Origin of the sequence: Mycobacterium sp. (genome assembly GCF_050701515.1) — a bacterium.
In the GTDB taxonomy this organism is placed as follows: Bacteria; Actinomycetota; Actinomycetes; order Mycobacteriales; family Mycobacteriaceae; genus Mycobacterium.
Window position 1 is genome coordinate 1 of sequence record NZ_JBOGDB010000026.1, and the last position, 43,009, is coordinate 43,009.

37 protein-coding genes are annotated in these 43,009 nt (G+C 67.4%); 22 read left to right on the top strand and 15 right to left on the bottom strand.

Features of this window, described 5'->3' with window-relative positions; translation table 11 throughout:
- Nucleotides 1–284 (top strand): uracil-DNA glycosylase family protein (locus tag ACRDU5_RS01955; protein ID WP_526612529.1); only part of this gene is annotated, 284 nt, incomplete at its 5' end.
- Here the strand turns inward: ACRDU5_RS01955 and ACRDU5_RS01960 are convergent.
- Nucleotides 279–1,667 carry an amidase gene (locus ACRDU5_RS01960; RefSeq protein ID WP_526612530.1) on the bottom strand — a complete coding sequence of 463 codons (1,389 nt, stop codon included), beginning with the start codon at nt 1,665–1,667 and terminating at the stop codon, nt 279–281. The genes ACRDU5_RS01955 and ACRDU5_RS01960 overlap by 6 nt on opposite strands.
- A 136-nt stretch (nt 1,668–1,803) precedes the next feature.
- On the opposite strand from ACRDU5_RS01960, the gene ACRDU5_RS01965 reads away from it, so the two are divergent.
- The 5 genes from ACRDU5_RS01965 to ACRDU5_RS01985 all read left to right on the top strand — a co-directional run bounded on the left by ACRDU5_RS01965 (nt 1,804) and on the right by ACRDU5_RS01985 (nt 4,629).
- Nucleotides 1,804–2,220 carry a hypothetical protein gene (locus ACRDU5_RS01965; protein WP_526612531.1) on the top strand — a complete coding sequence of 139 codons (417 nt, stop codon included), beginning with the start codon at nt 1,804–1,806 and terminating at the stop codon, nt 2,218–2,220.
- Nucleotides 2,221–2,241: 21 nt separating this feature from the next.
- Nucleotides 2,242–3,201, top strand: a complete 960-nt coding sequence (locus ACRDU5_RS01970; protein ID WP_526612532.1) for an aldo/keto reductase — start codon at nt 2,242–2,244, stop codon at nt 3,199–3,201.
- A 63-nt stretch (nt 3,202–3,264) separates the two neighbouring features.
- Nucleotides 3,265–3,717, top strand: coding sequence for a hypothetical protein (locus ACRDU5_RS01975; protein ID WP_526612533.1), 453 nt, complete (start codon nt 3,265–3,267; stop codon nt 3,715–3,717).
- A gap of 16 nt (nt 3,718–3,733) precedes the next feature.
- Nucleotides 3,734–4,171, top strand: a complete 438-nt coding sequence (locus ACRDU5_RS01980) for an HIT family protein (protein ID WP_526612534.1) — start codon at nt 3,734–3,736, stop codon at nt 4,169–4,171.
- A gap of 5 nt (nt 4,172–4,176) precedes the next feature.
- Nucleotides 4,177–4,629, top strand: a complete 453-nt coding sequence (locus tag ACRDU5_RS01985) for a nitroreductase family deazaflavin-dependent oxidoreductase (RefSeq protein ID WP_526612535.1) — start codon at nt 4,177–4,179, stop codon at nt 4,627–4,629.
- Here ACRDU5_RS01985 and ACRDU5_RS01990 read toward each other — a convergent pair whose 3' ends face one another.
- Nucleotides 4,630–6,150, bottom strand: a complete 1,521-nt coding sequence (locus tag ACRDU5_RS01990; protein ID WP_526612536.1) for a cytochrome P450 — start codon at nt 6,148–6,150, stop codon at nt 4,630–4,632.
- A 77-nt stretch (nt 6,151–6,227) separates the two neighbouring features.
- Nucleotides 6,228–7,277 carry an LLM class flavin-dependent oxidoreductase gene (locus ACRDU5_RS01995; RefSeq protein ID WP_526612561.1) on the bottom strand — a complete coding sequence of 350 codons (1,050 nt, stop codon included), beginning with the start codon at nt 7,275–7,277 and terminating at the stop codon, nt 6,228–6,230.
- Nucleotides 7,278–7,379: 102 nt separating this feature from the next.
- Between ACRDU5_RS01995 and ACRDU5_RS02000 the strand changes: the two genes are divergently transcribed.
- The 3 genes from ACRDU5_RS02000 to ACRDU5_RS02010 are packed head-to-tail and all read left to right on the top strand — an operon-like array spanning nt 7,380 to nt 9,662.
- Entirely contained in the window at nt 7,380–7,985 is a 606-nt protein-coding gene (locus ACRDU5_RS02000) for a glycerol-3-phosphate acyltransferase (RefSeq protein WP_526612537.1), read from the top strand.
- Nucleotides 7,957–8,877 (top strand): DAK2 domain-containing protein, encoded by a 921-nt coding sequence (locus ACRDU5_RS02005; RefSeq protein ID WP_526612538.1) that lies wholly within the window; start codon nt 7,957–7,959, stop codon nt 8,875–8,877. Before ACRDU5_RS02000 ends, ACRDU5_RS02005 begins: the two co-directional genes overlap by 29 nt.
- Nucleotides 8,874–9,662: an alpha/beta hydrolase gene (locus ACRDU5_RS02010; RefSeq protein ID WP_526612539.1), complete on the top strand. Its 789-nt coding sequence runs from the start codon at nt 8,874–8,876 to the stop codon at nt 9,660–9,662. Before ACRDU5_RS02005 ends, ACRDU5_RS02010 begins: the two co-directional genes overlap by 4 nt.
- Here the strand turns inward: ACRDU5_RS02010 and ACRDU5_RS02015 are convergent.
- Together ACRDU5_RS02015 and ACRDU5_RS02020 are read right to left on the bottom strand one after the other, a co-directional pair.
- Nucleotides 9,616–10,476 (bottom strand): DegV family protein, encoded by an 861-nt coding sequence (locus ACRDU5_RS02015; RefSeq protein ID WP_526612540.1) that lies wholly within the window; start codon nt 10,474–10,476, stop codon nt 9,616–9,618. The genes ACRDU5_RS02010 and ACRDU5_RS02015 overlap by 47 nt on opposite strands.
- Nucleotides 10,473–11,309, bottom strand: a complete 837-nt coding sequence (locus tag ACRDU5_RS02020) for a uracil-DNA glycosylase (protein ID WP_526612541.1) — start codon at nt 11,307–11,309, stop codon at nt 10,473–10,475. The genes ACRDU5_RS02015 and ACRDU5_RS02020 overlap by 4 nt, the downstream gene beginning before the upstream one ends.
- Nucleotides 11,310–11,491: 182 nt before the next feature.
- Between ACRDU5_RS02020 and tnpA the strand changes: the two genes are divergently transcribed.
- The 6 genes from tnpA to ACRDU5_RS02050 all read left to right on the top strand — a co-directional run bounded on the left by tnpA (nt 11,492) and on the right by ACRDU5_RS02050 (nt 17,628).
- A complete protein-coding gene (gene tnpA / locus ACRDU5_RS02025; RefSeq protein WP_526612542.1) occupies nt 11,492–11,905 on the top strand; it encodes an IS200/IS605 family transposase in 414 nt (137 codons plus the stop codon).
- Complete coding sequence (locus tag ACRDU5_RS02030) at nt 11,902–13,080, top strand: transposase (RefSeq protein WP_526612543.1); 1,179 nt, start codon at nt 11,902–11,904, stop codon at nt 13,078–13,080. The genes tnpA and ACRDU5_RS02030 overlap by 4 nt, the downstream gene beginning before the upstream one ends.
- Nucleotides 13,077–14,357 carry a multidrug efflux MFS transporter Tap gene (gene tap / locus ACRDU5_RS02035; RefSeq protein WP_526612544.1) on the top strand — a complete coding sequence of 427 codons (1,281 nt, stop codon included), beginning with the start codon at nt 13,077–13,079 and terminating at the stop codon, nt 14,355–14,357. The genes ACRDU5_RS02030 and tap overlap by 4 nt, the downstream gene beginning before the upstream one ends.
- A gap of 64 nt (nt 14,358–14,421) precedes the next feature.
- Nucleotides 14,422–15,741 (top strand): FAD-binding oxidoreductase, encoded by a 1,320-nt coding sequence (locus ACRDU5_RS02040; protein WP_526612562.1) that lies wholly within the window; start codon nt 14,422–14,424, stop codon nt 15,739–15,741.
- 55 nt (nt 15,742–15,796) lie between these two features.
- Entirely contained in the window at nt 15,797–17,038 is a 1,242-nt protein-coding gene (locus ACRDU5_RS02045) for a cytochrome P450 (RefSeq protein WP_526612545.1), read from the top strand.
- On the top strand, nt 17,038–17,628 hold the full coding sequence (locus tag ACRDU5_RS02050) for a TetR/AcrR family transcriptional regulator (protein ID WP_526612546.1): 591 nt from the start codon (nt 17,038–17,040) through the stop codon (nt 17,626–17,628). Before ACRDU5_RS02045 ends, ACRDU5_RS02050 begins: the two co-directional genes overlap by 1 nt.
- Before the next feature lie 10 nt (nt 17,629–17,638).
- On the opposite strand, the gene ACRDU5_RS02055 is transcribed toward ACRDU5_RS02050, so the two are convergent.
- The 7 genes from ACRDU5_RS02055 to ACRDU5_RS02085 all read right to left on the bottom strand — a co-directional run bounded on the left by ACRDU5_RS02055 (nt 17,639) and on the right by ACRDU5_RS02085 (nt 27,471).
- Complete coding sequence (locus tag ACRDU5_RS02055; protein WP_526612547.1) at nt 17,639–20,041, bottom strand: arylsulfatase; 2,403 nt, start codon at nt 20,039–20,041, stop codon at nt 17,639–17,641.
- A 150-nt stretch (nt 20,042–20,191) separates the two neighbouring features.
- Nucleotides 20,192–20,908, bottom strand: a complete 717-nt coding sequence (locus ACRDU5_RS02060; protein WP_526612548.1) for a siderophore-interacting protein — start codon at nt 20,906–20,908, stop codon at nt 20,192–20,194.
- Between the two features lie 43 nt (nt 20,909–20,951).
- Nucleotides 20,952–22,214, bottom strand: coding sequence for a lysine N(6)-hydroxylase/L-ornithine N(5)-oxygenase family protein (locus tag ACRDU5_RS02065; RefSeq protein ID WP_526612549.1), 1,263 nt, complete (start codon nt 22,212–22,214; stop codon nt 20,952–20,954).
- On the bottom strand, nt 22,201–23,007 hold the full coding sequence (locus ACRDU5_RS02070) for a GNAT family N-acyltransferase (protein ID WP_526612550.1): 807 nt from the start codon (nt 23,005–23,007) through the stop codon (nt 22,201–22,203). Before ACRDU5_RS02070 ends, ACRDU5_RS02065 begins: the two co-directional genes overlap by 14 nt.
- 89 nt (nt 23,008–23,096) lie before the next feature.
- Nucleotides 23,097–24,635 carry an MFS transporter gene (locus tag ACRDU5_RS02075; protein WP_526612563.1) on the bottom strand — a complete coding sequence of 513 codons (1,539 nt, stop codon included), beginning with the start codon at nt 24,633–24,635 and terminating at the stop codon, nt 23,097–23,099.
- A gap of 41 nt (nt 24,636–24,676) precedes the next feature.
- Nucleotides 24,677–25,825 carry an acyltransferase family protein gene (locus tag ACRDU5_RS02080; protein WP_526612551.1) on the bottom strand — a complete coding sequence of 383 codons (1,149 nt, stop codon included), beginning with the start codon at nt 25,823–25,825 and terminating at the stop codon, nt 24,677–24,679.
- Nucleotides 25,822–27,471, bottom strand: coding sequence for a DEAD/DEAH box helicase (locus ACRDU5_RS02085; protein WP_526612552.1), 1,650 nt, complete (start codon nt 27,469–27,471; stop codon nt 25,822–25,824). The genes ACRDU5_RS02080 and ACRDU5_RS02085 overlap by 4 nt, the downstream gene beginning before the upstream one ends.
- A 66-nt stretch (nt 27,472–27,537) precedes the next feature.
- On the opposite strand from ACRDU5_RS02085, the gene ACRDU5_RS02090 reads away from it, so the two are divergent.
- The 3 genes from ACRDU5_RS02090 to ACRDU5_RS02100 all read left to right on the top strand — a co-directional run bounded on the left by ACRDU5_RS02090 (nt 27,538) and on the right by ACRDU5_RS02100 (nt 33,030).
- Nucleotides 27,538–28,146 (top strand): LppP/LprE family lipoprotein, encoded by a 609-nt coding sequence (locus ACRDU5_RS02090; RefSeq protein ID WP_526612564.1) that lies wholly within the window; start codon nt 27,538–27,540, stop codon nt 28,144–28,146.
- Between the two features lie 109 nt (nt 28,147–28,255).
- On the top strand, nt 28,256–31,675 hold the full coding sequence (locus tag ACRDU5_RS02095) for a TM0106 family RecB-like putative nuclease (protein WP_526612553.1): 3,420 nt from the start codon (nt 28,256–28,258) through the stop codon (nt 31,673–31,675).
- A complete protein-coding gene (locus ACRDU5_RS02100; protein ID WP_526612554.1) occupies nt 31,672–33,030 on the top strand; it encodes an FAD-binding oxidoreductase in 1,359 nt (452 codons plus the stop codon). Before ACRDU5_RS02095 ends, ACRDU5_RS02100 begins: the two co-directional genes overlap by 4 nt.
- Here ACRDU5_RS02100 and ACRDU5_RS02105 read toward each other — a convergent pair.
- Nucleotides 33,027–35,237, bottom strand: a complete 2,211-nt coding sequence (locus ACRDU5_RS02105; protein WP_526612555.1) for a DHA2 family efflux MFS transporter permease subunit — start codon at nt 35,235–35,237, stop codon at nt 33,027–33,029. The two genes, ACRDU5_RS02100 and ACRDU5_RS02105, sit on opposite strands and share 4 nt — an antisense overlap.
- Entirely contained in the window at nt 35,234–35,878 is a 645-nt protein-coding gene (locus tag ACRDU5_RS02110) for a PadR family transcriptional regulator (RefSeq protein ID WP_526612556.1), read from the bottom strand. Before ACRDU5_RS02110 ends, ACRDU5_RS02105 begins: the two co-directional genes overlap by 4 nt.
- Before the next feature lie 273 nt (nt 35,879–36,151).
- Between ACRDU5_RS02110 and ACRDU5_RS02115 the strand changes: the two genes are divergently transcribed.
- The 4 genes from ACRDU5_RS02115 (at nt 36,152) to ACRDU5_RS02130 (ending at nt 42,564) form a co-directional block, all read left to right on the top strand.
- Entirely contained in the window at nt 36,152–36,895 is a 744-nt protein-coding gene (locus tag ACRDU5_RS02115) for a hypothetical protein (protein ID WP_526612557.1), read from the top strand.
- A gap of 359 nt (nt 36,896–37,254) precedes the next feature.
- A complete protein-coding gene (locus ACRDU5_RS02120) occupies nt 37,255–37,428 on the top strand; it encodes a transposase (protein WP_526612558.1) in 174 nt (57 codons plus the stop codon).
- Nucleotides 37,422–38,663, top strand: a complete 1,242-nt coding sequence (locus ACRDU5_RS02125) for a transposase (protein WP_526612559.1) — start codon at nt 37,422–37,424, stop codon at nt 38,661–38,663. Before ACRDU5_RS02120 ends, ACRDU5_RS02125 begins: the two co-directional genes overlap by 7 nt.
- A gap of 238 nt (nt 38,664–38,901) precedes the next feature.
- Entirely contained in the window at nt 38,902–42,564 is a 3,663-nt protein-coding gene (locus ACRDU5_RS02130; protein WP_526612565.1) for a multifunctional oxoglutarate decarboxylase/oxoglutarate dehydrogenase thiamine pyrophosphate-binding subunit/dihydrolipoyllysine-residue succinyltransferase subunit, read from the top strand.
- A gap of 99 nt (nt 42,565–42,663) precedes the next feature.
- On the opposite strand, the gene ACRDU5_RS02135 is transcribed toward ACRDU5_RS02130, so the two are convergent.
- Nucleotides 42,664–43,009, bottom strand: a 346-nt coding sequence (locus tag ACRDU5_RS02135; protein ID WP_526612560.1) for a helix-turn-helix domain-containing protein, incomplete at its 5' end; no start/stop codon positions are given.

The following is a 43,009-nucleotide window of genomic DNA, read 5'->3' on the forward strand; positions in this document are numbered from 1 at the left end:
GTGTCGCGGTGTGGGATGTGCTGCGGCTGTGTCGCAGGCAGGGCAGCCTGGATTCGGCGATCGAGCCGGACAGCATGGTGGCCAACGACTTTGGGCCGTTGTTCGACGCTCATCCCGCGATCGAGCAGGTGTTCTTCAACGGCGCGGCGGCCGAGAAGAACTTCAGCCGGTTGGTTGGCCTGGAGCGGGCAGTGCGGTACCACCGGCTGCCATCGACGAGCCCGGCGCAGACCATGCGATTCGAAGAAAAGCTACGTGCCTGGCGGGTCGTCTGTGAGTTATGACACCGGCGGGCGGCCCTGCGCCCACGGCCGGGCCTGTTCGATTTGCGCACCCAGCGAGATCAGGGTGGCTTCCTCAAAGGGCCTGCCCACCATTTGGATTGATGTCGGCAGGCCATTCCCGTCGAGCCCCCACGGGACAACTGCGGCGGGTTGACCGGTCACGTTGAACATCGCCTGGAACGGCACCCTGGCCGCGAGGAGCGCCAGCGTCGTGACGGCACCGCGTTTCTGGTAGGCACCGACGCGCGACGGGCCGGTCGCGGTTCCCGGCGTGATCACGAGGTCGACATCGTCGAAGATCGACTGAACACGCCCCGCCACTTTGGCTTCCGCTGCGCGGATCGAGGCCATCCGCCGATCCGAGAACAAGCCGCCAATCCGGGCGAAGTTGCGGGTACGGGGTTCGAGCCGCTCCGGGCGGGCCAACGTTTGCACGTCGTCGAAAGCTCCGCGGAAGTAACGTGGCAGCGCATGCCCATACACCGCTGACGGCGGATAGTCCGGATCCCGCCCGAGGACCTGATGACCAAGCTCGCGCAGCAACGCACCGGCCTCATCGACCGCAGCGCGCTGCGATCTTCCAACGCGTGCCGCCAGCGGCGGTGGCACCCGGGTGCTCAACGCGATCCGCAATCGCCCGGGATGGCGCGCCGCTGCGCCGACGAAACTGCTGTCGGACGCGGGTGTCGTAGTCACGTCGAGAAAGAGCGCGGCGTCCTCGACGGTCCTGGCCATCGGACCGTTCACGCTCAGGCCGTTCCAGGCGTCGTCGTGCGGCGCCAGCGGCACCCGGTCCCGTTGCGGCTTGACACCAAACAGCCCGCACCACGTGGACGGAATCCGGATCGAGCCCATGCCGTCGGAACCAAGGGCCATCGCCGCCAGGCCTGCGGCCACCGCCGCGCCGCTGCCGCCGCTGCTGCCGCCGGGCGTGTAATCGGTGTTCCATGGATTGCGCGTCGAGCCGAACGTCACCGTCTCGGTGAACGACCAGAGCATCATTTCCGGCACAGTGGTTTTGCCGATGATGACGGCTCCCGCGTCGCGCAGCCGGCGCACCACCTCGGCGTCCTCCGCGCGGGCGGGTCCGTAGGCGCTGGTGCCGTACGTCGTCACCTCGCCGGCCACGTCGACGTCGTCCTTGATCGCGATCGGCACACCGAGCAGCGGCAGCCGCTCGCCGGCATCCAACCGGGCCTGCGCGGCCGAGGCCTCACTTCGCGCGCTGTCCGCGAGCACCACGCGGTAGGACCGCAGTTCGGGGTCAAAACGGGCGATGCGGTCCAGGTAGATCTCGAGCAGCGCCGGCGCGGTGATGGTCCCGTCGGCGAGCAGCCGCGCCTGCTCGGCGGCGCCGGCGAAGGCAAGGTCGACGGTGTCCACTCGCGGCAGCGTAGTGGCCGAAACGCCGTGTCGGCGGGTATATCGGGCTTAAACTATTTGCCACCCAACAGCCTGGGGACTTCTCGTCGACCCGGGGATCGGCGTCGAGGCCACTCAGCCCACGCGAGGACGACGTATGACATCCCTACGACAAGACATCGTGCCCATACGTTTGCGGCGGCTTGTGCTCGCCAGCCTGTTCGCGGGAGCAGCCACGCTGGGCGGCAGCGCATTCGGAGACAACATAATCGCGTGCGCAGAAGCCCAGGCGTGGGATCCAGCCGGCTACGAGAAATGCGCGGAGGGATACGAGGCCCAGAAAGAGGACGACTACGTCACCTGGTACGAGGGCGTGAAAAGTTGCTGCAGGAGCTTCGGAGGTGTGTGGCGCGACCAGCAACCCGGGCAAGAAGCGCGTTGCGATCCACCCAAGCCACTGTTCGATATCCCGCCCATTGGCGGCATCAACGAGGCGACGCCGGCCCCGCCACCGCCACCGGTGAGACAGCCTCCCGGCGTGATCAACGAGACCCTCGCACCGGCGAGCCCCTGACCGCCGCATCGGTGGGCCCTCGTGACCATCACCCGCGAACTCGGCCGCACCGGCATCCAGGTGTCCCCCATCGGTTTGGGATGCATGCAGTTCGCCGGCCCCGGCATGTTTCCGCCGCTACCGCAATCGCAGGTCGACCAGATAATCAAGGCCGCCCTCGACGGGGGCATCACCTGGTTCGACACCGCCGAGATGTACGGCCGCGGCAAATCGGAACGCGGCCTCAGCGCGGGGCTTCAACAAGCGGGGATCACGCCGGGCGAGGTGACCGTGGCGACCAAGTGGGCGCCACCGGGGCGCACGGCCAAGAGCATCGAACGCACCGTCGGCGACCGGCTGGCGGCGCTTGACCCGTTCGGCGTCGATCTGCACCAGATCCACTTTCCGGTCGGCGGCTTCTCCTCGATACGCCGTCAACTGCGAGCGATGGCCGAGCTCGTCGAGGCCGGCAAGGTCCGCGCGGTCGGTGTCAGCAACTTTTCGGCGCGGCAGATGGAGAAAGCCCAAAACGAATTAGCGAAGCACGGTATCCCGTTGGCCAGCAACCAGATTCAGATCAACCTGCTACGTCGCAAGATCGAAACCAACGGGGTGCTAGATGCCGCCCGGCGACTCGGCGTGACGCTGATCGCCTATTCGCCACTGGCCAGTGGGATGCTGACCGGGAAGTTCCACGACGACCGCAGCCTGGTGGCGGACATACCTCGGTTACGCCGGGTGATCAACGGGTTCACGGTCCGGCGCCTAAATCGCATCGAACCTCTGATCGACGGCCTACGGGAGATCGCAGCGGCGCATCAAGCGACGCCGAGCCAGGTCGCGTTGGCGTGGCTGGTCACCCACTACGGCGACACCGTCGTGGCGATCCCGGGCGCGTCCAAGCCGCATCAGGCCGACGAGGCCGCCGGCGCGTTGCGCCTCGACCTGTCGGCGGAGGAAACGACGCGGCTGGCCGACCTGTCCACGGCGGTCACGCACTAACGTGCGCCAATTGGTTGGGCAAACCGATGACGCGTCGGGTCGCCTGCCCTAACCTCTATCCGTATGTCATTAACACCCCATGCGATCAGGTCCTGGTCGCTGGCCGCGGTGACCGCGATGATCACCGTCGGCCTCCTCGCTGCCCCCGTCGGCAACGCAGCCGTCGACTGCCCGGCCGGCTGGGAGTTTGGGCCGAGTTTGAAGCTGAAGCAGAGCGACGGCTGGCTGGTGACGGTCGCGGCGTCCGGCCGTGGGATTGGAGGGCCGGCCGTTGCGATGCCACCCGACGAGAGCCCGCTGTGGCGCGGAACCGGCGAGGGCGGAAGCGACGGCATCACTGTCGCCTTTGGCATCGGCTGGGACAACGGCATTGTGACGCACTACACCGGCGTGGTGGACCAGAGCACCGGCTCGGTAACCGGGGAGCGCCCCGACGGTGTGACCTGGGAGGCCACCGCACCCATGCGATGCTTTGGAGCACCGGGCCCGTCCGACATGCCTCCGCCTCCGGCCTAGCGGTTAACGTGGCGGGATGTCCTGCGTTTTCTGCGCCATCGTCGCCGGCGAGGCCCCGGCCATCCGGATCTATGAGGACGACGACTACCTGGCGATCCTCGACATCAGACCGTTCACCCGCGGCCACACGCTGGTATTTCCGAAGCGCCATACCGTCGACCTGACCGACACCCCGCCCGAGACCTGCGCCGACCTGGTGCGCATCGGACAGCGCATCGCGAAGGCGACACGCAGATCCGGGCTACACGCCGACGGCAACAACGTCGTCATCAACGACGGCAAGCCAGCGTTTCAGAGCGTGCTTCACATTCACCTGCATGTCTTGCCGCGCCGTGACGGCGACAAGCTCTCGTTCGCCAAGGGCGTGCTGCTGCGGAGGGACGCCAACCGTGAGGAGACCGGTCGCATCCTGCGGGATGCGCTGGCGGAACTGGACGCCACTCAGCAAGACTGAACGCCATGGACATATCCCGGATTGTCGAACAGCGGATCGGTATGCCGCTGCTGATGCTGCACGACAAGATCTACAAGGGCACCAACGGCCGCATCGGGCACCGCATCCCCGGCGGACCGCCCAGCCTGTTGCTGCACACTGTCGGGGCCAAGACCGGACAGCAGCGGACCAATTCCCTCACTTATGCCCGTGACGGCGACGACTATCTGGTCGTCGCGTCCAAGGGCGGAGACCCCAAAGCACCGGGCTGGTATCACAACCTGAAAGCCAATCCGAATATCGAGATCAACGTCGGCCCAAAGCGATTCGGTGTGACGGCGAAACCCGTTCAGCCCGACCAGCCCGACTACGCGCGGCTCTGGCAGATCGTCAACAAGAACAATGCCAACCGGTACGAGAACTACCAGACAAGGACGACGCGGCCGATCCCGGTCGTCAGGCTGACGCCGAAATCTTGATCAGACCGCGCGCCGCCGGGGCAGCATCATCAACTTGCCGTCGGGGCCGCCGGTGAAGGTGAGTTCTCGCCGCAACCGCTGGCCGGGCACCAGGTCGAGCTCGAATCTCTGCGCCAAGGTGGCGACGACGAGCGCGGCCTCCAGGTTGGCGAAGCCCGACGCGATACACATCCGCTTGCCCGCGCCGTACGGCAGCTGCCCGCGGCGCTGCTGCGGATCCAGGTTCTCCTTCAAGAAACGCGACGGATCGTAGGTGTGCGGGTCGCGCCAGACGCCGTCGTTGTGGTGAATGCTGTGCATAAGCACCGCCACGTTCGTGCCGGCGGTGATCGGGTAGTCGCCGAGCACGTCGTCCGACTTCGCCACTCTGCCCAGGCCCATGATCGGCGGGTAGATCCGCATCGACTCGGCCACCACCGCCTGCGTCCACGGCAACCGGTCCAGGTCTTCGGCGGTGGGCTCCCGCCCGCCGAGCACGTCGTCGAGTTCGCGACCCAGACGCTGGCGCGCGTCCAGGTTCTGCGATAGCAGATACCAGGTCCACGCCAAGGCGGCGGCGGTGGTCTCGAAGCCGGCGCCGAGGAAGGTTAGGAGTTCGTCGCGGATCTCCAAATCGGTGTAGCGATAGCCGGTTTCGGGGTCTTCGGCCGCCATCAGCAGTGCGAGCAGATTGTCCGAACGATCGATCTTGCCGCTGCGATAGTCGGCGATCAGGCCGTCGAGGAACCGTTCGATACGGCGAAGTCCACGCATCGTGCGAGGTGCGATGACCGACGATCCAATGCGCAGAAGGCGGATCGCCGCCCGTGGTGACGCCAACCGATTGCCGAACCAACGCAGCGGGTGGGCAACCCCGCCGATGAAGCCGTACCCGAAAAGCGTTAGCAGCCGGGCGAAATCGGTGCGCATCTGCTCGGCGAGCCGATCGGATAGGTCGATGCCGAACATGGTGCGGGCGATGATGTCCATCGTGACGTAGTTCATCTCGGCCGCGACGTCGATCGGCCGACCGGCGTCGGCATCGTCCTGCCACCTGACCGCGGCCGCGCTACCCGCCGCGGTCATCTGCGGCCCGAAGGTGTCCACTTGGCGTTTGGCGAAGATGGGCTGTACCAGCCGCCGGTTACGTTGCCACAGCTCATCATTGAGGTCGGTGACCAGCCCTCGGCCGAATGCCACGGCGAGCAGGTCGTAGTCGGCGTTCTTGGCGTAGTTGTCCTGGTTCGAGATCAGCACATGGCGCGCGATGTCCGGATTGCGCACCACCACGAACTTGGACAGCGGCGCGCGTGCGACGACGATGTCGTCCTGCCCGGGCAATCCGGCGGCGTACTCATAGATGGTGTGCCGATACCCGGCCCACAGTGCGCCCAGCGCAAGCCGCCAGGACTTGAGCCAGCCGATCTCCGTGCGGTGCCAGCGCACGAACGCCGGCGTCCACCGGGGCGGATGCAGCGCCTCGCTGGGGGCTTCGACCATCGGACAGCCGCCGGGTGATTCGCGCAGCGGTTGCGCCGTCATGTCGCCCACCTCCTCGTCGGGACTGACGGTATACAGTACCGGCGGTACCGGATTTCTGTAAAGGCGCTCGACGCCCTTTAGAACAGCTCTTTGGCCAACAACTCCAGCGTCTTGTCGCGGGCCGGCGCCGTTGCCGGATCGGTGCCGCGCCGGGCCGACGCCACCGGGTGAACCATCACCTCGTCGACCTGGAACTCCTCGGCCAGTGCCTGCACCTGTTGGGTGGCCTCGGCGGGGTTGCCCACCACCGCGCGACGCAGACCGGCCTCGACGATCGCCTGGGCCTGCGGCGCCAACTCGGTCCGCTCGGCGTCCTCGACGAGATCGAGCGGGCCGAGCGGTTGTCCGGTGCGCAGCCGGGCCATCATCTGCAGGTTGGGCAACAGCAATGCCGTTGCCTCCTCCCGGGTTTCGGCGACCGTAGCGTTGACGGTCAGGAACGTCACGGGTTCGGACGCCTGCTCGCTGGGCACGAACTCGGAGCGGTAGACCGCGAGCGCCTCCGCGGTGCCCTTCCCGGAGAAATGGTGGGCGAACACGTACGGCAGGCCCTTGGCAGCGGCCAGATGCGCGGAGTACATCGAAGAACCGAGCAGCCACAGCTGCGGCACCGTGGTCGCGGCGGGGGTGGCCTTCAGGATGTAGTCCTGGCTCATCAAATCCCGCGGCAGCGCCACCCGGACACCGTGCGGACTCATCAGCGCCACCACGTGGTCGAGATACTGCGGGAACTGCTCGATGTCGTGATCGTCCCGCCCGGCCGCGCCGCGCAGGGCGATCGACGTGACCGGGTCCGAGCCGGGCGCGCGGCCGATGGCGAGATCGATGCGGCCCGGGTGTGCGGCCTCGAGCAGCGCGAACTGCTCGGCGACGGCCAGCGGCGCGTGGTTGGGCAGCATCACGCCGCCCGAGCCGACGCGGATCTGCGACGTGTGGCCGGCCAGATGGGCCACCAGCACCGGCGGGCTGGTGGCCGCCACCGACGGCATGTTGTGGTGCTCGGCCACCCAGTAGCGGGTGTAGCCGAGCCGGTCGGCGGTCTGCGCGAGGCGCGTCGAGGCCGCCAGCGCGTCTGACGTCGACTGGTCGGTGCGCACCGACACCAGATCGAGAACGGAAAGCCGCATATGGGCGTCAACGCCTGCCATTACGCCCACGTTGCCACGATTTGTGTGTGCTGAGCCGTGGCGAGCGCTTGAGAACGCAGACAAATCGGAAAGAATCGAGGCATGGACGCCCTCTCCGTGATCGGGGCCTACCTGCTTGGTGCCATTCCGTTCTCACAGATCGTGTCGGTCCGCATGCACCAGGCCGACCTGCGGGCCGTCGGAACGGGCACCGTGTCCGGCACCGGCCTGTACCGCGTCGGAGGTCTCTGGGCGGTGATCCTGGGCGGCGGCCTGGACGTGGCCAAAGGCGCGCTGGCCGCGCTGCTGGCGGGCGACGACCACACCCTGGCGGTGCTGGTGTCTGCGGCCGTGGTGATCGGCCACTGCTGGTCGGTCTTTCTGCGCGGGGCCGGGGGCCGCGGCCTCTCGCCGGCCATGGGTGCACTGGCGGTGCTGTACTGGCCGGGCGCGGTGCTGCTGCTGGCCGGGCTGGCGATCGGGCGGCTGGTCAAGGAAACCGGCCTGGCGGCGTTCGTCGCCGACCTGCTGCTCGTCGTTCTGCTGGCGACTTTCCAAGGGGTATGGGGACTCTCGCTTGGCCTCGCGGTCGTGCTACCGATGCTGCTCAAGCGGCTGCTCGGCAACACTCGCCACGATCCCGCCGGTGACCTGCGGATCTATCGGGACCGGCTGCTCTATGACGCCGACCAACACGGCGCGGCCTGAGCCGACGATGGACGCAACGACACTGGAGAAGACGGTGCGGTTGCTCGCGGCGCGCCTCGAGGCGCATCACGACCAGCTCAACCGCATCAACGTCTATCCCGTCCCGGACGCGGACACCGGCGACAACCTCGCCGCGATGATCGACGCGGTGATCGGCCGGCTGCCGTCCGGACCGGTGCGGGCGGAGGTCGTCGACGCCGTCGCGACGGGCGCCCTGCTCGGTGGCCGAGGCAGCTCAGGCGTGATATTCGGGCAGGCACTGCGGGGTTTCGTCACCGGCCTGCCCGACCCGTGCGGCGCCGGGGAGGTGGCGTCGGCACTGACGGCGGCCGCGACCGCCGCCCGCGACGCGGTCGCCGACCCGGTCGACGGGACGATCATCACCGTCGCAGCCGATGCCGCCCGCCGTGCGACCGCGGTGGCGTACCGCGGCTCGGTGTTGGACGTCGTCCGGGCGGCCGCCGAGGAAGGGCGGCGCTCGCTCGCACACACACCGGAGCTGCTGTATGCGCTTGCCCGCGCCGGAGTTGTCGACGCCGGCGGCTTCGGCTACGTGCTGTTCCTCGACGCACTGACCGAGGCGGTCACCGGCGCGGCCGGTCCCCCACTCGAAGCGTCCGCCCCGGCGCGGCCGGTCGACGGTCACTCGCGCGGCGGTCGTTACGAAGTGATGTGTCTGATCGCAACCGACCGCGCCCGGGCCGACTCGCTTCGGGAGCGGTGGCTGTCGATCGGAGACACGGTGGCGATCGCCGGCGACGACGGCACCTGGCGATGTCACGTGCACACCGACGACGTCGACGCCGCGCTGTCCGCCGCCCGCCAGGCCGGCCAACTGTCCGACGTGCGGATCACCGACCTCGCCGATCGGCCGGGCGGGGAGACGCCATGACCCTCCATGTCGAGAACGTCGTGCTTCAAACGGTCGACGGGGCACGGCTGGCCGGTGATCACTACCGCCCCGTCCGAACACCCCGCGGCGGAGTGGTTGTGGTGCACGGCTTTTCGGCCACCCGGCGGCTCGAGACGGTGATGGAGCAGGCCCGCTCGCTCGCCGAAGCCGGTTTTGAGGTGCTTGCCTACGACGGGCGTGGGCACGGCATGTCCGACGGCGTGTGCACCCTGGGACGGCTAGAGGTCCACGACGTCGGCGCTGCCGTCGCCCATCTACGAGGAAGTGTCCCGCGGATCGTGACCGTCGGCGCCTCGATGGGCGCGATCGCCGCGCTGTCGTACGCGACCGCCGATCCCGAGCTGGCAGGCATCGTGCTGGTCAGCATCGCGACGTCCTGGCGATCGGTGTTCACCGCGCGCGGCTTCGCGGCGGCACTGTTCACCCGCACGTCGGCGGGCCGGGCCTACATGCGCCGCGTCACCGGTACCCGTATCTCGCCGCACTGGGAATCGACCGGTATGCCAACCACCCAGGTCAAGAATCTCGGCATGCCGGTGGCGGTGGTGCACGGCCGGCGGGACGCCATGATTCGGCCGTTGGCCGCGCTCGAGGTCTATGCAGCCGCGTCCGAGCCGCGACACATCGAGCTGGTCGATGACATGGGCCACGCGTACGGGCCTGCCGCCGTGACCGCCATCGTCCGCGCCGTGGAATGGGCGTTCGAGCAGCACCGCCTCAGCGCTCAGCAATCAGTGCCGGATCCTCCCACGCGACGCCGATGATCGGCCCGACGCTGGCCACCATCACCGGGGTGAACAACGCGACCTCCACATCGAGCTCCGGGCGATCGCTGCGCAGCCGGTCGGCGAGCCCGATGGCGTCGTCCTCCATCAGGGCATGGCTGACCACGACCCGCCCGGGCGTCGCCTCCGGAAAAACCTTGAGTAGACGCCGGTAAATCCGCTCGATCCCGCTGCGCGTGCCCCGGGCGACACCGATGGCGCGCATCTCGGCCCGCGGGCCGAGGGTGAGCATCGGCTTGACCTCGACAGCGTCGCCGAGCCGCGCCACCGTCGACGGCAGCCGTCCGGTAGCGGCCACCCGGCTAAGACCCTCGAGCACGAACTCGAGCCGATAACAACCGCGCCGGTCGTGTGCCCGCTGCACCAACGCGTCGAGCGTGACGCCCGCTGCGGCGTCCTCCGCCAGCCTTCGCACATACAGGCCCTGCGCTGCGGCGACCGTCCGTGAATCGACCACCACCGCCGGGACCGAGACGAGCTTGGCGGCGCTGCGCGCGCTGTCGTAGGTATTGCTGAACCGGTGGGCCAGCGTGACGACGAGCAGCCCGCCGGCACCCGCGTCGACGGCCGTCTGCATCACCGCCAACCAGTCACCCACCGACGGCGATGCGGTCTTGTGCGAAATCGCCTCGCCCATGCGGGCATAGAACTCCTCGGTGCGCAGATCGATGCCGTCGTGATAGAGCTGGCCATCCAGCGTGATGCAGATGCCGACCATGCCGATGCCGAGGCGCGAGCGCAACTCGGGCGACAGGCAGGCCACGCTGTCGGTAAGGACGGTGACGGTGCTCATCGAGCCCACGCTGCGGTGGCGGCCTTGCCGAAGACGTCGTCGAGCATCGCCGGGGTGAGCTTGCCGGTGAACGTGTTCTGCTGGCTGGGGTGGTAACAACCGATCAGGCTGACCTCGCCGCGCGGCGTCTGCAGCGTCGCGGTCGCGCCGTGACCGAACTTCGGCACCGGCCGCCCGACTGAGCCACCGGCGCTGCGCACCATGTCGAGCGCCGCCCGCCATGCGAACGATCCGAGCGCCACGATCGCGCGAACATCGGCACCCGCCAGTCGCCACTCGGCGTCCAGCCATGGCGCACACGTCGTGCGCTCGGCCGGGGCCGGCGCATTGGCCGGCGGCGCGCAACGCACCGGCGCGACCACACGAGTATCGTTGAGCGCCAACCCATCTGCGGCATCGACGCAGGCCGCCTGGTTGGCCAGGCCGGCTCGGTGCAGCGCGGCGAACAGCACGTCACCGGACCGGTCGCCGGTGAACACCCGCCCGGTGCGGTTGCCGCCGTGCGCGGCGGGCGCCAGCCCGCCGATCATCAACCGCGGCCGCGCCGCACCCCAGCCGGGAACCGGCCTGCCCCAGTACGGCTCGTGCGCGAACGACTTCCGCTTCTCGATCGCGACGCGCTCACGCCACTCCACCAGCCGCGGGCAGGCGCGGCACACCGACGCCAAGGCATCGACCGCGTCGACGGATTCTGCGCCGTCGGCCATCGCGACCACTTGCGCGGGGGTATCCGCCACCGCGGTGTCCGGTGTCGCCGGATCGCCTGGCCAGCCGGCGCCCGGTGGCACTGGCGAGTCGAACAACGCACCGGTGCGCGGATGAGCCAGCTTCACGGCTCCACTGTGCCTGCGGTCCAAAATCCGGCGCCGACCGGGCCGGACCGCTGTTAGATTCTGCCGAGATATCCCATCGGTGCGCCCCGGGGGACCGGCGGCTTTAGACGTCGGGGGAATCGGGGCAGGTGAACGGTTTGGGGTCGGGCGGCTTGTCAGTCCGGTCTCGTAGGGTGCACGGTATGTCGGAGCGCCGGTTTGGCCGCATCCCGGGTGGGGTGTGCTGGTTGGGGCTGCATGTGGTGTGGGGTCCGAAGTACCGGTGTCGGATTGTGGGCGGGCGGGTAGCCCGCTGGTGCGGGGAGCTGCTGGAGCAGATCGCCGATGAGCGCGGCTGGCAGATGGTGGCCCAGGGGGTCATGGCCGGTCACGTGCACCTGTTTGTGCTGCTGGGTCCGACCGACGCGCCAGCGCAGGTGGTGCGGGCGTTTTTAGGCCGCACCGCACGAGTGCTGGGTGGTGGGTTTCGGCATCTGCGCAACCACGCGAGGGTGTTGTGGTCGCCGTCGCATTTGGCCGCATCGGTCGGCTCCGTGTCGGAGTCGACGGTGCGTCGCTACATCGAGCACCGGTGGGACGCGGGGATTGCGTCATGAGACGGGCCTACGTGTTCCGGCTGCGCCCTACCGCACGCCAGCATGTGGCGTTGGCCGCGTGCGTGGAAGCCCACCGCGAGCTGTATAACGCTGCGCTGCAGGAACGTCGGGATGGCTGGTCGCACCGTAAGATCCGCATCAACTACGGGGAACAGTCCGCGCAGCTGAGCGAGATCCGGGCGATGCGCCCAGATCAGGCGGTGTGGTCGTTTTCCAGTCAGCAAGCCACCCTGCGCCGGCTCAACAAGGCATTTGCTGGGTTGTTCCGACGGGTCAGGGCCGGTCAGAAAGCGGGTTATCCGCGGTTTAAAGGCAAGGCCCGATTCGACAGTGTGGTGTGGCCCAAAGACGGCGACGGCGCCCGCTGGCTACCCGATGCCAAGCGGGTGTATCTGCAGGGCATCGGCCAGATTAAAGTCCACCTACACCGCCACGTTGCCGGGCGGGTGAAGACGATCCAGATCAAACGCCACGGCCGGCGGTGGATGCTGGTGCTGTCCTGCGATGACGTCGCGACCAACCCGCTGCCAGCCACCGGCTGTCAAGCCGGTGTCGATGTCGGGATCGCCAGTTTCGCCACTACCAGCGACGGTCGCCACGTCGACAATCCGCGCTGGGGACGTGCCGCCGGCGACCGGCTGACCGCGGCGCAGCAGCGGCTGGCTCGCGCCAAGCCTGGATCGCGCAACCGCGACCGTAAGCGGGAAACCGTCGCGGCGCGGCACCGCAAGATCGCCAGCCAGCGCAAGGACTTTCACCACAAAAAGGCCCGCACCTTGGTGGCGGGCTACGACTTGTTGGTGGTGGAGGATCTGCAGATCGCCAACATGCTGCGCAGGGCCAAACCCGTCCCGGATCCCAACCAGCCCGGGGCATTCCTGTCAAACGGTGCCCGGGCGAAGTCCGGGCTTTCGAGAAGTATCAGTGACGCCGGCTGGGGCCGGTTCGTCTCAATACTGCGCGGCAAAGCGGAAGAGGCTGGGCGCACCTGGATTGAGGTCGACCCCCGGCACACCTCGGATGGCTGCGAGAAATGCGGGCATGCAGCCGCCGAAAACCGCGTCACCCAAGCGGACTTCGCCTGCCAGCGCTGCGGTCACACCGCGCCGGCAGACGAACATGCCGCACGCAACATCCTGCGGGCCGGACTGGCCCTTCACGCGCAAGCCGCATGAAAAGAAGCCGGCGACTTCCAGCCGTCGGAGAAGTCACGATCAACGGCAAGCGCGGACCGCTCTTCGTGATCCTGTTCGCCGCGCTGATGGCCGGTGCGGGTAACGGCATCTCGATCGTCGCCTTTCCCTGGCTGGTGCTGCAGCGCACCGGATCCGCGCTCGACGCGTCGATCGTGGCCATGGCCGGAACCATCCCACTGCTGGTAGCCACGCTGATCGCCGGTGCCGCGGTGGATTACCTCGGCCGCAAGCGGGTGTCGATGATCTCCGATGCGCTGTCCGCGCTGTCGGTGGCCGCCGTCCCGGTGCTCGCGCTGACGTTCGGCGTGCACGTCGTCAACGTCGCGGTGCTCGCAGGCCTGGCGGCACTCGGCGCGTTCTTCGATCCGGCCGGGATGACGGCGCGCGAGACGATGCTGCCCGAGGCGGCCGCGCGCGCGGGCTGGACCCTGGACCACGCAAACAGCGTGTACGAAGCGGTGTTCAACCTGTCCTACATCGTCGGACCGGGCATCGGCGGCCTGCTGATCGCAACGCTGGGCGGAGTCAACACGATGTGGGTGACGGCCGCGGCATTCGGCTTGTCGATCGTCGCCATCGCGCCGCTGCGCCTCGAGGGCACCGGCAAGCCCGACCGCGTCAACCTTCCAGAAGGAGTGTGGGCGGGCATTGCCGAAGGGTTGCGCTTCGTCTGGAACGTCCCGGTGCTGCGCACCCTGGCGTTCGTCGACCTGGCGGCGACCGGGCTGTACATGCCGATGGAGTCAGTTCTTTTTCCGAAGTATTTCACCGACCGCAACGAGCCGGCCCAACTCGGCTGGGTGCTGATGGCGCTCAGCGTCGGCGGGTTGGTCGGGGCATTGAGCTACGCGGTGTTGTCGCAGCGGATGAAGCGGCGCACCACGATGCTGATCGCGTTACTGACGCTCGGTGTGGCGATGACGGTCATCGCATTTTTGCCGCCTCTGCCACTGATTCTGGTGCTGTGTGCGGTCGTCGGGTTCGTCTACGGGCCGATCGCGCCGATCTACAACTACGTCATGCAGACCCGGGCGCCGCAGCACCTGCGGGGGCGGGTCGTCGGGGTGATGGGATCGCTGGCCTACGCCGCCGGCCCGCTCGGGTTGGTGGTCGCCGGCCCGCTGGCCGATGCCGCCGGACTGCACGCAACATTTCTGGCGCTGTCGTTGCCGATGCTGCTGCTCGGCCTGGTGGCCATCGGCCTGCCGGCGCTGCGCGACCTGGACCGTGGGCCCGCCGCCGAGCCGGGGCCGTAGTGCGGACTCGTAGCATCGAACCGTGAGCGTCCTCGACAGCCTGATCGCCGAACTACCGGACGGCATGGTGGTCACCGATACCACCATCACCGAGGGGTACCGGCAGGACCGCGCGCTCGACCCGTCGGCGGGCAAGCCGCTGGCGGTGGTGCGGCCGTTGACCACCGAGCACGTGCAGACCGTGATGCGGTGGGCCAGCTCCCACCGGATTCCGGTGGTTCCACGGGGAGCCGGCAGCGGACTGTCCGGCGGCGCGACCGCCGTCGATGACGGAATCGTGTTGTCGACCGAGAAGATGCGCGAGATCACCGTCGATCCGGTGACCCGGACCGCGGTGTGCCAGCCGGGGTTGTTCAACGCCGAGGTGAAGCAGACCGTCGCCGAGCACGGGCTGTGGTACCCGCCGGATCCGTCGTCGTTCGAGATCTGCAGCATCGGCGGCAACATCGCCACCAACGCCGGCGGCCTGTGTTGCGTCAAGTACGGCGTCACCACCGATTACGTACTCGGCTTGCAGGTGGTGCTGGCCGACGGCACCGCCGTACGACTGGGTGGCCCGCGACTGAAAGATGTTGCAGGGCTTAGTCTTACGAAGCTGTTCGTCGGCAGTGAGGGCACGCTGGGGGTGGTTACCGAGATCACGCTGCGGCTGCTGCCGAAGCAACATCTGGCGAGCACCGTAGTGGCCAATTTCGCCTCGGTGGACGCGGCGACCGATGCGGTGCTCGGAGTGGCGGGCCGGATGCGCCCGTCAATGCTGGAGTTCATGGACTCCGTTGCGGTCAATGCCGTCGAGGACAAGCTGAAGATGGGCCTGGACCGCGACGCCGCGGCCCTGCTGCTGGCCGGCTCCGACGAACGCGGCCGGTCCGCAGCCGAGGACGCCGAAGTGATCGCCGGTGTGTTCGGCGAACACGGCGCGACCGACGTGTTCTCGACCGACGATCCCGACGAAGGGGAGGCATTCGTCGCCGCGCGGCGCTTTGCGATTCCCGCGGTGGAGGCCAAGGGCACACTGCTGCTCGAGGACGTCGGGGTGCCGCTGCCCCGGCTGGGCGATCTGGTCGGCGGCGTCGCCCGCATTGCCGCCGAGCGCGACGTGATGATCTCGGTCATCGCTCACGCCGGCGACGGCAACACACACCCATTGATCGTCTTCGACCCGGCGGACGCCGCCATGGTGCAGCGCGCCGAGCAGGCGTTCGGCGAGATCATGGATCTGGCCGTCGGGCTCGGCGGCACGATCACCGGCGAGCACGGCGTCGGCCGGTTGAAGAGGCCCTGGTTGGCGGGCCAGATCGGGCCCGAGGCGATGGAGCTGAACCGTCGCATCAAGCAGGCGCTCGACCCCGACGGGATCCTCAATCCCGGCGCCGCGATTTGAGGACATTTCCGCTCAACTGTTGACAGGGTATGGGTTCTTGTCGTACTCATAAGACATGACCGCCACTCTGTCTCATCGTTCTCCGGCCCGGTTCGAGCTCGCCACGGCGGAGACCTGGCCCAACCCGTGGCCGATGTACCAGGCACTGCGCGACAAGGATCCGGTGCACCACGTCGTCCCGGAGGACAAGCCCGACCATGACTACTGGGTACTGTCCCGACACGCCGACGTATGGAACGCGGCCCGCGACAACGAGACGTTCTCGTCGGCACAGGGCCTGACGGTCAATTACGGCGAGTTGGAAATGATTGGCCTGCAGGACAACCCACCGATGGTGATGCAGGATCCGCCGGTGCACACCGAATTCCGCAAGCTGGTGTCCCGCGGCTTCACGCCCCGTCAGGTGGAGGCCGTCGAGCCGGCGGTGCGGCAGTTCGTGGTCGAGCGGATCGAGCGGCTGCGGGCCGACGGCGGCGGGGACATCGTGGCCGAGCTGTTCAAGCCGCTGCCGTCGATGGTGGTCGCGCACTACCTCGGCGTCCCCGAAGTGGACCGCCAGCAGTTCGACGGCTGGACCGAAGCCATCGTCGCCGCCCAAACCCAGGACGACGGCATCACCAGCGCGCTGGAGTCGGTCGGCGAGGCGGTGGCGTCGATGATGGCCTACTTCACCGAGTTGATCGAACGGCGCCGCCGCGAGCCCGAGGACGACACGGTGTCGCATCTCGTCGCCGCGGGCGTGGGCGCCGACGGGGACATCGCCGGAACGCTGTCGGTGCTGGCCTTCACGTTCACGATGGTCACCGGCGGCAACGACACGACGACGGGCATGCTGGGCGGTTCGGTGCAGCTGCTGCACCAGCGACCGGATCAGCGTCGGCTACTGGTCACCAATCCGGACCTGTTTGCCGACGCGGTCGACGAGCTGCTCCGGCTCACCTCGCCCGTACAGGGCCTGGCCCGCACCGTGACCCGCGACGTCACGATCGGCGACGCCACGATTCCGGCCGGGCGCAAGGTGCTCCTGCTTTACGGGTCGGCCAATCGCGACGAGCGCCAGTTCGGCGCGGACGCCGGCGAACTGGAGGTCAGGCGGCAACCGCGCAACATCTTGACATTCAGCAACGGCGCGCACTTCTGCCTGGGCGCTGCCGCAGCCCGGATGCAATCGCGCGTCGCGCTCACCGAATTGCTGGCCCGCTGCCCCGATTTCGAGGTCGACGAATCCGGGATCGTCTGGGCCGGCGGCAGCTACGTGCGCAGGCCGTTGTCGGTCCCGTTCCGGGTGAGGCCGTGATGGCCGGCAACGACTGGTTGGGTGCCCGTCGCACCGAAGTGGCGGCCGACCGGATCCTGGACGCGGCGGACGCGCTGTTCGCCCGGCAGGACGCCGCCACCGTCGGCATGCACGAAATCGCCAAGGCCGCAGGTTGTTCGCGCGCGACCCTGTACCGGTATTTCGAGAACCGGGAGGCGCTGTACACCGCCTATGTGCACCGCGAGAGCTACCGGCTCTTCCACATGATGACCGAACAGCTGACCGGGGTCGAGGATCCGCAGGAGCGACTGATCGAGGGCGTGGTCTCGTCGCTGCGCAATGTTCGCCAAAGCCCGGCGCTGTCATCGTGGTTCGCCACCGCACAGCGGCCGATCGGCGCCGAGATCGCCGAGCAGTCCGAGGTCATCGCGGCGCTCACCGAGGCCTTCCTGATCTCGATGGCCCCCGACGACCCCGAGGTGGTGGAGCGCAAGGCCCGGTGGCTGGTGCGCGTGATGACCTCGTTGCTCATCTTTCCGGGCCACGACGAGGCCGACGAACGGGCGATGCTCCAGCAGTTCGTGGTTCCGATGGTGGTGCCGACGCAGCCGGAGCCCGCGCCGGGATAGCCGCCCGCCGCTACTGCCGCGCCATGGCGATGCGGAAGCGTTCGTCGGCGTCGATGTAGTTGTCGGCGTCTGCGGCGTCCTCGCCCAGGTCGATCTGCACCCAGTTGATCTTGCCGTTGAATGTGCTGGTGTGCGCGGTGTAGTCGGGGCTGACCGTGGTGCCGGTCTCCCGCCCGATGTCCGTCGTCTCGTCCGCCGAGAAAACGTAGCCCTGTGTTTGGTCGATCCGCCCGGTGCCGACATCCTTGCCGTCGCAGTAGAGCGTGACATTTCCGCCCTTGCCCATCCCGCCGCCGTCGTAGGCGAATTCCATCCGCACTTGGGTAGTGCCGCTCGGAATCGGCGTGGAGGCGTCGATCGCGAACGACGTGATGCCCAGCACGTTGTAGTAGAACTTGGCGCGACCGTCCTTGGCGTACAGGCTCCACCCGCCGAAGCGACCGCCCTGGGCGATGATCACGCCCTCGGCGCTGCCATCGGGCACCTCCAGTTCGGACGTTACGGCGAACGACTTGTTCTTGATGTCGACCACACTGTTCTCGGAGAGTCGCCCCATCCCCGCCAGCAACAGCTGCGTGTTGCCCTTGATCAGCGAGGGACGTCCGGCCAGGCCCGGATTGATGCGCTCGATCTGTCGATCATCGAGCGGGAGCACGTTGTACTTGACGGCTTCGATCAGCCAGAGGCGTTGCAGCTCATGTAGTTTCTCCGGGTTCTCCTTCGACAAGTCCTTCGACTGCGTCCAGTCCGTGTTGCCGTCGTAGAGCTCCCAGACATCGTCGTCAAAGGCCGGCATGGCCTGCCCACCCATCTCCCAGGGCGTACGGTGCTTGGTCACCGCACTCCAGCCCTTGTGGTAAATGCCTCGGTTGCAGAACATCTCGAAGTATTGCGTCTCGTGCCGCTCGGCGGCCTTCGCTTCGTTGAAGCTGTGGAGCATGCTGGTGCCCTCGTACGGGCTCTGCATTACACCGTTCACCATGGTCGGCTCCGGAATGCCCGCCGCCTCGAGCACGGTGGGAGCGACGTCGATGACATGGCTGAACTGGTTGCGGATGGCGCCCTTGTCGGTGATTCCGGCGGGCCAGGACACGATGGTGCCGTTGCGGGTGCCGCCCCAGTGCGAGGCCACCTGTTTGGTCCATTGATAGGGCGCATCCATGGCCCAGGCCCAGCCAACGGCGAAGTGCCCGTAGGACCCTTCGCCGCCGAATTCGTCGAGCTTGGACATCATGAATTCTGGTGTCTCGAGCTCGGGCATGCCGTTGAAGTTCGCCATCTCGTTGAACGCGCCCTGCAGCGTGCCCTCCGCCGAGGCGCCGTTGTCGCCGATGATCACGTAGACCAGCGTGTTGTCCATGACGGGTTCTAGTGCATGCAGCAACCGTCCGACGTGGTGGTCGGTGTGTTCCAGGAAAGCCGCGTACACCTCCATTTCGCGCTCGAGGACGGGCTTGAGCCGCGAATCCATATCGTCCCAGGCCGGGATCTCCGCGTGGCGCAGCGTGAGCGCGGCATCCTGTGGGATGACGCCCAGTTCCTTCTGGCGTTCGAAGGTGATCTCGCGCTGCTTGTCCCAACCGTGGGCGAACTTGCCCTTGTACTTCGCGATCCACTCCGGGGGAACATGGTGCGGGGCGTGGGTGGCACCGGGCGCGAAGTACATGAAGAACGGCTTGTCGGGCAGTAACGCCTTCTGCTGGCGCGCCCAGCTGATCGCCTTGTCGGTCAGGTCCTCGGTCAGGTGGTAACCCTCCGCCGGCGTCTTCGGCGGTTCGATCGGCGTGGTGCCCTCGTAGAGGGCGGGGTCCCATTGGTTGTTCTCGCCGCCGATGAAGCCGTAGAAATACTCGAAGCCACCACCACCCGACGGCCATGCGGTGAACGGCCCGGCCGGGCTGGTCTGCCACACCGGAACCTCGTGGCACTTGCCGAACTGTGCTGTCGAGTAGCCGTTCAGCTTGAGGGTCAGCGCCAGGGGCGCCTTGGTGTTCGGCAACACCGAGCTGTAACCGGGTGCGGCGGTGGCGATCTCGGTGATGCCGCCCATACCCACTGAGTGGTGGTTGCGACCGGTGAGCAGCGCTTGGCGGGTGGGTGAACACAGCGCCGTGGTGTGGAACCGGGTGTACTTCAACCCGTCCGCGGCCAGCTTCTCGAAGTTCGGGGTATGGCACGGCCCGCCGAATGCACTGCTGGCGCCGTAGCCGACGTCGTCGATGAGGATGACAACCACGTTGGGCGCACCATCGGGTGGGCGCACGTCTTTGATCGGTGGATAGCTGGTGTCCGGATCCTTGGCGTCGTACGTCGTCAGCCCGATGTGTTCGACGTCCGGAATAGGCAGGATGTCGCGCCGCACCTCCGGCGACGTCGACCCGTTCGGGGACTGCCCATTGCCCAGTGAACTCATATGCCCGTCCGCCCGCTGAAGGACCGCCCGATTGGACGGCTCGAACCGCACTGCTTGGGTCCGAGATGGTCAGACTATGTCGGGCCACCGGTCGCCGCCGCGATTTTAACGCGGCGGCTAAAAGCGCTTCACCGACCGGTCAGCCGGAGGTCACGCCACCCAATAGGCCTGGGCCTTGATCGACTTGCGCGGGATGTTGTAGTCCTCGCGGAAGACCTTCGACACCGCGCGAGTGGTCCGATTGTCGCAGGCCACCCAGCCGAAATGGTCGGAGGCATCGAAGGCCGACGACGTGACGGCCTCTATCAACGCCTCGCCGGCGTTCTTGCGATCTACCCAGACGACGTCGGCGCTGCGCGCTACGGGCAGTTCCCGGTCATCGTCGTGCGCCGACTCCAGGAACACCCGCGCCGGGGTGTCACCGATCGCGTCGAGCAGCGAGTTGATGGCGGGCAGCGACGCGGCGTCGCCGACGATGACATAGCCCGCGGGAGCGGGTTCGGGTAGCGAGAAGTTGCTGCCCAGGAGGGTCACCTCGAGGGTGTCACCGGGTTGCGCTTGCTGCGCCCACCGGGTGGCCAACCCGTCGTGCATGGCGAAGTCGATGTCCACCGTGCCCGCGACGGGATCGGGATTGACCAGGGTGTAGCCGCGCTGGTGCGATTTCGCGCCGTCGGGGAACCAGCCGCGCACCCACATCGTCGGGTGGATCGCACGCGCGGTGAGCAGGTCCTTCGCGGTGAAATGCAGGCGCAGGTAGTTCGGCGTGATGTCGGTCCGACCGGTCACGGTCATCTCGTAGTCGCCACCTCGCCACAGCTTGACCAGCGCACCTTGCAGCCCGCGCGACGTCTTCTGGTCGCCCATCTGCCCTCATTTCGTCTCGATAACTTAGGGCAGCATAACCTATCTAACCGAAGGATTCTGTCGGCCGTTTCGCCCGCCGCAGCACCACGGCGTCGACGATCTCCCCCGCCCGCACCGCCACATTCGACAGCAAGGTGGCCCCGAGCCCATGGGTGTGCTCCACCGAACCGTTGAGAAAGACATCACCCGGGGCCGTCGACTTGCCGGCCAATCGATAGTCGCGGGTTACGACTGGGCGCCCGCTCACGTCGAATTCGTAGTGGCCGGCCAGCTCTCCCAGGAAGCTCTTGACATCCGTCGGGGCATAGCCGGTGGCGTACACCACCGCATCGCAGTCCAGCGACTCCTCCGAGTGGTTGGCCAAGTTGGTGATCGTCAGCCGAACCCCGTCTGAGGACTCTTGCGCGTCAACGATTTCCGAGGCGTTGTGCATGAACAGCCGCCGGGTGCCGGCAACCCGCTCGGCATATTCGCGCGAGTAGAGCTCTTCGATCAGTTGCAAATCGACCGCTGAATAATTGGCCGATCGGTGGTAATCGAGCAGGCGTCGACGCACCAACTCGTCGGCTCCGAAGAAATCGTCGACGGCCGCCGGGTCGAATATCCGGTTGGTGAAGGAACTGTCGTCGGCCAGGCTGTAGCCGTACCTGGTGAACACCGCGTGCACCTCGGCCCGCGGATAGCTTTGATGAAGATGTGCGACCACCTCTGCGGCGCTCTGACCGGCGCCGACCACCGCGAACCGCTGCGGCGAGTCGCTGCGCAGCCCGGCGAGACCGCTGAGTAGGCAGTGACTGTGCCACTGACGAGCGGTTCGCTCAACGCCTTTCGGCAGCACCGGACGCAGGCCGGCACCCAAGACCAGTGTCCCCGCGGGCATGATCTGCCCCGTCTCGGTGTGCACCGCGAATCCTGCACGGGTTGCGGACACCTTGACGGCCCGCTGCCCGTAGCGGACCTGGTCGGTAAAATGGCCCGCCACCCATTCGAGGTAATCGTGGAATTCAACTCGGCTGGGAAATAGTGTATGCCGGCCGATGAAGTCGACGAGCCGTCCGTGCTTACTCAGATAGTTGACAAAGGTGAAGTCGCTCTTGGCATTCCGCAGCGTAACGAGGTCTTTCAGAAATGGAATCTGCATGCGCGAGGCCGGCAGCAGCATGTCTCGATGCCAACCGAATTGCGGTTGAGCTTCCAGGAAGACCGCACGCATACCTCGTTCGGCCAACGCCACCGCCAACGCGAGATTCGATGGCCCGAAACCGATTCCGAGCAGATCCTTGTCCACCGGCTCACGATCGGACATAGGCACGGGTCAATCGGTCGAGGTAGTTCTTGCGCACCATGGACCGGTTCAGCAGGACGACGAAATCCGCCATGTCGAAATCGGGATCGTAGGACGGCTCTCCACAGATCACCGCGCCGATGCGCAGGCTGCCGGCCACCATGGGCGGGATGCGCAGCCGACCCGGATCCGGTAGCTCGGACAGGCTCAATCCGTTGACCCGAACGGGGTTTCGGGGTGTCACCCGGTACTGCTCGGGCGCCGGGTGGCCGCCGAACGCCGCGTCGCGTACGGCTCGTACCAGCGATCCGCGCGGGCCGCCGCCTTCCATCCGCACCGAGAGACACCCGATCGCCCATTCGTAGCCGGTCAATTCCTGGTACCGGACGATCCCGGCCCACAACATGCCCATGACGGCACCGTTGCGGTGATCCGGATGCACGCTCACCCGACCGAGCTCGACAAGCGTGCCGCGCAACCGATTCAGCCCGCCGATATCGAAGATGGTGTCGGCGAACAGTCCCCCGGCCGCCCGGGCGCCATCGGGAGGAAGCAATCGGTAGCAGCCGACTATCTGCCCGGTCGTCTCGTCGCGGGCCAGCAGGTGATCGCTGTACGGATCGAACTGGTCGACGTCGATCAGCTGTCCGGTCAACCGGCCGCGGGCGGCGTGCGGCAGTGCCGCGCCCATCTCTTCGGCGAACGTCTGGTAGCGCAGCCGCTGGGCCGCCTCGATCTCGGCGGGGTCGGTGGAGATCAGGATGCTGTAGCGGCCGGAATCGGCCGCCGGGATTATGACTGCCGCACCCATCATGATTTGCTACCCATCCATTTGCGAAGGTAAACGCATTGCCGGGCCGCCGTACGACGTTTGACGATTCCGGGTGGGCCGCACCCGCAGCGCTAAGAGCCAGGCGGGTCGGCGACAGCAATGGACTCTCGTTGGCGGCTGGCACCGGCCGCGATCAGCATGGCCACAGCTACTGATGCGACGGTAGCCGCGACGGCGGCCGCCACCAGGGCGGCTTGCATTCCAGCGGCGCTCGCCTCGCGCGCCACCCGGCCGATCGCGGGCACCGCGGCGACGATGTCGGCGGGGAGAAAATCGAGCACGCGCAATCCGGCACCCGCGGCCAACCCGTCGGCGAGATCACCAGCCGGCTCGTCGCCGATAGCCGTCAGGCCCGCCAGCCGCTCGGTGGCCACGTCGCCGGCGTGCCGGCTGAACAACGCGCCCAGGCCGGCGACGCCGGCGAGAATACCGATCTGGCGGACCGTGCTCACTGTGCCGGTCGCCATTCCGGCGTCATCGATCGAGACGAAGCGCAGGGCCGCATCGGATGTCAGTGCCGACAGGCCGCCCAAACCCAGTCCCGCCACGACGGACCCGCCGATGAAGTGTGTCCATTGGGTGTCCGCGGTCACCCCGGTCATCAGCCACAATCCCAGCGCGATCAGGACGACGCCGGCCGGGACCGACATCGACATCGGGATGAAGCGTGCCGCGGCAATCGCCAGCGGTGCGCCCAGCACAATCGCGACGGTCAGCGGTAGTGCGCGCAGGCCGGCGTCAAATGGGGTGTAGCCCAGCGTGTTCATGAAGTACAGCGCCAGGTAGTTGGTCGAGGCGATCAGGGTTCCGGCCGCCGCGAAGGCCGCCACCGACACGCCGGTGAACCCCGGCCGACGCAACACCCCCAGATCGAGCATCGGGGCCGGCGCCCGAGATTCCCACCAAACGAAGACCCCGGTGGCTACCGCGCAGAACGCAGTCAGGCCCAGAATCAGCGGACCGGTCCAGCCGTGGCGATTGCCCTCGATCAACACGTACACACCGGCGAACAGCGCGACCGACAACACCGTGGTGCCGACCACATCAACCGGACGGGCCTGCCCGGCACGGCTTTCGGGGACATAACGCAGGCCGATCACCAGCGCCGCGATCCCGATGGGCACATTGATCAGGAAGATCGATTCCCATCCGAATGCGGTGACCAGCGCTCCGCCCAGCAATGGTCCGGCGGCGCCGCCCGCGCCCATCACCGCGCCGTACACCGCGATCGCCGTGGCACGCCCCCTCGGCTCGGGGAACGCCGCAGCCACCATCGGCAGCGAGACGCCGAGCAGAACCGCGCCTGCCGCACCCTGCGCAGCGCGCGTGAGGTTCAGCGCCTCGATGCTGCCGGCCAGCGCGCAGCCAACCGAGGCGAGGATGAACAACGCCATCCCGCCGAGGTACAAACGCCGCCGGCCCAGCCGGTCACCCACCGTCGCGGCGGTCAACAGCAACCCCGCCATGGGAAGGGCGTAGGCGTCCACCACCCACTGCAACCCGCTGAGTCTGGCGTCCAGGGACGCCTGGATATCGGCGAGCGCCGCCGCGACGATCGTCATGTCGAGCAGCAGCATGAAAACGGCCAGGCCGACCGCGAGCAGGGTCAAGCGCGGATGGCGAGGCCGACGGGCTTCGGTGTCGCCCTCCGTCACGAGCGGACCCGGGTGAAACGGTGCAGCAGCCACGCCACCGGGATCGTCACCACGAACGTGACGACGAACAACCCCGCCATCGAGCCCGTGTAGATCGGCCAGCGCACGATCTCGACCATCACGAGTTCCATCGTCACCAGGTGGATCAGGAAGATCTCGTAGGAGATCTCGCCCAGGAAGACCATCGGGCGAGTGGCGAGAAACTTTGCGTACCACCCCCGATCACCGAGGGCCAGCGGCGCTACGGCCAGTGTGGCGATCACGGCGTAGAAGCCGGCCTTGGCCAGCGCCTCATACATTTGGGCGGGCGACGTGGTCGCCTCGCCCGCGATCGGCGTGGAGACGATGAGGTAGCAGACCACCGCCAGCGGCAGACACGCCAGCGCGTATGCGCGCACACCCATTCGCTGCAAGACCGCCAGCATCATGCCGCCGATGAACCAGGCCAGATAGGTCGGTAGCCAGAGCTTCGCCCCGTCGGGCAGGAAGTCGGTGGTGTGCACGACCATCAGCCACACCGGGGTGAGCGCGGCCAGGCACCCGAGTCCGGTCAGCAACAGACCTGGCCGCCACCGCCGCCGGCACAACACCACCAGCAGCAGGTAGGCCAGCGGCGGCAGCGCGACATAGAAGGCGACTTCCACCGCCAGGCTCCACATCTGGGTCAGCCCCTGATGCAGATACGCGAACAGATAGTTGTCGGTGTAGATCTGCGTCAGCGTGAGGTTGCGGAAAAACCCCATCCAGGTGTGTCCGGGATTCGGCCCGGCGGTGCGGAAGTGGTAGACGAGATAGGCCACCAGCACCGTGACGATGTAGGCCGGCATGATCCGGCGGACCCGATGCCAGGCGTAGCGGCGTACCGACGGCGGTGGCCCGCCCGCCGCGGCCGCCTTGACCCACGGGCCGAACAGCAGGAATCCGGACAGCACGAAGAAGATCGGAACGCCGATCTCCATTCGCGAATACACCAGGCCCACGTAGCCGTGCGTGTACTTGCCGGTGCCGTAGGCGGCGTGGGTGGCCATCACCAGAAGCGCCGCCACGGCTCGGATCCCGGTCAGTGACGCGACCCGCTCGGGGGCAGAGATCGATTCGAGGCCACCCTGGGCGGCGGGGTCTGTCTTGCCCTTCGATAGCGTCATTTCGGCTTGCGGCGAGGCTTCCCCGGACCGCGGTCGGGTTGCAGGTTGATCAGCACGCCGGAAATGCGGGTGCGCTCAAGGGATTTCAATGTCTTGGATGGCAGCTTGGCCGGCAGCTCGACGAGCGAATGGTCGGGCCGGATGGTGATGTGCCCGAAATCGCTGCGGTGCAGGCCGCCCTCGTTGGCGATGGCGCCGACGATGTGACCCGGACCCACCTTGTGTCGCTTTCCCACCGCGATGCGGTAGGTGGCCATCCCCTCCCCCGCCTTGCGCACCGGCTTGTCGCTGCGGGCCGGACGGTCGTCTCGGCGCCGCTTCTCCGGCGGCGGCTCGGACATCAGGAACTCCTCGCCGTCGCGCGACTGCACCGCCAGCGCCGCGGCGATGTCGGCCATCGGCACGTTGCTCTCGCGTTCGTAGTCCTCGATCAGGCTGCGGAACAACTCGATACCGGGCGCGGCGAGCGCGTCGGTGATCGAATCGCGGAACTTCACCACCCGTTGCGCGTTGACGTCCTCGACGGTCGGCAGCTCGGCCTCGATCAGCTTCTGCCGGGTCGCCTTCTCGATCGCCTTGAGCAGGTGGCGTTCCCGCGGTGTGACGAACAACAGCGCAGCGCCCGATCTACCGAACCGTCCGGTGCGGCCGATGCGATGCACATACGACTCGGTGTCCTGCGGGATGTCGTAGTTGAGCACATGCGAGATCCGCTCGACGTCGAGACCGCGGGCGGCCACGTCGGTAGCGACCAGGATGTCGATGCTGCCGTCCCGCAGTGCGGCAATGGTGCGTTCGCGCTGCGCCTGCGGGATGTCGCCGTTGATCGCCGCCGCGGAAAACCCACGCGCCCGCAGCCTTTCGGCGACCTCCTCGGTGGCCTGCTTGGTACGGACGAACACGATCATCGCTTCGAAAGGCTCGACCTCCAGCACCCTGGTCAGGGCGTCCATCTTGCGCGGTCCGGCCACCTGGATGTAGCGCTGCGAGATGTTCTCCGCGGTAGCGGTTTTCGCCTTGACCGTGACCTCGACCGGGTCGTGCAGGTACTTGGTGGTGATCTTGCGGATGGCCGGCGGCATGGTCGCCGAGAACAGCGCCACCTGTTTGTACTCCGGAGTGTCGGCCAGGATCCGTTCCACGTCTTCGGCGAAACCCATGTTGAGCATTTCGTCGGCTTCGTCGAGAACCAGGTAATCCAGTCGGGACAGGTCCAGCCTTCCGCGTTCCAGGTGGTCGATGACCCTGCCCGGGGTACCGACGACAACCTGTGCGCCGCGTTTCAGGCCGGCCAGTTGCACGCCGTAGGACTGTCCGCCGTAGATCGGCAGCACGTTGAGCTGCGGCAGGTGCGCGCCGTACCGGCCGAACGCCTCGGCCACCTGCAACGCCAACTCCCGGGTGGGTGCCAGCACCAGCGCCTGCGTCGCCTTGCTGGAGGTGTCGATCTTGGACAGGATCGGCATCGCAAACGCCGCGGTCTTGCCGGTGCCGGTCTGCGCCAGACCGACGACATCGGAGCCGGCCATCATCGCCGGGATGGTGGCGGCCTGGATCGCGGACGGGGTCTCGTAGCCGACGTCGGACACCGCCCGCAGCACCGACGGGTGTATCTGCAGGTCAGCGAAGGCCAGGTCGGACGTCATAAGGGTGCCAGTCTAGTGGCCGGCACCGTTTCGACCCGCCGCGTGCCTGCGGGATCGGCCGAGGATATGGCGGTACCGTGCGCAGTTGTGAGATGGCGTCCGGAGCCGCTGCGGCGGCGACATCTGGTCGCGACGGCGGCGGCCGCGGTGGTGCTGGCCGGTTGCGGCTCGGGTGATTCCACCGCCTCCAAGACACCCGAGCCGACCACGACGAGCGTCGCGCCCGCGACCGCTGCGCCGCCGTCCGCGCCACCCGCGCGCAGCGCCGCGCCGAGCACGAGTTCCGCACCTGCCGATCCGTGCGCGGTGAACCTGGCCGCGCCCGAGATCACCAGGGCCGTATCCGAGCTGCCGCGCGACCCGCGCAGCGAGCAGGCCTGGAGCCCCGAGCCGCTGGCCGGCAATTACAACGAGTGCGCTCAGTTATCCGCGGTGATCGTGAGGGCCAACACCAACGCCGACAACCCCAACACCCGCGCCGTGCTGTTCCACGTCGGCAAGTTCATCCCGACCGGCGTGCCGGACACCTACGGGTTCAACGGCATCGACACCACGACCAGCACCGGCGACACCGTCGCGCTGGTGTACTCCAACGGCACTCCCGGGCTGGAGAGCGTGGTGAAGTTCCGCTGGAACGGCGCCGGCGTCGAGCTGATCGGCAACACGCCCGGCTGACCACTCTTCCGCGAAATAGCATTCCGGGTCGTTATCGGCAGCGATTTCGCAACCAGGAATGCTATTTCGCGACGGTTGAGTGTCGGGTGGCTCACATACAGTTGCGAACGTGTTCGTCGCCGACGATCGAGTCATCTACAGCGCCTCGGACCTCGCCGCGGCCGCCCGCTGCGAGTACGCGTTGTTGCGCTCGTTCGACGCCCGGCTCGGCTGGGGTCCGCCGGTCGCGATCGAGGACGAATTGCTCGCCCGCACCGCCAAACTCGGCGGCGAGCACGAGCAGCGCCACCTCGATGAACTGCGGTCGATGTCGGAGGACACCGTTGCCATCATCGGTCGCCCCGACTACACGATCGCGGGCCTGACCGCCGCCGCCGACGCCACCCTGCGGGCGGTCGAGCGCCGCGCGCCGGTGATCTACCAGGCGGCCATGTTCGACGGCCGGTTCGTCGGCTTCGCCGACTTCCTGTTGTTCGACGGTGAACGCTACCGACTGCGCGACACCAAGCTGGCCCGGTCGGTGAAGGTCGAGGTGCTACTGCAGCTCGCGGCCTACGCGGACACGCTGATGCGAGCCGGCGTGCCGGTCTCCGCCGAGGTGGAGCTGGTGCTCGGCGACAACGCGACCGCCGGCTACCGCGTCGACGAGCTGCTTCCGGTCTACCTGCCCCGGCGAGCCGAACTGGAACGGCTGCTCGACGGCCACCTCGCCGGCGGTGCGCCGGTGACATGGGAGGACGAGCACATCCGGGCCTGTTTCCGCTGTCCGGAGTGCACCATCCAGGTCCGCGAGCACGACGACCCGCTGCTCGTTGCGGGCATGCGGGTGAGTCAGCGGGCCCGGCTGATCGAGGCCGGCATCACCACCATGACCGACCTGGCGGGTCACGACGGACCGGTCCCCGAACTGCCGGCCAGAACGGTCGGCGCGCTGACGGCGCAGGCCCGGCTGCAGATCGCGCCGAGGGTCGACGGCAGGCCGCCGTTCGAGGTCACCGACACCCAGCCGTTGACCCTGCTGCCCGACCCCGACAAGGGCGATCTGTTCTTCGACTTCGAGGGCGATCCGCTGTGGACGGCCGATGGCCACGACTGGGGCCTGGAGTACCTGTGGGGCGTGCTCGATGTCGGTGGCGCCTTCGGACCGCTATGGGCACACGACCGGGAAAACGAACGCCAGGCGCTCGTCGCGTTCCTCAAGATGGTCCGAAAGCGCCGCAGGCGCTTCCCGAACATGCATATCTACCACTACGCGGCGTACGAGAAGACGGCGCTGCTGAAGCTGGCCGGGCGCTACGGCGTCGGCGAGGACGAGGTCGACGATCTGCTGCGCAGCGGCGTGCTGGTCGACCTGTTTCCCTTGGTGCGCAAGTGCATTCGGGTCGGCACCGAGAACTACAGCCTGAAGTCGCTGGAGCCGCTGTACATGGGGTCGGAGCTGCGGACCGGCGAAGTCACCACCGCCGCCGGCTCGATCACCGCCTACGCCCGCTACTGCGACCTGCGCGCCGACGGCCGCGGCGAGGAGGCCGCGGTCGCGCTCAAGGAGATCGAGGAGTACAACCGCTACGACTGCCGGTCGACGCACAAGCTGCGCGACTGGCTGATCAAGATCGCGATCGAGTCGAGCGTTCCGCCGTTGGGCCCGCAACCGGTGCCGGACGGCGGCGCTGTCGAGGAGGCCGACCAACTCGCGCACACGCTGATGACGTTCGCCGGCGACGGCGTCGAGGAGCGCACCCCGGAGCAGACGGCAGTCGCGTTGTTCGCGGCCGCTCGCGGATACCACCGGCGCGAGGACAAGCCGTTCTGGTGGGCACACTTCGACCGGCTGAACAACCCCGTCGACGAGTGGGGTGACACCAGCGATGTGTTCCTTGCCGAGGAGGCCGAGATCGTCAAGGACTGGCACCTGCCGGCACGCGCCAGGAAACAGCAGCGCTGGGTGAAGCTCACCGGAGCACTCGAGGCAGGCGGGCTGAAGAACGACGTCTTCGCGTTGTACAACCCGCCCTCGCCGTCCGGGCTTGCAGACAATCCCGACCGGCGCGCCGCCGGCAACGCCGAGATCACCGACGTCGACGACGCGAACCTGCCGACCGAGGTCGTCATCTGCGAGCGCGAGCCGGCGGACGGGCCGTTCACGCAGCTGCCGTTCGCGCTGACACCCAGATCGATCGTCGGCACGAAGAAGCTGCGGGAGTCCATCGACGCCGCGGCCGCCGACATCGGCGCAGGCCTGCCGGCGCTACCGGATAACGGCATCATCGACATCCTGCTGCGGCGCAACCCACGCACCCGCAGCGGCACGCCCCTGCCGCACACCGGTGACACCGCCGCGGAAATCGCTGAAATCATCACAAAAGCAGTGCTCGACCTCGACTCGTCCTATCTGGCCGTGCACGGCCCGCCCGGCACCGGCAAGACGTTTACCGCGGCCAGGATCATCGCAACGCTGGTGAACGACCATCACTGGCGCGTCGGCGTCGTCGCGCAGTCGCACGCGGTGGTGGAAAACCTGTTCCGCGATCTGATCAAGGCAGAGGTCGACCCGGCGCGGATCGCGAAGAAGGACTCCCCCGCCGGTGTCGCGTGGCAGGTGATCGACAAGGACGCCTACGCAGGTTTCATCGCCGACCACGCCGGCTGTGTGATCGGCGGCACCGCTTGGGATTTCGCCAACGACACGCGGGTGGACGCCGACAGCCTGGACCTGCTGGTGATCGAAGAGGCCGGCCAGTTCTGCCTGGCCAACACCATCGCGGTGGCCCGCGCGGCCAAGAACCTCATGCTGGTCGGCGACCCGCAACAGCTGCCCCAGGTCAGCCAGGGCCACCATCCCGAGCCGGTCGACGCGTCGGCGCTGGGCTGGCTGGTCGACGGCCACCGCACACTGCCCGAACGGCTCGGCTACTTCCTGGACCGCTCCTACCGGATGCACCCCGCGGTGTGCGAGCCGGTGTCGCGGCTGTCGTACGAGGGCCGGCTGCACTCCGAGGAAAGCCGCACCGCCGCACGCAGACTCGAGGGTCATCCGCCCGGGGTGCGGGTGCTGACCGTCCCCCACGACGGCAACTCGACCAGCAGCCCCGAGGAAGCGGCCGAAATCGTCGCCCAGATCGAACGCTTCCTCGAATCGGACTGGACCGACGAGGACGGCACCCGGCGGCTGCGGCAGGACGACGTGCTGGTTGTCGCACCGTACAACGCGCAGGTATTGGTGCTGCGCGAGCACCTCGATGCCGCCGGCCTGCCCGATGTCGCCGTCGGAACCGTGGACAAGTTTCAGGGCAGGCAGGCTCCGGTTGTGTTCGTCTCGATGACGGCATCGTCCATCGACGACGTGCCGCGCGGAATCTCCTTTCTGCTCAACCGCAATCGCCTCAACGTCGCGGTGAGCCGCGCGAAGTATCTGAGCATCATCGTGCGCTCGGAGACGCTGACCGAGCATCTGCCGTCGACCCCCGACCGGCTGGTGGAGCTGGGCGCGTTCCTGGCGCTGGCGCCGTGTGGTACACCGTCGCCATGACCGAAACCGTGGCGGAGCGGCTCGCCGCGATCGTGGGATCGGCTCACGTCAGCACCGATCCGCACGTGCTGGACGGCCGCAGCGTCGACCACACCGGGCGCTACCGCGGACACGCCGGCGCACTGGTGCGGCCGGGTTCGGCCGACGAGGTCGCGGCGGTGCTGCGCGCCTGCCGCGACGCCGGTGCGCACGTCACCGTGCAGGGCGGCCGGACGTCGCTGGTGGCCGGGACGGTGCCCGAACACGACGACGTGCTGCTGTCCACCGAGCGGCTGACCGATATCGGGGAGGTCGATGTCGTCGAGCGCCGGATACGGGTGGGCGCCGGCGTGCCGCTGGCCGAGGTGCAGCGTGCGGCGACGAAGGCCGGCCTGCTGTTCGGCGTCGACCTCAGTGCCCGTGACTCGGCGACCGTCGGCGGGATGGCGTCGACCAACGCCGGCGGGCTGCGCACGGTGCGCTACGGCAACATGGGCGAACAGGTCACCGGTGTGGACGTGGTGCTGCCCGACGGGTCGGTGGTGCACCGGCACAGCGAGGTTCGGCGAGACAACACCGGATACGACCTGGCGTCACTGTTCGTCGGGGCGGAAGGCACCCTCGGCGTCATCACCGCACTGGACCTGCGCCTGCACCCGACACCGACGCATCGGGTGACGGCCATCTGCGGGTTCGCGGATCTCGATGCCTTGGTCGAGATCGGCCGCACGTTCCGCGACATGGACGGCATCGCCGCGCTGGAACTGATCGACGCCCGGGCCAGCGCGCTGACCGCCGAACACCTCGGCGTGGCCGCCCCCGTCGAGGGTGCCTGGCAGCTGCTCATCGAACTGGCCGGCAATACCGACCAGACCGAGCAATTGGCCGACACGCTGGAGAGCGCGCCGCTGTCCGGCGAACCGGCGGTCGGCATCGACGTCGGTGCACAGCAGCGACTGTGGCAGGTCCGCGAATCGGTCGCCGAGATCCTCGGCGTCTACGGCCCGCCGCTGAAGTTCGATGTGTCACTGCCGCTGTCGGCAATCGAAATGTTCGCGCGCGAAGCCGGCGAGCTGATCGCCGAATACGCCCCGGACGCAATCCCGGTGCTGTTCGGACATATCGGCGAGGGCAACCTACATCTCAACCTGCTGCGGTGCGCGCTCGACGGCGACCGGGAGCGCGACCTGTACTCGGCGATGATGGCGTTGATCGCCCGGTGCGGCGGCAATGTCAGCTCGGAGCACGGCGTCGGCAGCCGCAAGCGCGACTATGTCGGAATGTCGCGCAACGACGCCGACATCGCGGCGATGCGAACGATCAAGGCCGCATTCGATCCGACGGGCTACCTCAACGCCGCTGTGCTGTTCGGCTAATCGCGGCCATGCCTGGAGTGTCGCCCATAGCTTGACGCATCGTCGGACTCGACGCGGGAATGCCGGCCCTGGGAACCGAACCGATACCGCTGGGGCTCCTCCTCGGGCAGCTGGTGGCGCGACGGACGGTCGTCCGGGCTTTCGGAACCGAGATGGTCACCGAAGTCGATGGGGTAGTCGCTACTGAGAATGTCCGGTTTGTGCGTGTCGGCCTTCGGCGCCGGGCTGGACTCGAATCGGCTCAGCGGCTGGAACCGTTTCGCCTCGTCTACGTGAAAACCGTTGTGGGCAAACCCGATCGGTTCTACCGACGGTTTCGGCGGGGGTACGTCGGCGAGGAAGTCAAGCAGGCTTCGCCTCGATTCACTTTCGTATATCGGTGCTGGCTCGAGCGGTTCGGCCACCGGCGCGGGCTCGGTGACGGGATCTGACAGCTCCTCCTCCAGCAGATCCTGCCACGATTCGACGGGCTCGTCCTCCTGGCCTTCGGGCGGGTGCTGCCCCCAGTGCCACGACGTGGCGGGAGCGGTCAACAGATGATCGTGCCGCGCCGCCATCGGCGCAGTGTCACCCTCGTCGGCGCCCGAAAGGAACTTCTGCTGCTGCTCAACGACCTCGGCGACCGGCTCGGGCTCATCCCTGAACACCGTGAACTCGAAATACTCGTCGTCGTCAGGGATTTCGTCGTCATACCAGGGCTCCTCAGCGCGGTCGTCGGGCTCCGCCACCGCGACAACCTTGCTCGACGCCCCGAATCCGAGCAGGAACAGCGCTGCGATCACGCCGAACAGCGCGATGAACGCCGGCAACAACAGCGACTGCGACATCGCGTCGGCGAACGTTCCGTGCAGGAAGCCCGGCAGCTGGGTGACCGACCCTTCGCTCGGCGCTTCGGTCGCCATCAGCGGCATCTCGGCGCCGATCCGCGACGTCATGAACGCCGCCATGCTCGCACTGCCCAGCACCGCGCCGACCTGGCGGGTGGCGTTGTAGACGCCGGACCCGGCGCCGGCCAGCTCCGGCGGCAGGTGACGGGTGGCGGTGGCCGCCAGCGGCGACCAGATGAACGCCATGCCGACACCCATCGCCGTCAGCGGCAACAGCAGCCGCCAGATCGGCGTGGTCGGCGTCATCTCGATGGACAGCCACGTCAACGCGATCGCCAGCATCGAAAAGCCGAAACCGATGACCGGCCGCGGATGTGAGCGGTCGACGATCTTGCCGACGAAGGGTGCCAGCACACCGGTGGCGATGGCCATCGGCGCGGTCAACAGTGCCGAGCGGGTCGGCGACAGCCCACATACCGCCTGGGCATAGAACATCACCGGCAGGATCATCGCCGTCACGACGAAACCGATGGTGGCGATGCCGAGGTTGGACAGGCTGAAATCCCGGTCGCGGAAGATGACGAGTGGAATCAGCGGCTCGTCCCTGTTGGCCTGCTGCCAGAAGATGAAGGCGGCCATGAAGCCGATGCCGCCGGCAAGCGTGCCCCATACCCACGGTGCCCAGTCGTGTGACTGCCCTTCCTGCAGCGCGAAGACGATCAGGAACATGCCGACGCCGGAGAGCAGCACGCCGATCAGATCGAAGCGGTGTTTCTGGGTGGGCAACTCGGGGATCAGCCAGAGGGCCAGGCCGAGGCCGATGATTCCGATGGGCACGTTGACGATGAAGATCCACTGCCAGCCGAGCCCGTCGACCAGGATGCCGCCGGCCAGCGGACCGACCAGAGTGGCGACGCCGGCGGTGGCGCCCCACACGCTCATTGCCACGCCGCGCCGCTCGGAGGGGAATATCCGGGTGATGGTGGACAGCGTCTGCGGGGTGAGCAGCGCTGCGCCGACGCCCTGCACCACGCGGGCGGCGATCAGCATTCCGATGCTGTCGGCAAGGCCGCACCACAATGACGCCGCGGTGAACACCGCCAGGCCCAGCAGATACAGGTTCTTCGGGCCATAGCGGTCGCCGAGGCGGCCGGCCACCAGCAACGGCACCGCGAACGCCAGCAGATAGGCGCTGGTCACCCAGATCACGGCGTCGTAACCGGCGCCCAGCTTCTCCATGATGGAGGGATTGGCAACCGCGACGATGGTCGCGTCGACCAGGATCATGAAGAACCCGACCATCATCGCCCAGAGCGCGTTCCACGGATTTTCAGCCGGCGCGGCCCCACCCGCCGGCCGACGTCGCAGCGCCGTGGTCATACCCCCACTCCCCTCGCATGGGCCCACGCGCAAGCTGGGGACTGGGGGCCCACGTCTCGGCTCCCTTCGATGGTGTCGGCTCCCGCGGCGCGATGCCAACCCACCTGGCCCGATCGCAGCGACTCCGCGAACCCCCGCAGCCAAACCAGCTGCGCCTGCGTCGTTGCGAGCAAATAGTCGAGTGCCGCCAGATGGATGTTCGGCGCTGCGCTGACCTGCTTCAAGGTCCGCAACTCGGCGACGTCGTCCTCGAGAGCAGCCATCCGGCTGCCGACAGCGGCCACCGCGCTGTCCACGTCAAGGTTTCCTATCTCGGCGAGCGCGACGACGAACCGCGGAAACTCGTTGACCGGGGTGGCGACCAGCTCGCGCACCCGCTCGGTCAGTGCCGCCGCACCCTCCGCTGTGATCTCGAACGTGGTGCGCTCGGGCCGATTCCCGTTGCGGCCAGTGACGGTCGGCCGGATCAAGTCCTCTTCGGCCAGTCGGGAGACCGCGTGATACAGCGATCCCTGCCGCACCTTGACGATGCGGTCCTGGTGCCGCGCCGTCAGCGTCTGGAACATCTCGTAGCCGTGCATTGGCCGCTCTCGCAGTAGGGCCAACACCGCAATACCCAGCGAGGTCAATTGGTATGCCACGAAGCTGTTCATCCCGTATTCGATCGTCGACTATTCGGTCTGGAGTAATCGGCCCCGACGGTACGGATCGATCGCGGCCGGGACAACTCAGGCCGGTTCGGCGAGTGCACAGCGCGAGATGATGTCACGCAAATGGTTAGCACCGTTAATCAATTTTTCCTTCCCGCTGCTCACGACGGTGACCGTGGTCACGGCCTGGGCACCCGTGCCGTCCGTCGTTCGTTGAACAAGCGTTAGCCTGAAGTCAGCTGTGAACGCACCTAGGGAGGCGCAATGAGCGCTCGGTCCAAGGCCAAGAGCCAGCCGCCGGCCACCGTCGATGACGATCCGAGCGCCGCGGCGCGCGCCCTGTCGCAGATCATCGAACGCGGCGCGCGGGTCCAGGGCCCCGCGGTCAGGGCCTACGTCGAGCGGCTGCAGCAAAGCAAACCCGATGCGACGCCCGCCGAGATCGTCACCAAGCTGGAGAAGCAATACCTGGCCACGGTGATGGCCAGCGGAGCGGCCGTCGGCTCCGCGGCAGCGATCCCGGGCATCGGCACGCTTGCGGCGCTGTCGGCGGTGGCAGGGGAAACCCTGGTGTTCCTGGAGGCGACGGCGCTGTTCGTACTCGCCGTGGCCGAGGTGCACGGGATACCGGCCGAGCACCGGGAACGTCGCCGCGCTTTGGTGCTGTCCGTGCTGGTCGGCGAGGACAGCAAGCACGCGATCGCCGACCTCATCGGTCCGGGCCGGACCAAGGGCGGCTGGCTCAGCGACGGCGCGGCGACCCTGCCGCTGCCGGCGGTGTCGCAGCTGAATTCGCGCCTGCTGCGCTACTTCGTCAAGCGTTATGCGCTCAGGCGCGGGGCGATCGCCTTCGGCAAGCTGCTTCCGGTCGGCATCGGCGCCGTCGTCGGCGGTGTCGGCAACCGGCTGATGGGCAAGCGCATCATCGAGAACGCCCGCAGCGCGTACGGCCCCCCGCCGCCGCGCTGGCCGACGAAACTGCTCGTGCTGCCGTCGCCGCAGGCCTGAAAACTGCTGGCGATTAGCGCCTTTCCAGGGTCGAGAAATGTTCAGCCACACTGGCTCAGGGCGATCGAATAGGTAGGTAGTACCGCGCACCTCCGGCTTTCGTTGTGGAGGTGAGCGGGTCAGCTTGATGTCCGGGCACTGCCCGGCCCTGTTGATATCTGTTGTGTCGGCTGGGGTGGATTGCGGTTGGCTCTCTGTTGTTGTCGGTCTTGATTGCTAGTTTGCTAACGAATGCGGATATCGCGTTTGCGTGCGTCGATCAGGTGGTGGTGCCGGACATATCGCCAGCCGGTGGGTCCGACGGAGCGGCAACTCAGGGCGATCGTCGCCGGGTGAACGTCGAGAAGGGGGCGTGATTGATGGGGTTAGAGACCATGCTAGATCGTGTGCACGCCGTAGTGGAGGTTCACCCGCAGTTGGGAATCCGTCGGCTGCTGAAGGCATTGAAGGCTCGTTTGTCGAGGGTGGTGCACCGTCGTCGGCGATCAATCACTACGTCGGGACCCACCGCAAGGAATCTTGAGTCATGTTGACAGGGCGGCGGTTTCGGGTTGAGTTCACAGATGATCAGGCCGATTATGCCGAACGTATAGCTGGGGTGTGCCGGTCGGTGTGGAACACCGGTCTGGAGCAGCGCCGCGGCTATCGCCGCCGTGGGGCGTGGATGAACTACCGCGAGCAGGTGCGCGAGCTCGCCGAGGCCAAGGCCGAGCACCGGTGGCTGGCTGAGGCGCCCGGGCATTGTTTGCAGCAGACACTGATGGATCTGGACAGGGCGTGCCGAGCGCACGGGACGTTCGCGGTGCGGTGGCGTTCGGGTCGCCGTTGGCGGCCATCATTCCGATTCCCGGAGGGCAACAAGATGACCGTGCAGCGGCTCAACCGCCGCCATGCTCGAGTGAAGCTGCCCAAGCTGGGATGGGTCAAGTTCCGGATGTCGCGGCCGCTCGAGGGTGTCGTTGTTCGGTCGGTAACGCTGACCCGCGACGGCAAGCGCTGGTTCGCGTCATTCCTCGTCGACGACGGGCGCCAGACCCCACCCGCGCACGCCAATCCGGGTGTGGCGGTGGGGGTGGACCGTGGCGTGGTGGCCGCGATTGCGACCAGTGACGGCGAGCTGCTCGACCGCCCGTTCCTGACCGCCGGAGAACAGCGCCGCGCGGTGGTGGTGCAGCGGCGGTTGTCGCGGTGCGCGAGGCGGGGAAGTAACAGGGACAAGCTTCGTATGGCGCTGGCGCAGATCCGCAGTCGGGAGCGGCGTCGCCGAGGAGACTTCTGCGCGCAGACCGCCCACCTTCTGGCTACCGCGAATGCGATGGTGGTGGTTGAAGATTTGAAGATCCGGCAGATGACCAGTTCGGCGAAAGGAACCCTCGAAGCGCCCGGCACGAATGTGAGAGCCAAGGCCGGGCTCAACCGCGCCATCCTGGCCAAGGGGTGGCATCAGTTCGCTGTGGCACTAGCCTCGGCGGCCCGTTACACGGGTACGTCGGTGGTTGCGGTGCCCGCTGCGTTCACTTCGCAGCGCTGTTCGGTGTGTGGGCACCTGGACCCGAAATCCCGCGAGAGCCAAGCGGTGTTTCGGTGCACTGGTTGCGCGCACACCGCGCATGCCGACGTCAACGCAGCGCGCAATATCCTGGCCGCAGGGCGTGCGGTCACCGCCTGTGAAGAGCCCACCCGACCCCCGGGTCGTGCGGGATCGTTGAAGCAGGAACCAGCAGGAAACCGCAAGGAATTACTGCTCCAACCCCACATCACAGCATGAGCAGGTTGGAATCCCCCGGCTTCAGCAACGGGGAGGACGTCAATAGCGCTCTTGTCACGTCCGCGCCACGCCGAAAGCGTTAGCCTTTAGGCGGCGGAAATGCGGGTAACCGCAGGCCGGCAAGAACACCGTGGCGAGCGTCCGTTCGGGCCCTTGCCGAACATAGGAATCGAGGCGAGTAGCTGCCGTGAGCAGTTCACCTTCACCGTTCGGACAGAACGAGTGGTTGGTCGAGGAGATGTATCGCAAGTTCCGCGAAGATCCCTCCTCGGTCGATCCGAGTTGGCATGAATTTCTAGTCGATTACTCGCCCGAGCCCACCACCGAATCGTCCAGCAGCACGGGTGACGGACAACCGTCCGCACCGAAGTCGCCGCCCGAGCCGCGGCCCGCGCCCGAACCCAAGGCCACCGGCGGCGATAACACCGCCGCCCCCGCGAAAGCCGCCCCCGCGAAAGCCGCGCCCGCCAAACCCAAGGCTGCCGAGGCGAAGCCCGCCGCCGCCGCGCTCGGCGAAGGCGATGAGGCGCAGCCGTTGCGCGGCGCGGCGGCTGCCGTGGTGAAGAACATGTCGGCGTCGCTGGACGTGCCGACGGCGACCAGCGTGCGCGCGATCCCGGCCAAGCTGATGATCGACAACCGCACGGTCATCAACAACCACCTGAAACGCACCCGCGGCGGCAAGATTTCGTTCACCCACCTGCTCGGCTACGCAATCGTGCAGGCGGTCAAGAAGTTTCCGAACATGAACCGGCACTTCGCCGAGGTCGACGGGAAACCTAACGCCGTCACGCCCGCCCACACCAACCTGGGCCTCGCGATCGACCTGCAGGGCAAGGACGGCGCCCGGCAGCTGGTGGTGGCAGGCATCAAGAAGGCCGAGACGATGCGATTCGGCCAGTTCATCGCGGCCTACGAGGACATCGTGCGGCGCGCCCGCGACGGGAAGCTGACCGCCGAGGATTTCTCCGGCGTGACGATCTCGCTGACCAACCCCGGCACCATCGGCACCGTGCACTCCGTGCCGCGGCTGATGCGCGGCCAGGGCGCGATCATCGGCGTCGGCGCGATGGAGTACCCGGCCGAGTTTCAGGGCGCCAGCGAGGAACGCATCGCCGAGCTGGGCATCGGCAAGCTGGTCACCCTCACCTCGACGTACGACCATCGCATCATCCAGGGCGCGGAGTCCGGTGACTTCCTGCGCACGGTGCACGAGCTGCTGCTGTCCGACGACTTCTTCGACGAGATCTTCCGCGAGCTGGGCATCCCGTACGAGCCGGTGCGATGGCGCACCGACAACCCCGACTCGATCGTCGACAAGACCGCCCGCGTCATCGAGCTGATCGCGGCGTACCGCAATCGCGGACATCTGATGGCCGATATCGACCCGCTACGGCTGGACAAATCGCGGTTCCGCAGCCACCCCGACCTGGACGTGCAGACCCATGGCCTGACGTTGTGGGACCTGGACCGGGTGTTCAAGGTCAACGGCTTCGCCGGCGCCGAGTACAAGAAGCTGCGCAGCGTGCTTGGTCTGCTGCGCGATTCCTACTGCCGGCACGTCGGCGTGGAGTACACCCACATCCTCGAACCCGAACAGCAGACGTGGCTGGAGGAACGCATCGAGATCAAGCACGAGAAGCCGACGGTCGCGCAGCAGAAGTACGTTCTGAGCAAGCTCAACGCCGCCGAGGCGTTCGAAACGTTCCTGCAGACCAAATACGTTGGCCAGAAACGCTTCTCGCTTGAGGGCGCGGAGACGGTGATCCCGATGATGGATGCCGCAATCGACCAGGCCGCCGAGCACGGGCTGGACGAGGTCGTCATCGGCATGCCGCACCGTGGCCGGCTCAACGTGCTGGCCAACATCGTCAGCAAGCCGTACTCGCAGATCTTCTCCGAATTCGAGGGCAACCTGAATCCGTCGCAAGCGCACGGCTCCGGCGACGTCAAGTACCACCTCGGCGCCAACGGCACCTACCTGCAGATGTTCGGCGACAACGACATTGAGGTCTCGCTGGTGGCCAACCCATCGCATCTGGAAGCAGTCGACCCGGTGCTCGAGGGCATCGTTCGCGCCAAGCAGGACCTGCTGGATAAGGGTGACGGGCCCGACGGATTCACCGTCGTGCCGATGATGCTGCACGGCGACGCCGCATTCGCGGGCCAGGGCGTCGTGGCCGAGACCCTGAACCTCGCGCTGCTGCGCGGCTACCGCACCGGCGGCACCATTCACATCATCGTCAACAACCAGATCGGCTTCACCACATCGCCGTCCGACGCCAAGTCGTCGGAGTACTGCACCGACGTCGCGAAGATGATCGGCGCGCCGATCTTCCACGTCAACGGCGACGACCCGGAGGCCGCGGTGTGGGTGGCGCGGCTGGCAATGGACTTTCGGCAGAAGTTCAAGAAGGACGTCGTCATCGACATGCTGTGCTATCGCCGCCGCGGGCACAACGAGGGCGACGATCCGTCGATGACGCAGCCGGCGATGTACGACGCCATCGACACCAAGCGCGGTGCCCGCAAGACCTACACCGAAGCGCTGATCGGCCGCGGCGACATCTCGATGAAGGAAGCCGAGGACGCCCTGCGCGACTACCAGGGCCAGCTGGAGCAGGTGTTCAACGAGGTCCGCGAACTCGAGAAGCACGAAATCGAACCCAGCGAGTCGGTGGAGACCGACCAGATGCTGCCCGTCGGCATGACCACCGCCGTGGACAAGTCGCTGCTGGCCCGCATCGGCGATGCCCACATCGCTGTCCCGGACGGATTCACCGTGCACCCCAGGGTGAAACCGGTGCTGGAGAAGCGCCGGGAGATGGCCTACGAGGGCAAGATCGACTGGGCGTTCGCCGAACTGCTGGCGCTGGGTTCGCTGATCGCCGAGGGCACGCTGGTGCGGCTGTCCGGCCAGGACACCCGGCGCGGCACCTTCACCCAGCGACATTCGGTGATCATCGACCGCAAGACCGGCGCCGAGTTCACGCCCTTGCAGCTGCTGGCCAACTCCGACGGGAAGCCGACCGGCGGCAAGCTGATGGTCTACGACTCGGCGCTGTCCGAATTCGCCGCGGTGGGCTTCGAATACGGCTATTCGGTCGGCAACACCGAAGCACTGGTGTTGTGGGAAGCCCAGTTTGGCGACTTCGTCAACGGCGCGCAGGCGATCATCGATGAGTTCATCTCCTCCGGCGAGGCCAAGTGGGGTCAGCTGTCCGATGTCGTGCTGCTTCTCCCGCACGGCCACGAGGGACAGGGCCCCGACCACACCTCGGGCCGTATCGAGCGGTTCCTGCTGCTGTGGGCCGAGGGCTCGATGACGATCGCGGTGCCGTCGACGCCGGCCAACTACTTCCACCTGCTGCGGCGCCACGCGCTGGACGCCATCCACCGGCCGTTGATCGTCTTCACGCCGAAGTCGATGCTGCGCAACAAGGCCGCGGTCAGCGACATCCGGGATTTCACCGAGCAGAAGTTCCGCTCGGTGCTGGAGGAGCCGACCTACACCGACGGGGACGGTGACCGCGACAAGGTCAGGCGGATCCTGTTGACCAGCGGCAAGATCTACTACGAGCTGGTGGCCCGCAAGGCCAAGGCCAACCGTGAGGACGTCGCGATCGTGCGGATCGAGCAGCTCGCCCCGCTGCCCAAGCGGCGACTGAACGAGACGCTGGACCGCTACCCCAACGCCGAGCAGTACTTCTGGGTGCAGGAGGAGCCGGCCAACCAGGGAGCCTGGCCGACGTTCGGCCTGACGCTGCCCGAGCTGCTGCCCGACAAGTTGAGTGGCCTCAAGCGGATCTCCCGGCGGGCGATGTCGGCTCCGTCCTCAGGCTCTTCGAAGGTGCACGCGGTCGAGCAGCAGGAAATCCTCGATCAGTCGTTCGCGCCGTAGGCTCCTTCGGCGAGCGCGCGTGTCTGCGGCCGACACGCCGGTGATTTGTGGCATTTTGCGCACGCTCGCAGTGAGCCCGAGTCCGTTGGCGCCGCCGGGTCAGCCACCGGCGTGCGGGGCCTGCGGATCGCCGGACAGCGCGGCGGAAAGCTGTTGGCGCCCAGCGATATCGAGCTTCTGATAGATATGGGTGAGATGACTCTCAACGGTGCGCGGGCTGATGACGAGGTCGCGCGCGATCTGCGGCGTGGTCATCCCGTCGGCAGCCAACGCCGCGACGCGGCGCTCGGTCGACGTCAGCGCGTCGGGGCCACCGCGCACGATCTTGCGCAGGTGCGCGCCGGTGGCGGCCAATTCGTCGTTGGCGCGCTGTGCGATCGGCAGGGCACCACACGCCCGCGCGAGACGCAGCGCGGCGCGCAACGGCCGTCGAGCGTCGCTCGGC

Excerpts from the sequence above, each read along its gene's own strand:
- ACRDU5_RS01965 (WP_526612531.1), top strand. The coding sequence starts at position 1,804 with ATGACATCCCTACGACAAGACATCGTGCCCATACGTTTGCGGCGGCTT.
- ACRDU5_RS01975 (WP_526612533.1), top strand. The coding sequence starts at position 3,265 with ATGTCATTAACACCCCATGCGATCAGGTCCTGGTCGCTGGCCGCGGTG.
- ACRDU5_RS01980 (WP_526612534.1), top strand. The coding sequence starts at position 3,734 with ATGTCCTGCGTTTTCTGCGCCATCGTCGCCGGCGAGGCCCCGGCCATC.
- ACRDU5_RS01985 (WP_526612535.1), top strand. The coding sequence starts at position 4,177 with ATGGACATATCCCGGATTGTCGAACAGCGGATCGGTATGCCGCTGCTG.
- ACRDU5_RS01990 (WP_526612536.1), bottom strand. The coding sequence starts at position 6,150 with ATGACGGCGCAACCGCTGCGCGAATCACCCGGCGGCTGTCCGATGGTC.
- ACRDU5_RS01995 (WP_526612561.1), bottom strand. The coding sequence starts at position 7,277 with ATGCGGCTTTCCGTTCTCGATCTGGTGTCGGTGCGCACCGACCAGTCG.
- ACRDU5_RS02000 (WP_526612537.1), top strand. The coding sequence starts at position 7,380 with ATGGACGCCCTCTCCGTGATCGGGGCCTACCTGCTTGGTGCCATTCCG.
- ACRDU5_RS02005 (WP_526612538.1), top strand. The coding sequence starts at position 7,957 with ATGACGCCGACCAACACGGCGCGGCCTGAGCCGACGATGGACGCAACG.
- ACRDU5_RS02010 (WP_526612539.1), top strand. The coding sequence starts at position 8,874 with ATGACCCTCCATGTCGAGAACGTCGTGCTTCAAACGGTCGACGGGGCA.
- ACRDU5_RS02015 (WP_526612540.1), bottom strand. The coding sequence starts at position 10,476 with ATGAGCACCGTCACCGTCCTTACCGACAGCGTGGCCTGCCTGTCGCCC.
- tnpA (WP_526612542.1), top strand. The coding sequence starts at position 11,492 with ATGTCGGAGCGCCGGTTTGGCCGCATCCCGGGTGGGGTGTGCTGGTTG.
- ACRDU5_RS02030 (WP_526612543.1), top strand. The coding sequence starts at position 11,902 with ATGAGACGGGCCTACGTGTTCCGGCTGCGCCCTACCGCACGCCAGCAT.
- tap (WP_526612544.1), top strand. The coding sequence starts at position 13,077 with ATGAAAAGAAGCCGGCGACTTCCAGCCGTCGGAGAAGTCACGATCAAC.
- ACRDU5_RS02040 (WP_526612562.1), top strand. The coding sequence starts at position 14,422 with ATGGTGGTCACCGATACCACCATCACCGAGGGGTACCGGCAGGACCGC.
- ACRDU5_RS02045 (WP_526612545.1), top strand. The coding sequence starts at position 15,797 with ATGACCGCCACTCTGTCTCATCGTTCTCCGGCCCGGTTCGAGCTCGCC.
- ACRDU5_RS02050 (WP_526612546.1), top strand. The coding sequence starts at position 17,038 with ATGGCCGGCAACGACTGGTTGGGTGCCCGTCGCACCGAAGTGGCGGCC.
- ACRDU5_RS02055 (WP_526612547.1), bottom strand. The coding sequence starts at position 20,041 with ATGAGTTCACTGGGCAATGGGCAGTCCCCGAACGGGTCGACGTCGCCG.
- ACRDU5_RS02060 (WP_526612548.1), bottom strand. The coding sequence starts at position 20,908 with ATGGGCGACCAGAAGACGTCGCGCGGGCTGCAAGGTGCGCTGGTCAAG.
- ACRDU5_RS02065 (WP_526612549.1), bottom strand. The coding sequence starts at position 22,214 with ATGTCCGATCGTGAGCCGGTGGACAAGGATCTGCTCGGAATCGGTTTC.
- ACRDU5_RS02070 (WP_526612550.1), bottom strand. The coding sequence starts at position 23,007 with ATGATGGGTGCGGCAGTCATAATCCCGGCGGCCGATTCCGGCCGCTAC.
- ACRDU5_RS02080 (WP_526612551.1), bottom strand. The coding sequence starts at position 25,825 with ATGACGCTATCGAAGGGCAAGACAGACCCCGCCGCCCAGGGTGGCCTC.
- ACRDU5_RS02085 (WP_526612552.1), bottom strand. The coding sequence starts at position 27,471 with ATGACGTCCGACCTGGCCTTCGCTGACCTGCAGATACACCCGTCGGTG.
- ACRDU5_RS02090 (WP_526612564.1), top strand. The coding sequence starts at position 27,538 with ATGGCGGTACCGTGCGCAGTTGTGAGATGGCGTCCGGAGCCGCTGCGG.
- ACRDU5_RS02100 (WP_526612554.1), top strand. The coding sequence starts at position 31,672 with ATGACCGAAACCGTGGCGGAGCGGCTCGCCGCGATCGTGGGATCGGCT.
- ACRDU5_RS02105 (WP_526612555.1), bottom strand. The coding sequence starts at position 35,237 with ATGACCACGGCGCTGCGACGTCGGCCGGCGGGTGGGGCCGCGCCGGCT.
- ACRDU5_RS02115 (WP_526612557.1), top strand. The coding sequence starts at position 36,152 with ATGAGCGCTCGGTCCAAGGCCAAGAGCCAGCCGCCGGCCACCGTCGAT.
- ACRDU5_RS02120 (WP_526612558.1), top strand. The coding sequence starts at position 37,255 with ATGGGGTTAGAGACCATGCTAGATCGTGTGCACGCCGTAGTGGAGGTT.
- ACRDU5_RS02125 (WP_526612559.1), top strand. The coding sequence starts at position 37,422 with ATGTTGACAGGGCGGCGGTTTCGGGTTGAGTTCACAGATGATCAGGCC.
- ACRDU5_RS02130 (WP_526612565.1), top strand. The coding sequence starts at position 38,902 with ATGTATCGCAAGTTCCGCGAAGATCCCTCCTCGGTCGATCCGAGTTGG.